The sequence below is a fragment of the Arthrobacter sp. GMC3 genome, assembly GCF_002929305.1.
Classification (GTDB): Bacteria; Actinomycetota; Actinomycetes; order Actinomycetales; family Micrococcaceae; genus Specibacter.
In genome coordinates, this window is sequence record NZ_PJIO01000013.1 from 1 (window position 1) to 57,671 (window position 57,671).

Genomic DNA, 57,671 nt, shown 5'->3' on the forward strand with positions numbered 1-57,671 from the left:
CTTCACCCCCAGCTACACCATCGACCCCACCCAACGCGAACGCCGCAACACCTACCACCACGGCCTCCCCCAAACCTGACCACCGCCACCGCCACCGGTGAACCCACCAAAACCGGCACCCAGAGAAGAGTTCGCCGAAACCACACGAGCACAGGGTCCCTGCGATGGAGCCGGTACATCCCTAGACGACAGCAAGAAAACCCACGCCCACCCGCGGCCAACAACCGTAGAAGCCGCCAAGAGGACACCAGTCACCAGCACCCTCGAGGGACCCAGCGGAGAGGACACCGGTCCGTCTCCAAAGGCACTGGCAGCTACATAGGCGCAGACGAAGCAGGCCCACGTCGAGACCCAACCATTGCTGCTGGGTGTCTCAACGCGGGCCTATTACCTCGACGAAAATATGATTTTAGTTTGCAGCCGATGGTGAGCTGACCTCCCGGGTCTCGCGCTCGACCATCGGCCGCAGGTACTACTTAGACTGGCTCAGTGCCCCTGCGACCAGGAACGCCATTTCCAGTGACTGCTTGTGGTTCAGGCGGGGATCACAAACGGACTCGTAACCGGTCAGGAACGCTTCCTGATCGATCGGGTCCGCGCCGCCAAGACACTCGGCAACGTCGTCGCCGGTCATCTCCACGTGCAGGCCGCCGGGGAAGGTGCCCAGCGACTGGTGAACCTCGAAGAAACCGCGGACCTCGTCGATGACATCGTCAAAGTTACGGGTCTTGTAGCCGTTGGGTGAGGTGACGGTGTTCCCGTGCATGGGATCTGTCACCCACAGCACCTGGGCACCGGAAGCGGTGACCTTTTCAACCAGGTTCGGCAGTTTCTCACGGATGTTCGTGGCGCCCATGCGGGTGATGAACGTCAAGCGGCCGGGTTCACGGTTCGGGTCCAGCTTCTCAATCAGGCGCAGCGCGTCGTCCGGGGACGTAGTGGGGCCAAGCTTGACACCAATGGGGTTGCGGACCCGGGAGAGGAATTCGACGTGTGCCTGGTCCAAGTCACGGGTGCGCTCACCGATCCAGAGGAAGTGTGCGGAGGTGTCGTACGGCAGGCCGGTGCGCGAGTCGATGCGGGTGAGCGCACGCTCGTAGTCCAACAGCAACGCCTCGTGGCTGGCGAAGAACTCAACGGTCTTCAGCGCCTCAAAGTCGGCACCACAGGAGGCCATGAACTTGATGGCGTTATCAATGTCCTTGGCCAACTTCTCGTAGCGGCTATGGGCGGGGTTGGCCGTGAAGCCCTTGTTCCACTCGTGCACCGAACGCAGGTCAGCAAAGCCGCCCTGGGTGAAGGCACGGATCAAATTCAAGGTGGAGGCTGAGGTGTGGTATGCCTTGAGCATCCGGGCGGGGTCGTGTTGACGAGACTCCGGTGTGAAGTCGTAGCCGTTGACGATGTCGCCACGGTAGGCCGGCAGGGTGACGCCGTCGCGCGTTTCATCATTGGATGAACGCGGCTTGGCGAACTGGCCAGCCATGCGTCCCATCTTGATCACGGGAAGCTGTGCGCCGTAAGTGAGCACCACTGCCATCTGCAAAATAGTCTTAACACGGGCGCTGATCTTATCTGCCGTGGCTGCTTCAAAGGTCTCGGCGCAGTCGCCACCTTGCAGCAAGAAGGCCTTACCCTGGGCCGCCTGGGATAGGCGGGAACGCAAAACGTCCACTTCGCCGGCAAAGACGAGCGGTGGAAGCGAAGAAAGCTCCTTCACCGTTGGCGCGAAAGCCGGCGATTCAGCCCAGGTGGGCTGCTGGGCAATAGTCAGATTGCGCCAATCGTCAAGGCCTGGATAGACGGCAGCACCGGGGACGGAGATTCCGGCTGCGGGTGTTTGCGTTGAGGTTGCAGTTAGATCAGTCACCCTTAAAGACTATCCTTATCCGCGCACCCCTACTAACGCGTCCAAGTCATGAGATGGCGCAAGACTGCGCAGCAGCCCTTCAGCCGTTCGACGCCGGAGCCGGACCTGCTTGCGTTTCTGGGCAACTGCCAGGTTTGCGTCAGGGATTCCAGGTCCCTACGGGGTTGTTCCAGTGCTGTCAGTTTCGTCGGAAATGCCGGATGTGCCGGTCCTCGGCGCAGACTCTGCAGGCTCATCCTCCACCTTGACCTCCGGGGTGCGGGGTTCCGCCTTGGAACCGATCACTGTGACAGTGCCGGGGGCCACCGTATCCTTCGGGTCAACACGCACTGCATCGCGGGCCTTGCCGGAAGATTCGCTGGACTTGGCCGGGTCAAGCTTTCCGGCTTTCTCCGCTGCCAATTTGTCCTTGACCGTACTGGCATAGGAGTCAACGTACTCCTGGCCCGAGAGGCGCATCAGCTCATACATGATCTCGTCGGTGACTGAGCGCTGCACGAATCGATCGTCTTGGAGGCCTTGGTATCGACTAAAGTCCATTGGCTCGCCAAAGATGATCCCCAGGCGGCGGATGTTCGGGATGCGCCTACCGATGGGCTGTACCTTGTCGGTGCCTATCATCGCCACGGGGATAACGGGTACATTGGCGGTCAAAACCAGCTTGGCCACACCCACTTTGCCGCGGTAGAGCCTGCCGTCGGGACTGCGAGTACCCTCCGGGTAGATGCCGAGCAGGCCGCCGTTCTTGAGTACTTCGACTCCGGTGTCCAGTGAATTCGCCGACGCAGCACCCCCTGAGCGGTCCATGGGCAATTGGTTGGTCAGCCTAAAGAATGCAGCGGTCAGCCTGCCTTTGATGCCGCGGCCAGTGAAGTAGTCGCTTTTGGCCAGGAACACCACCGGGCGCGGAACCATCAACGGCATGAAGATGGAATCGGAGAAGGAGAGATGGTTGCTCGCCAGCACGGCCGGGCCGTCTGTGGGCACGTTATCCAGGCCCTTGGTCCAAGGCCGGAAGATGACTTTTAGTACCGGTCCCAGAAAGATCTTCTTTAGCACCCAATAAATCACTGTCGAGTTCCTCTCCGGCGCCACCAATTGTAGCCATGCGTGTCCATCGCGTTACCCCGCAATCAACGTATCAACAGTAGTCTAGTGAGGTAGGGAGCCGAGAGCGTCCAAGACATTCGCTTTGGTCTTGGTACTGAGTCATTGGCACCTATCAACTTTTCTCGCACTTTGGAGGGCTCATGACGACGGCGCAATCTTTCCGCTCAAGCGGTCACGGCAGTTTATCCCGGGTAGGCGTGGCCGTTTGCCATGGCTTCACGGGCTCCCCCGTGAGCATGCGCGGCTGGAGCGAGTACCTGGCCGAGCAGGGTTTCGCCGTGAATATGCCATTGCTGGCCGGTCATGGCACCACATGGCAGGACCTCTCCCGCACACCGTGGGAACACTGGTACAGGGACTTTGAAGCGGCTTACCTGGAACTTGCGGCTCGCTGCGACACCGTTTTTGTCGCTGGCATGTCGATGGGCGGCGCACTGTCACTGCGAGTAGCAGCCCATCACCCGGTGGCGGGGGTCGCCGTCGTCAATCCGGGCCTGACCTTCGACGACAACCGGGCAAAGTACTCCGGTTTCCTCAAGCACATCATCAAAAGCGTGCCAGCCATTGGTGACGACATCAAACGCCCCGGGGTAAGTGAGGGCGCCTATACCCGCACCCCGGTGGCCGCCGTACACGAGTTGTCCCAGCTTTTCTCCGACACTATTTCCCTGCTACCGAAAGTCACCGCCCCTACCCTGGTCTTCCGTTCAACGGTTGACCACGTGGTGCCGGATTCCAGCGTTGAGGTCATCAAGGCGAACATCGGTACGGCCGATCTGGAGGTGGTGCCGCTGACCAACAGCTACCATGTGGCCACCATGGACCATGACGCGGAGCAGATCTTTGCGCAGTCAAGCGAGTTCTTTCGGAGGCACGCCCATGCCGTCTAATCAAGGCCACGAAAACACCGGCTCAGCCGGGAACGACGGCGACGAGGCCGCTTGGCTGGACCTGGTGGCACGCCTGGAGGCACCTGAGTTCATGGACGAACTTCTGGACTCCTCGCCCGAGGAGCCGAAAACCCGGAGCGCTGAGCCCAGCAACCCGAAGCCTGCCCCCGACCACAAGGGCGTAGTTGACTTCGATCCGTTGGGCGTGTGGGAGGACCAGAGCGAGCCGGCGCCAAGAGAAGCCGAGCTCCATCAGGTCTCGGGCGAGAACAGCACTGAAATCCCGTCCGGGCCCCGTGATTATGACGCCGAGGACCCCGACGAGTCATTCGTACCGGAGGACTTGCCCAGCCTGGCCGGGACGGCACCGGCGGTAGTACTGTCCTGGATCGGCGCCGTGGGTGGACCACTGTTTTTGGTCATCGCCGCCATCTTTTGGCGCAGCATCCCCTTACCGGCGGTCCTTGGAGTCATCGCGGCATTTTTGGCTGGGACCGGGTACCTACTATTCCGCCTACCCAACAACCGCGACCACGACAGTGGTGACGGAGCCGTGGTCTAATAGCTCGGGCGCCCGGCGCTGGTTTCCCGGCCCGGCGCGGGCCTCAGCCAGGTCCGCGGCTTGGTACCGCGCTGGCCTCTGGGCCGACGCACCCGGGATAAGTCCGCGGCCCCGATTAATCCCGCCGAGGGACCCAGCTCGGCGGCCAGAATCTTCGCTTCGGGGCGGAACCCCCTGCCCGTGAGGTTCTTGGCGTAAGCCCGCCGCGTCGGGGCCAGTAACAAGTCGCCGGCGGCACAAAGCCCCCCACCAATGACGAACAGCTCCGGATCTAGGGCGGCGGCAAGATTGGCAATGCCCAAGCCCAGCCAGTCACCCACCTCTTCCACGAGTTCGCACGACGTCGCCTCGCCGGCCAAGGCTAGCCCGGTCACCACGGCCCCAGTGATGTCTTTGACCTTGCCGTCGACGGCCACCAGCAGTTCGGTGGCCATAGGCGATTTTGCCCGGGCCAGCTCACGAGCTTCCCTACCCAAGGCATTACCTGAGGCGTATTGTTCCCAGCAGCCGCGGTTGCCGCACTCGCAACGGTGCCCGCCGGGCATGATGATTTGATGCCCGAACTCACCGGCCATCCCGTAGCTGCCGCGTTCAACGCGGCCATCCATGACGATGGCCCCGCCGATCCCGGTACCCAGCGTCAGTGTCACCATTCGGGAATGTCCACGGCCCGCACCAAAGCGCCATTCCGCCCAGCCGGCGGCGTCGGCGTCGTTGGTCAACGTCACCGGCCGCTTCAAGAGGGTTTCCAAATTCCTGCGCAGCGGTTCGTTACGCCAGGCCAGGTGCGGGCTAAACATGACCGTTCCGCCGTCGAGATCCATCCAGCCCGCTGCTCCGATGCCCACACTTCGCACATCATGGCGGGAGCCCAACTCATGGACCAGCTCGGCGATGACCTCTTCAACGGCGCGCGCGTCCCGGCCCGGCGTCTGACGGCGCAGTTCCTCCCGGATGACACCGGATCCGTCCACCACCCCCGCAGCCACCTTGGTGCCGCCAATGTCGATGCCAAGAGCCAACTTCCCGCTGCCGACGGAGCGGTGCGAAAATCTGGGCATGGGGGTCAGTGAGGGACGGAATTGCTGCATCACCAAATCCTATCGAGCCAGCCCCATGCAATGGGCACGGACCCTAGTCATCAAATTGTATGTGTGACTCAACTAACATAAAGTTACTTGTGAGTAACATACCGCTCGCCGGCCTTGTTGACGGCGCCGGATAGAGTAATGCAAAGCCCTAGTGGCCTCACACTTAGAAGGAGCCAGCGTGCGCGAGATATCCATCCCAGCCCAAGTTGTTAGCCCCCGAACCATGAACACCACCGAATTTGTGCTTCGTCAGGCAAGATTGGCCAGTAATCCGGCCCTCTTCGCACGCCGCAACGCCGACAGTGTGTGGGTTGACATCTCCGCCAAGGAATTCCATGCAGATGTTTGCGCCTTGGCCAAGGGCCTGATCGCCTCGGGGATTAAGATCGGCGACCGTGTGGGCATCATGGCCCGGACACGGTACGAATGGACGCTAGTCGATTTCGCCATCTGGTTTGCCGGGGCCGTATCCGTGCCGATTTATGAGACCTCCTCTCCGTCCCAGGTTGCCTGGAATCTGGGAGATTCCCAGGCCGTGGCGGTCATTGCCGAGACCGCCAACCATGAGAACATCATCCGCCAGGCAGCACATGCGGAGGACCTGACGGCACTGGCGAACGTGTGGCAGATGGACGGCGACGGGCTTGATGCACTCCGGGTTGCGGGCAAGGACGTCAGCGATGAGGTCTTGGAGACGGCTCGATCGGCGGCAGGCCTGGATGACGTAGCCACCATTATTTACACCTCTGGCACTACAGGACGCCCCAAGGGTTGCATGCTGATGCACCACAACTTTGTGGAGCTGAGCGATAACGCCCTAGCCGTCTTGGCCAAGGACGTGGTTCCACCGGGCGCCCAGACCATCATGTTCCTGCCCTTGGCACACGTCTTTGCCCGCTACATTTCGGTATTGTCTATTGCCGCAGGTGCAAAGGTGGGCCATACCCCCGACATCAAGAACCTTTTGGCGGATCTGCAAAGTTTCCAGCCGACCTTTATTCTGGCCGTGCCGCGAGTCTTTGAAAAGGTCTACAACTCGGCCTTGTTGAAGGCCGAGGGGGATGGCAAGGGCAAGATTTTTGCCGCCGCCACCAAGGTTGCCATCGACTATTCTCGCGCCCATCAAGAAGGCAAGATCCCGTTGGTACTGACGGCCAAGCACTTTGTTTTCGACAAGCTGGTCTACGGCAAGTTGCGTGCTGCCATGGGCGGAAACGTCCGGCACGCGGTTTCAGGCGGCGGCCCGTTGGGGGAACGCCTGGGCCACTTCTTCCAGGGCATCGGCCTGCAAATCCTTGAAGGCTACGGCCTGACCGAAACCACGGCGCCCATCACCGTTAACCGGCCTGCACGTATCAAGATCGGCACAGTGGGCACACCCCTGCCAGGAAATGCCGTGAAAATTGCCGACGACGGCGAGATCCTGGTCAAGGGCGTCTGCGTCATGAAGGGCTACTTTGGTCGGGACGATCTCACCGAGGAAGCCTTTGTCGATGGTTGGTTCCGTACCGGGGACATTGGCGAACTCGATGACCAGGGCTTCCTGAAAATCACCGGCCGGAAGAAGGAAATCATTGTCACGGCCAGCGGCAAGAATGTGGCTCCCGCTATGCTCGAGGACCAGATCCGTGCCGACGCCGTCGTCTCTCAGTGCCTGGTGATTGGTGACAACCGCCCCTTCATCGCAGCCCTTGTCACACTTGATGAGGAGGCACTTCCGATGTGGGGCAAGCAGCACCACCTGCCGGAGGGAATTTCACTCGCCCAGGCTGCCGTCAACCCGGTTGTTATTGCCGCCGTGCAGAAAGCAGTCGACCGGGCCAACTCGACAGTTTCCCATGCGGAAGCCATCAAGTCCTTCCGGATCGTTGACAGCGACTTCACCGAGACCTCGGGCCACCTGACCCCGTCACTGAAGGTCAAGCGGGCCCAGGTCCTGAAGGACTTTGACGCCGTCGTGGAAGAAATCTACCTCGCCAAGAAGCCGAGCTAGCTCTTCAACAACTCCGCCACCACGAGGGCAGCCAGTTCCTTCACGGCTGACCTCGTGGCTGGGCGTAGCTTGGCTAGCTCCACCCGCGAGCCTTCAGCAAGATGCTTGTCATAGGGAATCCGCAACACATTGCGAACACGGGACTTGAAGTGGTTCTCAATCTGGTTGATGTCCACCTGCGTTTCGCCACCTGACATATTGATGACCACGGTGGCATTGGCGACCAGGTCGTGACGGCCGTGCGCCTCCAGCCAAGAAAGCGTTTCCGAGGCGAGCCGCGCCTCGTCGACGCTGCCGCCGGAAACCAGCACCACGGCGTCGGCCTTCTCCAAGGTTCCCTTCATCACCGAGTGCACCATGCCGGTGCCGGAATCAGTGAGCACGATCGAATAGAACTTGCTCAAAATATCTGTCACGGCCCGGTAGTCCGAATCGTCAAAGGCCTGTGCCACTGTGGGATCGGTATCCGAGGCAAGGACGTCCAGACGGGATCCATCACGGGCCACATAGTCCGACAGCTGGGAAAAGGTGCTTACACCGAATCGGTCCCGGACAAGGTTGCGTGCCGTAAAGTCGGCGCTCCCGGGGGACCTGTCGGACAGCGTGCCCCGGTCGGGGTTGGCGTCCATGGCGATAACCCGGTCTTCGCGGGTATCAGCCAGAACCATACCCAGCAAGGTGGTTACAGTGGTTTTCCCCACCCCGCCCTTGCGCGAAAGAACCGGGACGAACCGGGTGTGATCACCCAGTCGCGAGGCAATCAGACTGTCCTGCGACCGCTCTAGCCGAACCTTGTCAGAGTCACCGACATTGACCAAACCAAAGGTGACCTGAAACAGCCAACGGCGCCAGCCACCCACTGGCGGGGCGGCGACCTTCGTTAGCAGTCGATCGCTGGTCAACGCGGCTGCCGGTTCCGGACCGTCCTCACGCTTGCGGCGAGGACTTGTGCCGTGGGCGCCCGGATGCTCAGCCGGCTCCCACGGGACCGAATCCGCCAGGGTCGCTCCGGCTGAGGCCGCAGGAGGTGCACTGGGGGCAGTCACAGGAAGTGCAGGTGCCACGGGGGCGACGGGTGCCACCGCTGCCGCGGTGACGGGTGTTGTCTTTACTGGCGCCGGAGTGACAGGCGCAGCCACCACGGGGGCCGGACTGCTGGAAACGGCGGCGCTGGGGGCAGTCAGAGGAAAGGCGGGGGCATCCACCGGCGCTTCGGGCGTGGCATCGGCGACGCCGGGTGGCGGGCCTGCCGTGTGGGTTGGCATTTCAACCTGGGCAACAGCTTCAAAGACGCCGGTGAAGGCCGGGTCAGTTGCGGCATCGGCTACGGGCAGGACCAGCTCGTCGGCTGCAGGCAGCGGCCCGGCATCAACCACGTGCACCTCTGCAGTCGGCACGGCGTCAGTCCCGTGCTCGTCGGCAGCCGGCGCGGCGGTGGCCGAAGTGTCAGCACCGACCTTGCTTCCCGAGGTTTCCTCGGCGGTCGTTTCGTCCAGCACGGTTGTTTTGCCCACGGTTTTAGCCATTGTCTTCTTCTCCCCCACCGGCTTGCCGGTTGCTGCCTTGTCCACTGTTGTTTTGTCCGCTCCCGCGGACCCACCGTTCTTGCCAACTGGGTTGGCGGAGCTCGTTGCCTTGCTGCTCTTTTGGGCCATTTTTCCACTGCCTCGGTTGCGCCGCCAAATGCCACCGCGGCCGGAAAAGTAAATTTCCGGCCGCGGTGGCTTCTCATTAATTTTAGTTTAGCGCAGACATGTGCTATCAGCACCCCGATTAGTGGGGTGATCTAGGCCTCCACAACCACCAGCAAGTCGCCGCCCTGGACCTGGGCCACCCCGCCGACGGCGAGCCGGGCCACGGTGCCGCCCACCGGCGTCGTAATGGAGGCCTCCATCTTCATGGCCTCGATTGTTGCCACCGTTGCGCCCGCAGCAACCACGTCGCCGACGGCAACCTTGACGCTCACGGCTCCAGCGAACGGTGCAGCAACATGGCCGGGCACCGATTCGTCGGCCCGTTCGGCAGCCTTCACGGTGCTTTCGATGCTGCGATCCCGCACCACAACGGGCCGGCTCTGGCCGTTGAGCGTGCACATGACTGTGCGCATGCCCTTCTCATCGGCCTCGGAGACGGCCTCAAGGGATGCGATCAGGCGCACGCCCGGGCCCAACGGCATCACATGTTCGGTGCCGCGCTGAAGACCGTACAGGTAATCGCGGGTGTCCAACACGGAGACGTCACCGAAGGTGTCCCGCACCTTGGCAAAGTCGCGTGTTGGGCCGGCAAACAGCAGCCTGTTCAGGGCGGCGCGCCGTGTGGCACTGTCCCCGGCAAGCTCGGCGCTGTCCTCATCAGTGAGTTCACCAACAGAGCGCAGCACGCTGCGGCCCTGCAGCGCCTTGGTGCGGAACGGCTCCGGCCAGCCGCCGGGCGGGGTGCCCAGCTCGCCACCAAGGAAGCCAACCACGGAATCCGGGATGTCATAGTTTTGCGGGTTGGCCTCAAAGTCGGCCGGGTCAGCCTTGATCCCCACCAGGTGCAGGGCCAAATCTCCCACCACCTTCGACGACGGTGTGACCTTCACCAGGTGGCCCAGGATCCTGTCCGCGGCCGTGTACATGTCCTCAATTTCCTCGAACCTCTCCCCCAGGCCTAGGGCGATGGCCTGCTGGCGGAGGTTGGAGAGCTGACCGCCCGGGATCTCGTGCTGGTAGACGCGACCGGTGGGGCCAGCCAGGCCCGACTCAAACGGTGCGTAGACGCGGCGGACCGCTTCCCAGTACGGTTCCAGTGAGCTAATGGCGGCCAGGTCGATCCCGGTGTCACGGTCCGTGTGCGCCAATGCGGCGACCAGCGCGGAGGCCGAGGGCTGGCTGGTGGTACCGGCCAAAGAGGCGGAGGCGACGTCAACGGCGTCGACCCCTGCATTGATGGCCGCCATAAGGGTGGCAAGCTGTCCGCCCGCGGTGTCATGCGTGTGCAGGTGCACGGGTAGCTCGAAGCGTTCACGCAAAGCCGTGACCAGTTTGGCGGCGGCGGCGGGGCGCAACACCCCTGCCATGTCCTTGATGGCCAGAATGTGCGCGCCGGCGTCAACGATGCGCTGGGCCAACTCCAGGTAGTAGTCCAGGGTGTAGATGGTCTCGGCTGGGTCCAGCAGATCGCCCGTGTAGCACAGGGCTACCTCGGCCACGGCGGTGCCGGTGGCGCGGACGGCCCTGATGGCCGGTTCCATCTGATCCACGTCGTTGAGCGCATCAAAGATGCGGAAGATATCAATGCCGCTGGTGGCGGCCTCCTGAACAAAGGCCTCCGTAACGGCTTCCGGGTACGGGGTGTAGCCCACGGTGTTTCGCCCACGCAGCAGCATCTGCAAGCAAACATTGGGCAGCGCCACACGGAGCTTGGCCAGGCGTTCCCACGGGTCTTCGCCGAGGAATCGCAGGGCTACATCGTAGGTGGCACCTCCCCAGGCCTCCACGGAAAGCAGCTGCGGGGTCAGCACCGAGACCGCCGGGCCGGCCGCGACCAGGTCCTTGGTGCGCACGCGGGTGGCCAGTAGTGACTGGTGGGCGTCGCGGAAGGTGGTGTCGGTGACAGCCACCGCGGTTTGGGCTCGCAGGGCCGCGGCAAAACCAACCGGTCCCAGCTCGGCAAGTTTCTGGCGGGAGCCGGCCGGCGCGTCCGCCAGCTCGACGGCGGGCAGCTTGCGGGCCGGATTCTCGTGCACCTTGAGCTCACCGTTGGGCTTGTTGACGGTGACATCGGCCAGCCAGGTGAGCAGTTTGGTGCCGCGGTCGGCGGAGACACGGGCCTTGAGTAGTTCGGGGCGTTCGTCGATGAACGAGGTGGCAATGTCCCCGGCGATGAAGGCCGGGTCTTCCATGACGGCCTGCAGGAACGGAATGTTCGTGGAGACACCGCGGATGCGGAACTCGGCTAGGGCACGACGGGTGCGGGAGACGGCGGTGGCGTAGTTGCGTCCGCGGCAGGTGAGCTTGACCAGCATGGAGTCAAAGTGCGGGCTGACCTCGGCGCCGGCGTAGATGGTGCCGCCGTCGAGCCGGATGCCGGCGCCACCGGCTGAACGGTAGGTGGTGATTTTGCCGACGTCGGGGCGGAAGCCGTTGGCGGGGTCTTCGGTGGTGATGCGACATTGCATGGCCGCACCCTTGACGAAGACGGTGTCCTGGCTCAGGCCAAGGTCTGCCAGGGTTTCGCCGGCGGCAATGCGCAGCTGGGCCTGGACCAGGTCGACGTCGGTGATCTCCTCGGTGACGGTGTGTTCCACCTGGATACGGGGGTTCATTTCAATAAAGACGTGCTGGCCGGCCCGCTCCCCCACAGTGTCGACCAGGAATTCGACGGTTCCGGCGTTGACGTAACCCATGGCCTTGGCGAACTTCACTGCGTCGGCGTGCAGGGCCTTGCGGATGTTTTCATCCAGGTTGGGCGCCGGGGCAATCTCCACCACTTTTTGGTGGCGGCGCTGAAGCGAACAGTCACGCTCGAAGAGGTGGATGACATTACCTTCGCCATCGGCCAGGATTTGGACCTCAATGTGGCGGGGGCGCAGTACTGCCTGCTCAAGAAACATGGTGGGGTCACCGAAGGCGGCGTCTGCCTCGCGCATGGCGGCGTTGAGTGCCTCGGGCAGTTCCTCCCGGGTGTCCACGCGGCGCAGCCCGCGACCGCCACCGCCGGCGACTGCCTTGGCGAAGATCGGGAACCCGATCTCATCGGCTGCGGCTATCAGGGTTTCGAGATCGGAGCTTGGTTCGCTGGACTTCAGGACCGGGATGCCGGCCTTGCGAGCCGCGTTCAGGGCGTGGAACTTATTGCCCGTCAGTTCCAGCACCTCGGCCGGCGGGCCCACAAAGGTGATTCCGGCGTCGCGGGCGGCAGCGGCCAAGCCCGCGTTCTCCGAAAGGAAGCCGTATCCCGGGTAGATCGCGTCGGCGCCGGATTCCTTGGCTACGCGAATGATTTCCGCAACGTCCAGGTAGGCGCGGACGGGGTGGCCCTCTTCGCCGATCAGGTAGGCCTCGTCAGCCTTCTGGCGGTGGAAGGAGTTGCGGTCCTCGTGGGGGAACACAGCAACAGTCTTGGCGCCGAGCTCGTAGCTGGCGCGGAAGGCACGGATGGCAATTTCGCCGCGGTTGGCAACCAGAATCTTTGAAAACATCTCACTCCTATGTGAACGCTGGCTTGGCCGTCCCATTACTGAGGTAACAGTAGATGGATCGGTAAGAATGTTGCTATCAGGCGGCAAGGAACGCGCCCTATTGAGGCACATTTTCACAGCACCGGGTTCGACTGTCGAAAACAATAAAGTGGTGCCAGTCTCGCTGAACCACACCGATGACGCCAAATGCCGTGGCGCAGATCACTGTCAGACACGTAATACAAGCACCCCAAAGGATCCCAAATCGCTGGGCCCACGGCCCCGAGGGGCCCCAACCGGGCTCGCCGACGTTCCCAACTTATCCAAATCGTTGGGCCCACGCGCCCGAGGGACCTTGGGAGGGCGTGGGGACTAAAACACTTCGGCTAGTTCCTCGATGGACGGGCAGGAGCAGACCAGGTGGCGGTCGCCGTAGGCCTGGTCGATGCGTCGCACGATCGGCCAGTACTTGGCGCGTGGGTCCACGCCGGCCGGGAAGACGGCGTCCTCACGGCTGTACGGGTGGTCCCAGTCCTGCGTCAGGCACTGAGCCGTGTGCGGGGCGTTGACAAGGGGGTTGTCTGCGGCGGGCCACAGGCCGTCCTGAACGGCGGCTATTTCCTTGCGGATTGAGATCATGGCATTGATGAAACGGTCGATCTCCCCGAGGTCCTCGGATTCGGTGGGCTCCACCATCAGGGTGCCTGCAACCGGGAAGGACATGGTTGGTGCGTGGAAACCGTAGTCGATCAGGCGTTTGGCTACATCGTCCACGGTGACGCCCGAGTCGGCGGTGATGCCGCGCAGGTCCAGGATGCACTCGTGCGCCACAAGATCGTGGGCACCCGTGTACAGCACCGGGTAGTGCTCGCTGAGGCGGCGGGCAATGTAGTTGGCGGACAGGATTGCCGTCTGGGTGGCCAGGCGCAGGCCGTCCGGGCCCATCATGCGGATGTACGCCCAGGAGATCGGCAGGATCGACGCCGAGCCGTATGGCGCGCTGGACACCAGGCCCACGGAGGAGTCCAGCCCAAGTTCGCGGGCTGGCAGGTGCTTGGCCAGGTGGGCACCCACGGCAACGGGACCCACGCCGGGGCCGCCACCGCCGTGCGGAATGCAGAAGGTCTTGTGCAGGTTCAGGTGGGAAACGTCCGCGCCAAACTTGCCCGGCTGGGCCAAGCCCACCAGTGCGTTGAGGTTTGCTCCGTCCACGTAGACCTGGCCGCCGGCGTCGTGGATCATGGCGCAGATGGTGCTGATGGAGGTCTCAAACACGCCGTGTGTGGACGGGTAGGTGACCATGATGGCCGCCAGCGCGTGCTCGTGAATGGAGATCTGCCGCTTGAGGTCGTCGATGTCGATGTTGCCGAAACCATCTGTCGCGACGGCGACCACTTTGAGTCCGGCCATGACTGCGGAGGCGGCGTTGGTGCCGTGCGCAGAGGTGGGGATCAGGACGATGTCCCGGTCGGCGTTGCCGTTTTCCACGTGGTACGCGCGGATGGCCATGAGGCCTGCAAATTCGCCCTGTGAGCCGGCGTTGGGTTGTACCGAAACGGCGTCGTAGCCGGTGATTTCGGCTAGCCAGGATTCCAGCTGCGTTGCCATTTCCACGATGCCCACAGTGTCTGAGGCTGGCGCGAACGGGTGGAGGTTGGAGAATTCGGGCCAGGTCACGGCGGCCATTTCGGCGGTGGCGTTCAGCTTCATAGTGCACGAGCCCAGCGGGATCATGCCGCGGTCCAGTGCGTAGTCGGCGTCGGAGAGCTTGCGCAGGTAGCGCAGCATCTGCGTTTCGGAGTTGTGTGCATGGAACACGGCGTTGCTCATGTACTCCGTGGCCCGGACTGGTGCGGGAAGCACCAAGGCGGCCAAATCCTCGGCAACAGCTGGCGCCGGGGCACCGAGCAGGCCAGCTAAAGCAGCGACGTCGGCCTCGGTGGTCGTTTCGTCTACGGCAATTTGCAGGTGGTCGTGGCCCACCTGGCGCAGCAAGTATCCGGCGCGGTGGGCCGCTGCCACCAGTTCGGCGGCGGAGTGTCCGCTGCCGGGCGCCACGGCAATCTTGACGGTGTCAAAGAAGTTCGCGTGAACCACGGTGTGGCCCGACGCGGTTGCGGCATCGGCAACGGCCTGGGCCATGGCGTGCACCCGGGTTGCGATCTTCCGCAGGCCTTCGGGGCCGTGGTAGACGGCGTACATGCCGGCCATGACAGCCAGCAGCACCTGGGCGGTGCAGATGTTGGAGGTGGCCTTCTCGCGGCGGATGTGCTGCTCGCGAGTCTGAAGGGCAAGGCGGTAGGCCTGGTTTCCGGCAGCATCCTTTGACACGCCCACCAGGCGGCCCGGGAGTGCGCGTTCAAGACCCTGGCGTACCGACATGTATCCGGCATGCGGGCCGCCAAAGCCCATGGGGACGCCGAAGCGCTGGGAGGAACCCACGGCAAGGTCGGCGCCGAGCGCGCCGGGAGATTCCAGCAGTGTCAGGGCCAGCAGGTCGGCGGCGACGCCCACCACGGCCTTGCGTGCGTGCGCGGCCGCAATGATCGGGGCAATCTCACGCACAAGTCCGGAGTCGCCCGGGTACTGCAGCAGCACTCCGAAGAACTCAGTCGCGGGCAGCTCGGCGTCAAAGTCGTGCACAAGTACGGGGATGCCCATAGCCTTGGCCCGGGTGTTGATGACGGCCAGTGTCTGCGGGAAGACGTCGGCGTCAACCAGGAATACGGCGTCGGCCGGTGCTGTGCGGTTGGTGCGTCGCATCAGGGCCATGGCCTCGGCGGCGGCGGTTCCTTCATCCAACATGGAAGCATTGGCGGTGACCATGCCGGCCAAGTCGGAGACTACTGTCTGGAAGTTCAGCAAAGCTTCCAGGCGGCCCTGGGAAATTTCCGGCTGGTACGGGGTGTAAGCCGTGTACCAGGCGGGACTTTCCAAAACGTTGCGCTGAATCACACCGGGGGTGTGCGTACCGTAGTAGCCCTGTCCGATGAAGGACTTGTTTACGGTATTTTTCGCCGCCAGAGCCTTCAATTCAACCAGCATCGCCTCTTCGGAGACGGCAGCCTGGAGGCTCATGGGCTCGGTGGTGTAGATCGATTCCGGCAGCGCGGCCACCGAAAGCTCCTCCAAAGAGCCGAATCCAAGGGTGCTCAACATATGATGAATGTGGGGCTGTGTACTAACCCCTATGTGTCGGTCACTAAATGCGGCCGAAACTAAGCTGTTTGAGTGCTGACTGCCGGTCAATTTGTCTGGGGTGTTTGTCAATGGGTTCTCCAAGTCGCGAACGTTCCACAGCTATTGTAGAGCTCGGCGGCAGCACTGACAGAATACGCAGATGGCCCAAGATTTCAGTACGCAACGCAAAGGTTATGGTTCTTCCGTGCAAGTAGTCAGCATCAGCAGCCTCAAAGGCGGCGTCGGCAAGACGTCGGTCACCCTTGGCCTGGCCTCAGCAGCACTGGCAGCCGGTATCCCCACGCTGGTGATCGACCTCGATCCGCATGCCGACGCCACCACGGGGCTCGGCGTCAGCGCCAACGGCCAGCTGGATATTGGCCAGTTGATCAAGGGCGCCCGCAAGGCCAATCTTGGCGCGAACGTGGTGCCAAGTGGCTGGTTGTCTGCCCACACCAACGACGCCGGTCGCCCCCCTGTCCTGGACGTCGCCATGGGCTCTGCCTTCAGTGGCATCTATGACCGCCCCGACCTGGGCAAGCGTGACCTGCGCCGCCTGTCCACCGTCCTGGCCAATGCCGACCGCGACGGAACGGCCCCGTACCAGCTGGTCCTTATTGACTGCCCGCCGTCCCTGAACGGGCTCACGCGTATGGCGTGGACGGCCAGCAGCCGTGTGTTGCTTGTGGCCGAGCCTGGTTTGTTCTCCGTGGCGGGAACCCAACGCACCATGCGCGCCATCGAATTGTTCCGCAGCGAGTTTGCGCCGTCGCTGGTGCCTGCCGGGATCGTGGCGAACAGGGTTCGCAGTGGCTCGAACGAGCACACGTACCGTTTGGCGGAGATGAAGACAATGTTTGGTGAGCTGCTACTCTCCCCCACCATCCCCGAGCAGGCCAATTGGCAACAGATTCAGGGAGCCGCCCACCCCATCCACCAGTGGCCCGGCGAATCGGCAAAGAACGCCTCAACCTTGTTCGATAAGTTGCTCGACTCAGTGCTCAACCAGGGCGCCACCCGCAGCCGCCTCTACCGCGGCTGAAACCTTTGATGTGCCGCGGTGAGTGTGCAGCAAATGCGATCCGCGTAGCAGTTAGCTCGCGTTAGCTGCACACTGACGGAGTTGGACAGCCTGGACTTGGCTGCTAGGAAATCTTTCGCTCGGCGCGGCGCTTGCTCAGCTCGTCATCCGGGTAGGTCTGAATGGGAGCATGTTCGCTGGGAAGTGCCGCAAGGCTGCCTTCCACCTCGCGCCAGACTCGGCCAACGGCAATACCAAAGACGCCTTGCCCGCCCTGAACCAGGTCAATGACCTCATCGGCGGAGGTGCACTCGTAGACGGAGGCGCCGTCACTCATCAAGGTAATCTGGGCAAGGTCTTCCACACCGCGTTCACGCAGGTGTTCCACGGCGGTGCGGATCTGTTGAAGTGACACACCCGTGTCTAGCAGCCGCTTGACAACTTTGAGCACCAGGATGTCGCGGAAGCCGTAGAGGCGTTGCGAGCCGGACCCGGCGGCGCCGCGTACGGCGGGCTCGACCAGTCCCGTGCGGGCCCAATAGTCCAGTTGGCGGTAAGTGATGCCAGCGGCCTTGCAAGCCGTAGGGCCGCGGTAGCCGGCGTCTTCGTCAAGAACCGGCAAATCCTCGGTGAACAACAACCCCTGCGCACCAGCCGACAAGGCTGCGCTAGGGACTACGGCGGCATTGAGCTCGCCGGCGTCATTCTTCGGACTCACGTGGATCCTCCTGTTCAAGGTTCCCTTATCGGAAAAGTTGCTCCGCAGACACTTCAGGGCTACACCGGGGGTCGAGGCATTGCTGTCTCACCTCCAGTGTGGCCGCAGCGGTCACGGCTGGCAATGGGGAACTGATTACTTCGACGTTAGAACGGTGTCGCACCAAGGTCAAAGACGTTTGCACAACAATTTTGCCGTGTCGAAAGTTTCAGGCTCAGGTTTAACCTTAGGCAAAGCAGAAATAAGGCGGTCAGGTGGCCGCTATTTCTCAAAGTCCTCGGGTTCGACGTCGTTGAGGAACTCCCTGAATTGGCGCACCTCGCGCTCCTTCGCCTCGTCGTCGCGGCTATCCCCGGCGGAGTCTTCGTCATGGTCGGCGATGATGACGCCGGCTTCCTCGACGAGGCTCTCGGAGGCCCAAATACTGCAGTCCGCCCGCTGCGCCACCGCGATCGCGTCTGAGGCACGCGAGCCGACAATGGTGCCGTCGTCGAAGACCAACTCAGCAAAAAACACGCCATCCTCGACCCGTGTCAGATTCACCCGCACTACACGGTGGCCCAGGGCTATCACCACGGCACACAAGAGGTCGTGGGTGAGCGGGCGCGGGGAAACCACGCCTTGTTCGGCCAGGGCGATGGCCGTGGCCTCGGAGGCCCCGATCCAGATGGGGATGTGGCGATCCCCCAGCCGCTCCTTGAGCAAAACCAGTGGCTGATTGGAGGGCATCTCAATGCGAACCCCCACAATCTGGACCTGAATCATTGGGCTTCCATTTCGGCAATCCTGGTGTAAACCAAGGCACTGTGCAGGCTCAAACACAGCTCGGCAATTTCGCGTGCGGCCTCCGCCGCCCTGGCGGCCGCGGTGCCGTCCTTGCGCGAGGACAAGGGCGAAACAGCGCTTTCGATCAGGCTAAATTCGCGATCAGCCGCCGCATGGAAGGGGCGCAGGTGCCGCGGTTCCAAGCCGTGCGCGGCGAGGTCGGTGCAGGCCTTGGCTACGCGGAGTGCGTGGTCGTCAAAATATCCGTTCCGCATTTCTACCAGCCCATAGCTGAGTAGGGACTCAAGCATCTGCGCACTGGCTCCACATTCGGCTCGGAGCTGGTCGGGCGTCAGTGCCCGGCTCCGTCCCTTGTGGACCAGGGCCAGCTCATCGGAGACCATGCGGGGGGCGATGGAAACGCCGGGCGGCAGATTTTGGGGTGTTTGTCCCTGGTCAATCGCATCAAGATACTCACGAATAACCTTCAGGGGAAGGTAGTGGTCGCGCTGCAGGGCCAACACAAACCGCAAACGCTCGACGTCGGCGTCACGGAACTGCCGGTATCCGGCGGCCGTGCGCTGGGGGGCGATTAACCCCTTCTCTTCATAAAACCTGATCTTGGAGGCCGTCACGGAGGGAAAGTCCTGCGTCAATTGTGAGAGGACTTCGCCGATATTGAAGATGACAGCCACGCCGTGTCGCCGATTGCTGGATTGCACATCCACCAACCGGTGACCGGCGCTTTGGTTCATGCTCGCCACGTGTGCCCTTAGGATTTCGTGGCGTCTGCGGTACTGAAGTAGTACGTGAGGCGGAACTTTCCGATCTGCACCTCGGCACCGGTTTGCAAGCGGACAGAGTCCACCCGGTCGCCATTGACGTACGTGCCATTCAAGCTTCCGGAGTCGGTGAGTTCGAAGCCACCCTGAACCTTGTTGAACTGCACGTGCCGGCGCGAGACGGTCACATCGTCAAGGAAGATGTCAGCATCCGGGTGACGTCCCACCGTTGTCACGCTGCTATCCAGCAAGAACCTGGCGCCTGCATTGGGGCCCGCATGGGCAACAAGCAGGGCCGAGCCTGCGGGAAGCGAATTGACAGCGTTTTGCTCGTCGGCGGCAAGAGCCGGCGTCAAGGGCTGACCGGAGCCCTCCGGGGAGAGCTGAATTGAGGTCGTGTCAGAGACGCCAGGCTGATTTTGGGAGTCCGCCTGATCATTAACCCCGGCGTTGTTACCCATGTCAACCATTGGTGTTCCTCCTGAACATCGTCACTGGAAATTGCGCCATCAAAAAGCCTAGTCTTCGCAGCTTAAAAGGTGCTGGGACTTAGCTGTTGTTACTAGTAACCTAGCTTACCTTTTCCTGGTACTGTGCCGCACTCAGCAAGGTGCCGTAGCTGGCAGCATCGCTCAAAGTGATCTCAACGAGCCAGCCGGCACCGTAAGGGTCTGAGTTGATCAGGGCCGGGTCGGTATCCAAGGCCTCGTTACGGGCGCTGACAGTGCCCGTCAGGGGCGCATAGATGTCGCTGACGCTCTTGGTGGACTCCACCTCACCCACCACGGTGTCGGCGGCAACTTCGGTGCCGGTCTCGGGCATCTGCGCGTACACCACGTCGCCGAGGGCGTCCTGAGCAAAATCGGTGATGCCAACCCGAACCACACCATCGGCGTTAGGGGCGGAAACCCACTCGTGCTCGGCGGTGTAGGACAGTTCTGCAGGAATATTGCTCATGGGGGGCGCCTTTCAATCGTTCCTCGCCACCGGCGGGAATTTGAAGTTTCAAAGTACAACAGAAAACACGGCCATTGGGTGCTGTTCCCGCCGACCAACTCCAGTCTTTAGGGTGAAATCGTTATTGACAAGTCGAATGGGCCTTCGAAGCCGATTCCGCACAAATTGGCGTTTGTACTAACGCACCCTCGCTCCGTGGTGACATGATTCCAGTATGAGCAATTCCCCAGCACTGAATCCGGAAGAAACCCCAACGCCGGACATCACCATGGCATCAAAGGGCCGGGCGAAAATGCTAGTATGGCTGACCCGGACCATCATCGGCGCCGCCATTGCCGTGGTTCTTGTGGTGGTATTTCTCATCGCTTCCGTCACCGTCCCCCTCACATGGGCCAACGCCATCAAAAGCCAAGTCGGCCCGCAGCTGGGCAACAGTATCCCGCTGGGGATGTTTTATGGCTTCACGTTCTCGTTTGTTCCCGTCCTGCTCGCCTGGCAGGCACATCACAAGAATCTCCACAAGTGGTTGCGCATCACCATCGTTGTTGTGGCAGCGCTTCTGACCCTTCCCAACCTACTGACGTTAAGTGTGCTGTACGGAACGTCCACTTCGTCCAGGAATGCACTGTCCATCTGGAATACCGGGGGCGCCAACTGGTTTGGCGCCTGGAGTCAAGCGTTCATGGTGGTCGGCATCGTCACCGCCATTGCCGTGATTATTCTTTCCCGAATCTGGCTCCGCCGGGGCAAAAAGATTCGCCAGATCAAGGCCGCCGAAAACCTGGTCCGTGAGAACGAGGCAGCTACGGCCCGAGTCGCCCAGGAAGCGGCCCGGACGGCCGAGAAACAATCAAGGGAGGCCGCCCGGTTGGCCGAGAAGTCTGCCAAGGCAACCGCGCGTGCCACCAGACGCCACAACGGCCCACAGAACCCACCCACGGAAGACACCGCTTCGAGCGCCCGGCAGGACCCGGAACTCTAGCCGTCCAGTTCCGCACCTGCATGAGGATCACCCACCAAACAGCCGGCCTTACAGCTTCACATGAAGTCAAATTTGCCCTGAGGCAACTTCATCAAGTAGGGGAAAGGTCGCTGGATTCGCTCGCCGCTGCGGGCACTCCGCGCTAACGCTACGGCCTGCGTTTGGAGCCCGGCCAACTTGGCGCTGATCGTGTCAACGCACTGGCCAGATCCGTCCTTTTCGTCACACCCAACCTCTCAAAAAGGTGCCCAACGTGGGTGTCCACCGTGCGAACGGAAATAGTCAGCTTTTCCGCGATCGAACGGTTGGACATCCCTGCCACGATCAATGACCCAATCTCGCGCTGCCTTGCTGTCAGCGCGATCGGGGCAGGTACCGAAGGGACCCATACGCCCATCGTGTTCAGTTCTGCCACGGCGGAGGCGATCACGCCGGCATCCCCCTCCACCAAGGCGCGGGCGTGGGCCACCATGGCTGAGGGAACCTTGCCTTCGACACGGCCCGCAGCCGCTTCCAACGCCTCCGTGAGTGCGGCACGGTCAATTTGTTCGGCGTGAACCACTCGCAGGTGCAGTCCCCACATGACCCCCAAGGCGCTGCCCGCCTCCGTGCACCACAGCACGAATTCATCAATTTGCCTTGCCAGATCGGCGTCGGCAAGAGCAGATCCCACCAAAAGCACCCGGTATCGGCTTTCAGTTTCGATGCTGCGATTCATGGTGGATTCCCGATCACGGTACTCCTCCCGCGCAGAGCGGGCCCTCTCCAAATCGCCGCGATGAACGTAGGCAAAGGCAAGCCCGGCCCAGGCCAACGGTTCCAGTCCAGTCGCGGGACCTGCAGCAAATCGTGACAAGGCGCCGCGGAACTCGCCCGTCGCCTGCTCCCATTGACCAAAGGACAAACAGGCATAGCCGGTTCCGGTCTGGTAGATCCCGGAATCGTGACGTTGACCAATATCTTCGACGACGTCGGGAAAGAATGCCGCAAGTACGGGGTCACCCATCCACTGTGCGGCCCAAAATCTAGCCGAAAGAATAGCCGTGCGTAGCGCAGGGAACGACGCATGCTCCGGGCCAATCCCACCCAATTGCCGCACAGCCAGCTCCATGGCAGTAGTCGGCTTTCCCGCCTGACCCAAGGCAAAAACGTGCGATGGCACTAAAGTCATGTTGGCCGGATGGTCTGAGGCCGCCAGCGCAGCGTCGATTCCTGCCAAAAACTCCTCGTACCTGCCCCCATATCCGAGCCGTGACAGCTGGTCGATGGCTAGCGCGCTGGCGTGCTCCCCCATGGGGTCAACGGCCTTTTCGGCCTCAGCCAGTTGCAGCAGCGCCGTTTCCATGTCGCCGCGGTGAAACTGCCACAGATCAGCCATGACGCTGGCACACTGCGCTAAAATTCCATCCGGAACCAGGCCACCAGAGCTGGCGTGTTCCCGCACGGACATGATGTCCGATTCGGACTTCAGCGTCTCGCCCAAGTCCCTAAACGCCCTGGCACGCAGCAGGAGCGCCTGGACCCGTTCAGCGTCGTTCATGTCCGCATGCCCCAGGGCCAATGTTGCCAGCCGTACAGCTCCCCGCGGCTGAGTCATTGATTCGGCAGTCTCCCCCGCAAGCACAAGGGTCCCCACATCCGGCATGACCTGGCACTCCAACGCCCAATCCACCCAACGGGAAATCCCTGCGGGTCCCTGGGCGTGCAACTCGTGCTGGGGTAGATACTCAAAGAGATCCCGTTTGCGCTGCGGATAGAGCAAAGAACGCAAGGTTTCCGCATAGAGCGGGTGCCCGATTCTCACATTGGCCTGCCCACTTTCCGGCGTGTCAATGACGATGAGCAGCCTGTCCACCAGTTCCCGCAGGACGCTATCGGAGGCCATGGCGGAGATGGTTGCCAGGGGCACGGTTTCAGCCAATGCCACCAAATCGGCAATGGTGCGTTGTTCCGGTGAGAGTGTGGTGATGTCGCGGGCCAGCAGGTCGGTCAGCCGACGGTCAGCTCGCAGGGGTGCCGTCCAGGTCAAGGCGATCCCGCCATACTTGACATCTCCCGCCGCCACGATTGAGTAGAGCAATTCACGGACGTGCAGGGGATTTCCGGCCGTGGTGAGCCAGAGCCGGTAGGCCATGTCGTTGGAGGCAGGCTCCTCCAACGCACAGCGCAGAATCAGTCGCACCGACTCGTAGCTCAGGGGTGCCAGTTCGATCCGCTCCACCCGGCCACTGCGCCACAGAGCGTCAATGGCCGTGGGCATGCCGGGGTTCTCCCGCACCGAGGCAAACAGCCTGGCCTGCCCGTTCATCAGAACCATCCGCAACACCTTGGCACTGTCGTCGTCGAACAAGTGAAGGTCTTCGGCGTAGATCACCGGAGGCAGCCCGCCCGGCGCGGTGATGAGGTTTTCCAGGACAAGTGCCGCCAGGGCCTCAAGGGTGGCCGGGACGTGACCTGCATTGCCCGTCAGGGGGCCAAAAGTGGTCAGGGGGGTGGAGTTCTCATGAGGCAGTGGCAGGCGGACGACGGCGGATGGGGCATCGGCCGCCTGACTGGCCTCCCCGGCACCGTCCTGATAGGCGGCCAGCGCCGCGGAAACAACTGTCGACTTGCCCATTCCAGGGGGGCCTACCACCACCACCCCGTCCTTGCCGGACCTGAGCTTGTCAAGCAGGTTGTCGATCTCCTGTTCGCGACCCACGATGGGCCAGCGAACACGAGGCGGCAATGATTGCGAAAACGGACAGTGTGAGACCACGTCGTTCTTCCCCCTACGTCACAAAACATTGAAGCGATAAATACATTGTTTCTAGATGATTTATATACTAACCTTTTGGATGATGCTATAGAAATTTTCGACATTTATCGAACGTCACGTAGGATAATGGACATAATTGGGCTAGGTCACCACAAATGTCACGCGGGGCCACTTTCTGAGCAGGGCGAAATCATGCAGGCGCGGCAGTATTGAATTTGACCGGTGTGCCGAAAGACGGGGCCAGACTGCAGAGGGGTGCGCAGAGGCGCCAAACAAGTTAGAGCACAGTGACGAATCTGGTGATGGCATCGCGCAAGATTCCCGCTAGTCCGCGCTCAGAGCTCATCCCGGAACGAGCGTTCAGTGCCATGTCCGGCCTGTCGGTGATCAAGGCGTCCACGTCATCGCGCAGCTTCTGGCGCAGGCCGGACTCGCTGTTGACCGTCCAGACGTAGATCTCCTTGCCATGCCTCCAAGCATCGTCTCGCAGGCTGGTGGAGTAGGACCACTCCTCCACGACCACAAAATCCGCAGTGGTTTCCGGGACTGCCACGCCGGCAAAAGCCATGGTGTAGCCAGTGTAGGCGGATGGGCGCAGTTGCTTGAGTTCCTCAATACTGGGCTTGTCTAGGGAATGGAAAATATTGTTGGTGAAGGCGTCCATGGACTCCATCTCGGCCACTAGGCGCGGGACCAGGTTGGGACCTTCGCCACCGTGCAGCTTGATCTCCACCAGCAGCGGCATTCGGAGTTCCTTGGCCCGCCCCAGGTAGTCGCGGAAGGACGGCACGGCCGCAGTGTGGCCCTGTCCGTCGCTGACTTCAAGGGCAGTAATTTCCGCCAGTGTCAGCTGGCCAACCGTGACGTTCCTGCCAGCCAATCGCTGTAAGTTGGCGTCATGCATGGCCACGAATTCGCCGTCACTGGTTTCCATGACGTCCATTTCGACCATATCTGCACCAGCTTCAGCGGCCGCTTCAAGTCCGGGGATCGTGTTTTCCACTCCCCCTGCGGAGAATCCGCGGTGCGCAAGTACAAGCGTGCCGGGCGTTTGCTGCAGGGATTCCATGGCCGGGATATTGACGGCAGCCAGCCCCGCTACCGCGCACACCATAGCGGTAGCAACCACCAAGGGGCCGCGCCACCCGCCGCCCATTCTCGGCGCACCCACGGCTGCCACGCCGTCACCCGACGCCAGTGGGATCGGTGTTGCCACCACCATCGTCGGCGCCAGGACTTGTCCGCGCCGGAACAGTTCAAGGAGCATCGCACACAGCACCGCCACGGTAATGCCCACCACCAGCAGGCCCACCACCTCGGAAATGCCGAGTCCCACGGCAGCGGCCACGGGGGAAAGATCCGGTGCTACGGCGTCGGTGAGAACCGTGGGCAGTGTTGCCACTGCGATCAACGCGAACCCCACAATATTGGCCGCAACAAACACGATCACAATGGCCGCGATGAGGGTGAAGAATGCCTGCCTCGTTAGTCGCCAGCTCAACCGGTAGGCGGCGAAGCCGGATGCGTCCGTCAGGGCAAAGACGGGCAGGACCAGGCACAGGCGCACATTGAGAACAAACAAGGCCAGCAGGAAGATGACATAGGCCGTCGTCCCCGAGGCCGATTTCAGCAACTCTCCGGTAATGAAATCCGGAATAGCCATGGTGCGGGTCAACGCTGAGAGGAACCCGAACTGCGAGAGAGGCAGAATCACGAACAAGTACAGCAACAGCGCCAGTGAACCCGGACCGGAGAGTTTGCGCAACAGGCGCCTGGCATCACCCACTAGCTCAGCGAGAGTGAACGTCCCGTACGTCCTCATCCTGGCGCATGCCAGCAGCAGCACGGTCAGCTGAAGCGAGACCACCATCAGCGCCAAGACGATCAACGCAAGCAGAAGTGCAAGCGAAAGCGGGACGGTGAAAATGGTTCCCAGCGTGTTCATGTCCACCCCGTGCAGCCCGGCTGCTGAGAGCACCTCGCGGAACAACCAGCGGATTACCGGCAGGGCGATCAACGCCGTTAGTCCCTGAAATCCCAGATACAACAAGATCATGCGCCAGCCGCTGTGCCGCACCGCCCACACAGCATTGCCCATCAGGGCGGGGAACAGATTCTTGGGGGAAAGTTCAGAAATCCGCTCCGGGCGAGCTTTGGCGCTCACGCGGTGGCTGCCTTGGCCCTGACCTTGCGGTAAGGGTGGGTGTCGACCTTGGTGGTGAGCTCGCTAATGACCGTATCGTACGAGGCATTCTTACGTGCGGCCGCCATCAGGGCCTTGGTGGTCTTGGACGCGGCACCCAGGTTCATGGGCCGGCCCGCAATGCCATACAGCAATTGTGCCCATTCCGGCAGCAAGGCGATGATGCCGTCTTGGATGATGACACCTGTCCACACTTTGACCGGGTTCCCCCAGAGCGTGGGACGACGCAGGCCACGAGAAATCTCTGCTGCGGGAAGCGTCAGCGCCATCCAGTCTTGCCGGGTGTGGATGTACACATCCAGTTCCGCCCGGGTTGCTGGAATCTTGGCTGGATCCACACCGGCCAGCTCCGCAGCCTTGTGCTGCTCTTTGACTAGCTGGTCCTGTTCGGCCGCGCTCAGGGCAGGGCCGTAGAGCTCGGCGCCGCGCAAAACCCCCCACACGATGGTGTTGTGGGTCCATTGAAGCCATGCGTCTGTGTCGGCGCGCAGGATCTCGCCGGTGACCGGATCGGTCCAGGTACTGGCCGCGTGCATGCGCCGCACCGAGGCACCTGCCGCGTCGGCGTGGGCCTTGTCGCCAAAGATTGTGGTGTCGATGTAGCGCCCGGTGCGTTCGGCCCGCCCTGGGCCATCGCCGGCGAAATCGCTGACCTTGTCGAAGAGCCGCATCATGTCTGAGTTCAGTGCTTGCAGCAAGATGGCCGCGACGCCGCCCAGTTTCGAGGACGGATCGGAGAACAGCCTCCAACTGATGCTGTCCGGGCCAAAGTACCCATCGTCTTGGCGTGCGGGGCTTGCTTGGGGCGCAGATGTGGCAGGCATGGGTCTCTTCGTCTCGACGGGATCGGGTCTGGTGTCTGCAACCCGTCACGGAAAATAAGGCCCTGGTGAGGTGAGGCAGACGTTGCGAATACCAACTACGCATTCGCGCAGGGCCACACGCATGGCAATGCTGACCCCAAAATGATCATACCGATTGTTCCCACACGGTGGGCGAGGCGTTCGTAAACTCCCATATTTCGCGTCGTACCCCAACTTTTAGCAGTGTGGGGGCGGTATGTGCGTTAAATAGATCGACCCGCATAGCATCGGCGAGATACTATACGGGCCTAGCCGCCGCTAACCTTGAGAAAGGCGCCTTGGCTAAGAAGAACATTACCTGCCGCTGGCGGGTTCAGAAGCATCGATAGCGGTATTGAGCGCAAGCTCACATGAAAGCCAGGGTTGCGCAGGTCAAAGCTCGGAGTCCAGCCGAACGGCCAAAACGTTGCCGGTAGCCGGCCCAGATGGATCGGCGGGCCAGTCGGAGCAGGCCACAAACAAGGTGTTGGATTTCTCCCCGCCCACTGCACAAGAGAAACAACCTTGGTCCAGTTGCACCGTTCGCAAAACTTCCCCGCCCTCGGCAACCAAAACACAGTTCTTGTTCGGCACATCCGCGAACCAAATCCCGCCATCGCCTAGACATATTCCGTCGGGGGCGCTGCCGGGCACCACCGCCCATGGGCGCCGATTCCCCAAGGATCCATCGGAAGCAATGTCGAAGGCCGTCAGGCACCCGGCGTGAGATTCGGCCACCACCAAAGTGGCGCCGTCGCCGGTAACCACCATGCCGTTGGGGAAGGCCAGCTCGCGAGCCACTAGGCGAGTGCCGCCGTCGGGCGTTAACAAGGCGATTACCCCGGCCACCTCCGACGGGCCCGGGTAGGTGAATCCGATGCAATTGATATACGCATTGGGCCCGTGGGTGATGACCTCATTCCAGGGTGCCGTGGACCAACTGCTCAAATCGGCCGCCGGTTCCAAGGTGCCGGCAGGCGTGAAGCTCAGCAGCTTGCACTCGGATCCGGAAACTATGAGTAGATGGCCGTCGGGAAGCCAATCAAAGGTGATGGGAAACGTGGGCACGCTGATGGTTTGATGATTGGTCCCGTCCGGATCGATAGCGTGAATGTGTCCCTTGAGCCAATCGGCGAACCAGAACCGGCCGCCATGCCAACGCGCCGATTCCCCCATGCCAATACCGCTTGCGATGACCTTCGATTCCATGCCGCCTCCTGAGCAGTCCATCTGTTCTGCAGTCTAGTTCCGCGGCCGCGGGGTGGGAATGACTTCAGACGCTCGGGCTTGCGCCCCGAAATTGACGACGCCGATCAGGTGATCCACGCAACATTACTGGTAAGTAACAAAATTCCCCCACAAACGGCCCGGGCCGGGGTACGCTGGCCAGCATGAGCGAATACCAGCCCCCCATTGCCGATTTTGCCTTCGCCCTCGAGCACGTTGTGGGATACCCAGACCTGGCCAAGTTGCCTGGCTTTGAACACGCCGACCTCGACACCGTCGTTGAACTCCTGGAGGAATGCGGCGACTTCATGGCCAAGGTCGTGGCACCGACAAACCGCATCGGCGATACCCAAGGCTCACGCCTGCTCCCGGACGGAACAGTGGAGACTCCCGCGGGATTCAAGGATGCCTACCGGCAATATGTGGATGCCGGCTGGGGCTCGGTGCCACTGCCGGAAGAATTTGGCGGCGGCGGATTCCCCCGCACCGTGGGCCTGGTCATCCAGGAGCTCATGACCAGCGCCAACATGGCGTTCTCACTGTGCCCCTTGCTGACCCAGGGCGCCATTGAGGCCCTCCTGCACTACGGCGACGACGACCTTAAAGCCCGCTACCTGCCCAAGATGGTCAGCGGCGAGTGGACGGGCACCATGAACCTCACCGAGCCACAGGCGGGGTCCGACGTCGGGGCCCTGACCACACGCGCGGTACCAAACGGTGATGGCACCTTTGCCATCACGGGACAAAAGATCTTCATCACCTATGGCGACCATGACATGGCCGACCAGCTGGTGCACTTGGTACTGGCACGCACCCCGGGCGCCCCCGAGGGAACCCGCGGCATCTCCTGTTTCATAGTTCCCAAGTTCCTTGTCAACGACGACGGTTCCCTGGGTGAGCGCAATGGTGTTGAGACGGTTTCCCTCGAGCACAAGATGGGAATCCATGCCTCACCCACCTGCGTGCTCTCCTACGAAAACGCCACCGGCTACCTGATCGGCGAAGAAAACAAGGGCATGCGCATCATGTTCGTCATGATGAACAGCGCCCGGCTTGGAGTGGGCGTGCAGGGCCTGGCTGTGGCCGAACGGGCCTACCAGCAGTCACTTGCCTACGCGCAGCAACGGCGGCAGGGGCGTGCCATTGGCGCCACCGGCCAGGACTCCGCCATCATCGAGTTCCCCGATGTACGCCGGATGTTGATGACGCAAAAAGCATACATTTCGGCCCTGCGGTACCTGATGTTGCTTGACGCCAGCTACGTGGACCGCAGCACCAACGACCCGGACCCGGCAGTACGCGCCCGGGCGGAGGAGATCGTGGGGATCCTGACCCCCATCTGCAAGTCCTTCGGCACCGACCTTGGCAATGAGCTCACCTCACTGGCCCTGCAAATCCATGGCGGCATGGGTTTCATCGAGGAGACTGGCGCCGCCCAGCATGTCCGCGACGTCCGGATCGCCGCCATCTACGAGGGCACCAACGGCATCCAGGCCGCGGACCTGGTAGGACGCAAGCTCGGTGTACGCAGCGGAGCCTCCATTCTGGAGTTCCTTGCCTCAATGCGCGAGGTTGAAGCCGACCTGGCAGGTGCAGGCGAGCAGTTTGAGGTCATCGCTGCCGAACTGGGCCGGGCGTTTGACGTTCTGACCGAAGCCACAGAATGGATGCTTCGGACCGGGACCACAGACCCAAATTCGGTACTCGCTGGCTCCACACCGTTCCTGCGGATGTGGGGGCTGTGCACGGGTGGTTGGATGCTGGCGCGTGCCGCAGTAGCCGCCCAGGCAACGGGCGACGCCGAACTGGCTGCGACCCAGCTGGTGCTGGCCAAGTTCTATGTCCAGCAATTGCTACCGCAGTCCGCCAGCCTGGTAGGTGCTGCCACCGCCGGGGCACAGGACCTGTTCGCACTGGATGCGGATCAGCTGGCCGGTGTGCTGGGGAAAGTCAACAGCTAGCCGGGCACATCGCGGTTGCCACAAGCTTGGACAGGGTGGGCGCCTCATCGTCGAAAGTTCCGTGGTGGAGGATCTTACGACGCAGGCGCCCTCCTGAAGTCTCTGGCAGTCTCTGGAAACGAACCCGGGACAAAACCGGCAGGTTCTTCGTTACGGCGAGCCTCTTGACCGTCTCCACAATCATTTCCGTGCCAGCCGTTCGGGCTGGGCAATGATCATCCCCGAAGGAGTGCGGTGTCCGCCGTTTTGAAAACACCACCGATCACTGACCGCCCGCTGTGGTGGGGTTTCGTCCCTTACATTCTGGTCTCGGCCGTCCATGTGACGGCCCGCTTCATGAACAATGACGGCATCAGCGAACCGAGCAAACTTCTGCTGATGCCCGCCTTGCTGCTGGCGCTTCTGTGGATCGGTCGCCGGCTTCTGCCACGGGCCACCCTTGGCTTGTTGGTGACGGCCCTACTGTTCTCTTGGCTGGGCGACGGCGCTGGCACGTTCTTCCCGTTCGCCCCGACCCTGCCACTGATGTTGCTCTGCTTCGGAGTGGCCCACCTTTGCTACATGCGGGCTTTTTGGCGCCATCTGGCCGTACGCGCACTGCCCTGGTGGTCCTTGGTCATCGCGTTGTGGTGGGTACTCCTTCTAATCCTCCTGTGGCACAGGGCCGGCGGACTGGCAATGGCTGTGGCAGCCTATGGGATCGTGCTAGGTGGTACGGCGGCCCTGGCAACCCGGTGCCATCCGGTTATCATGTGGGGCGGTCTATTCTTCCTGACCTCCGACACCATCCTGGCCTTCCGCATTTTCGCCGCGGATCTCATGCCGCCGTGGACCAGCGGGGCGGTAATGCTCACGTATGTGGTGGGGCAGGGCTTGATAGTGGCAGGAGCCCTGATCTATCGCAGACGCCTCATGCTAGGAAATCCTCAACAACTAGGCCAGGGCGAAGTAGCTACTGGCCAGTAGACCGAGCGTTGAACAGTATTGACATTGCTTCGACGAACCGCAAAGCTGTGCAGAAAGCCCCCGCCCCGCCATGCCCTGTCACGATGGAGTGCCATGATTTCAGCTCGACGCCCGCTCGTAGCGATATGCGGCACAATCATCCTTGTCCTGATCCAGGCCGTAGTCGACCCTACAGGGCTGCTGGCACTGGTTGGCTTTTCAGGCGCCCAACCTCAGTTCGATCGCGGCATATGGCCACTGGCACCTTATGTTGTGTTTGTCCCCGTGCTGCTGGTTGGTACTTGGTGGGTGGCCGTGCGTGCCGGTGAGCGCTTTTGGACCCTTGCCGCCGGCATCACCTTGACCGTCATGTTGGCGCAGGCGGCCACGTGCCTTTTTATGACCTGGGATCCTGCGGTGGCCGCCTGGTCGGCCGGATTCGTTACAGGAAAGGCCCTGCCGGCGGCTCTGATCGTGGCCGGCCTTACCCGTTGGTTGGGTGGCTCGAGAACCCGTACGGTTCACTCACACGGTTCCCTCTGGCCAATCGCGCTTCTTTTTGCCGCCCTTGCGCCGTTGCTGGCCGGGCTGTGGTGGACCGGGGCCGTCTATGCTCCGGGGGTTCCGGCCGCCCGCCCCGACCGTGGGGCACTGTCCATGTTTGTGGCCATTCTCCTGATTGCAGCCGCAACTTTTATGTTCCTCCGATTGATTCGCCCCAGGGTTCCGGGCGTGTTGGGCGGGTGGCTCGCCGCCCTGCTTGCGGGCGGGGCAGTGGGTCTCGTGCAGGCGGTCATCGCATTTCTTCTCGATGGCGGCTTGCACGGCGACCTGTGGCCGTTGATGGCCGCGTACGTCGCCGTCGCCGACGGGCTCTCCTTCGGAGCATGTCTTGGCTGGGTAGTTGGCATCGGTGCTGTTCTCTCGGATCGGGTTCTTGCCGGACAGGCCGGAAGGAAAGTCCAAGTCGCCGTCGGAGCGGCAGTTGCGGTGGCCATGGGCTTCGCGGGCATCCTGCCAGCCCCAGAGCCGGCAACAGCGGTGGCCAGGACGACGTCGAATGCGCCGGCTGGTTTCCTGCGCACCGACGGGGCCAACATCTCCGACGGAAAAGGAAACCAGGTGCTGCTGCGCGGGGTCAACGTCAACCAGTTGGTCGACTTCTATCAGCCCCGCCCCGAGGTCCCTGCAACGCGGCCACTTTCCGAGGACGACTACGCCGGCATGGCGGAGCAGGGCTTCGACGTGGTGCGGCTGAACATTTCCTGGTCGGCCCTGGAGCCAACCCGAGGATCCCTTGACCCGGGCTACCTGGCCAAAATTACCCAGGCTGTCGCTTGGGGGAAGCAGCACGGCATTTACACCGTGTTGGACATGCACCAAGACGGCTGGTGGAACGGGCCCGCACCCGCAGGTACCGTCTGCAGGCCGGGCACGGACCCCATGTGGGGCTACGATGGCGCCCCCGAGTGGGCGACCATCACCGATGGGGCACCGCGCTGCGAGTTCACAGGCCGGGACATTTCCCCCGCTGGAAACCGCGCGTTTCAAAACTTTTACTTCAACACCGACGGCATCCGGGTAGCTCTCGCCGAAACTTGGGGCAAGCTCGCAGCAACCTTCCGCGACGAACCCATGGTGGCCGGTTTCGATCTCCTCAACGAACCGGGGTTTGGCGAATCAGCGCCCGTGACCACCGCCCATCTGTTGGGAACCTTCTACGACGAGGCCATCCAGGCCATCCGCGCGGCGGGGGCACAGCAGATCGTGTTCGTTGAACCGAGCATCTTCTGGTCTGGTCTGGGTTTCGACACCGGTCCAACACCGGGATTCACCAACGACCGAAACATCGTGTTCTCACCCCACCTCTATGCGGAATCAATCACCATGGATCGTGACCTGGGGATCCCGCCCATCGTGCGAATAGAACGGCAATTCACGCTCGCCCAACGCGTCGCCAACGAATACGGCGCACCGTTGTGGTCCGGCGAGTACGGCTACTGGGGTGAGGACTCCGACGTCCTGCAGCGGCTGACCCGCTATGCGGCCACCGAAGACCAGCAGATGCTCGGTAGCGCGTATTGGGTTTGGAAACAGGCCTGCGGGGATCCTCAGAATGGCATTGGCCCGGTGGGCAATGCGCTCATGATGCAGGATTGCGCAACCGGGGGTGACGCCGCCCCCAAGACAGAGGTTCTGAGGATTCTCAGCCGGGCCTACCCCCAATCCGCACCAGGTACGCTCACGTCTCTACAGGCCGACGGCGCCAAATTCCAGCTCGCCGGAACCACCGCATCCCGAGGCTGCGGACTCACCCTTTGGGTCCCCGGGTCCGCTAAACCTGTCTTGTCCACGGTGGGTGTGACGGAGCTGGACTCGGTGGCAGTTCCGGGTGGTTGGCGCGTGAGTGGTTGTGCGGAGGGAAATTACACGGTTTCGGCGGGCTAGGAACTGCTCTGGACCCTTTCCCCTTCAATCCACACGGCCCTAATGTCGCGCGTCCTGGAGATGTCCTCAAGGGGGTTGCTGCCCAACAAGACCAGATCGGCACGCAGGCCAGGCACAATGGTGCCGCGATCTTGAAGGCGGAAGAGCTCGGCGGCACTTGCTGTTGCACTGACAAGCGCCTGCGCTGGTGTTAGACCTGCTCCCACGAGCAGTTGCAGTTCGCCGTGCAAGGACTCCCCGTGTTTCGGGCTGAAAGGCACGAACGGGGTGTTGTTTGCATCCGTGCCTGCCACGATCCGCACCCCGGCGGCGAGAATGTCCGTCACGGATTGTTGGACCTGGTGGATGCCGGGGCCGGGGCCTTGCGTGGGCATTGCGAACTTTGCGCCGATCCCCTCCATCATCGACAGCGTTGGCACGATTGCGATGCCCTTAGATTTCATCGCTGCGACCTGCCCCGGCGTGAGAGGGCTTCGCAGCGGGACGTGGGTGAGGATGTCGACCCCCGCGTTGATTCCCAATTGCACGGCCGCATCCGAGGACGCGTGCGCAATGGTCAAGAATCCCTGTGCGTGGGCGGCCACAACGAGTGCGGCCAGCGTTTCCCCGTTTAGCGCCGCGGTCCCCTTTTCTGCCGGGTCCTCGATGATGATCTTAACGTAGTCGCATCCTTCCCCGGCACGGTCGGCAACGAAGCGTTCCGCGTCATCCGGGCCCGTGACAACCGCCGACAACGCGAACGTATTTGCTGTCAACTCCCTGCCGCTAGGGCCGAAGGCTGGACTGAGTGCGCTGCGAATGTCCGTGAGTCCGGGAACTTTTCTCATGCTGTCAATCAAAGTTGGAGAGTTGGTCCCCATGTCCAAGGCAGTGGTCACCCCGAAGCGGGCAAACTCCCGCAGGTTCTCAGGTGAATCAAAATGCACGTGCGCGTCAATAAGTCCGGGAATAAGGACACCGCCCCCACCCTCGACAACCTCACCGTCTCCACCGGCTGTGGCGATCAACCCGCCCTCTACGAAGACCGTTCGCAGGGAGGAAAGCCCGTGTCCATCGAAGACGCGGACATTGTTGATGGCAAAGGAATTCCCTGATGCGGATGTAGACACGTTTTCACTTCTCTTTCATAGTCGGCGCGGATGACAAACCCAGCACATGCATGATTTTGTGGCGTTAGGCGTGAAAGCGCTGGACGATGGCGCCGATCCCCTCGATTTCGGTCCGCAGCGTTTCACCGTCCTGGAGGAAACGTTGGGGATCCATGCCCATCCCCACGCCCGGAGGCGTGCCGGTGAAGATGAGATCGCCCGGCAACAGCTCGATCGTGCGGGAAAGTCGGCTAATGAGATCGGCTACCGGAAAAACCAGCTGCGTGGTGGAGCTGTCCTGCACACGAGTCTCGGTGCCGTCCGGGCCGATAATCAGCGTCTGGATGGCGAGGTTGTTGTGATCTGCAAACTCGTCGAGGGTGGCAAGCACCGGGCCCGTCGGAGCGAAGTTTTCAAATGACTTGCCCATACTGAACTGGGCGGGAGTTCCCTGCCACTGCACGGTGCGTTCGGAGAGGTCCTGGCCAACCGTATATCCGGCGATGTGGGAAAGCGCGTCCGCTTCGGCAATGTTCCTGCCACCGCGGCCCACCACGACTACGAGCTCCGCCTCCCAGTCGACTGTGTCACCGGGGAGCTGCACGTCAACGTCCGGGCCGGCAACCGAGGAGGCGAACTTCGTGAACACCACTGGCTGCTCCGGTAGCGGAAGACCCGACTCGGCGGCGTGGTCGGCATAATTGAGCCCCACGCCGATCACCTGCCGGGGACGCGGCGATGGTGCGGCTAATGCCGAAGCCTGAAGTGGCGTGGACAAAGGATGTGCTGCGACGTCAATTTCGGTCCCCCACGCCGCAAAGGATTCCCAGTCCGCAAATACAGCGGCAGGGTCCGAATGAAATCGTCCTTCGCTCGCGGTCTCCACGTCCAGGGCGCGGTCTTCGGCCACGAGGGCCAGGCGACCAGTGATGTTGGCGATGCGCATGTTTTTCCTTTTCTAGGGTCAAGCAGGAGTGGTGAATCCGCGAAGGGCAAGCTCGAAGATCGGTTCGGGGTGGGCCGTGGGTGCTCCCACCCACGCGATGTGCTGATCAGGCCGTACAAGCACCACTTGATCAGCTGCTACGGGCGGGAAACCGTGAGCAGTTGGGTCAATGAGCGTCAAAGGAATGCCGAGGCGGGTTGCGGCCCTCCCCCAGGACTGCACGTTTTTACCCAGCACCGTGAATTCCGGGCCCAGCAGGTCAAAAAGCGATTCTCCGCTTTGGTTCCGGCTGTGCGGCAGTCGATTCCCTGGCCCAAGTTGGGGAACATAAACATCCGTCGTGGCTGCCTGGGCCGCCGAGTTGGGCCCGTAACCGTACCCGAGAACCAGTCCCAGACTGTGGAACTCGGCACGTTTGAGCGCAGGAATCGCCTGGGCTGCAGCGGCGCGCGCGGAATCGCCCTCGGGGCCCCGCAGCATCAGTTCCGGGGAGCTCAAATCGAGCGACAGCGAGCGCATGTTGGACGCCGCCAGTGCGATTGTTTGTTCGGCTATCGGTCGACGCTCCGCCTCGTAACTTTTAAGGAGCACCGGTGGCGCCCAGCCGCCGATGACGGCTCCGAGCTTCCATGCGAGGTTGACGGCGTCGCCCAGGCCGGTGTTGAATCCGTGCCCACCCCAAGGGGGATTCTGGTGCGCGGCGTCGCCGATGAGGAACATGCGAGCGTTCCCGTAGGAGTTGCTGAGCAGCATCCTTGCCTGCCATGGATCTGTCGCGAGTATTTCGACGTCGACGTCGACGCCCACCAGGGAGCGAACCACCGACGCAGCCTCGGCGTCGTCGGCGATCGATTCGACGCCTGTCGCAATCGCCCACCAGGTCCCGTTGAGATCCAGCGGTCCGACGACGCCGGGCGCCTGTGGGTTCAAGACCCAGTGGTGCAGCGCCCGCGGCACCAGTTCGGCGAGTTCGCGAGAGCGAAAGGTGATGTTGACGTTCGGTCGCCCACCGGGTGCCCCGACATACTGCGCGCCCATCGCCGATCGCACAACACTGCGTGAGCCGTCTGCGCCCACCACGTAGTCGGCCGCGATAAGCTGCTCCGTCCCGTCGGACTGTTGGACACTCACGCGTGCGCGTTCCTGACCAAGCTCGACGGCGACAGCATGTGCACCGAACACTGTGGTGACAAGCGGTTCACGCTCGATCAGTGCACGCAGCGCTTCCTCGACGACGGGCTGCGAGACCTGCTGCGCAGCTTCCGAGGTGAGCTCGGAGTTCACGAGGTCGAGCCCGAGCACGTTGCCCATGCGTGCGATTTCCGTACCTGCCGCCGTCGTGCAGAAGCGGACATCTTGCGACCACTCCACAGGGAGTGCGGCGCGCCGACGGATCTCCTGTGCTGCGCCGAGCCTGCGCAACAGTTCCATGGATCGGGCGGAGGTGGTCTTGGCGCGCGGGCGCGAATGCTCCACCACGGTGCGCGGCTCGATCACCGTGGAGGCAACGCCGTGATAGGCCAGTTCAAGCGCGAAGGTGAGCCCGACGGGCCCACCACCGACGATGACCACCCGAGCGGTGGCCGGGACTGGCTGGCTCACCAGACCTCGGGCAAGAAGATGTCCTCCGGTATCACTGCCGGGCGGTACTCCCCCGCGCGGGCCCGGTCGTGGATCTCCTTGAAGGAGAGCCCCTCCTCGCGAGCCTGTAGAAGCTTCTCCGGGTCGAAGTATTCGCCGATCGGATTCTGCGCGAAGTCGAGTGAGTTGGCTATCCATTCGCTGGAGTCGGCCCAGTCGCCGAAGCCGTCGACCTGAATCTCGACACCGTTGCCGTCCGGGTCCTGGTAGTAGACCGACATGGTAATCCCGTGGTCGAGCGTGAGGAAAGGCAAGATGCCCTGGTCGCGCAACCGAGAGTAATTGTTCAGCCACATATCGAACGTCGAGAATTCGAACGCGGTGTGGTGGATGCCCGTCTCATGACCCTTGTCCGTGGGGTGCTTGAGGCCGGGGGGAGAAAGCAGCGCAATCCGGTGGTTTGCGTCGTCGTTGGTGAGCCATGATGCCTCGTCACTTTGGAACACCGGGCGCAGCCCACACACCAGTCCGTACCACTTGACCATTTCATCCATCCGCAGGGTGGTGAAGGTCGTGTGGTGCAGCTTGGGCGGGTTGGCCGGCCAATTCGTTGCTTGGTTCTGCGGCATGGTCTCTCCTTTGAGAAAAGTGGATGGCTTGACACTGAACTCCATTCAACGTGCCCCAACCACAGTTCGGCTAGTGCTGCGCGCACGAATCACATCCTCCAATGTGGCTTTGAGCCCAATTGGGAACTCATTTTGCGCTCTCGGCCCAGGTTGAGCTGCAGTCTCAGGCTTTGGCCGGTGGTTCCCTGAGGCATTCTTCAAGGATGACAAGGGCCGCCTGCAGATGCTGGCGCCGGACCCCGAGCCCGCGCCCGAGTATTTCCTCGGCCCGGCGTACCCGATAGCTGACCGTGTTGCGTGAGATCTTCAACCGTTGGGCGGCGCCCTGCGGGCTGCCACCCTCCTCGAGGTACACCGCAAGTGTCCGGCGCAGCTCCACAACGTTGGGTTCGTAGGCGGAAAGCTCACCGAGCTCGCGCCGGGCGAAGCGCAGGGCCCTGTCGGGGTCGGCAAGCAACAGTGAGAGCAGGTCCAGATCCCCATAGGGTGTCACCGCTTGATCGCCCGGTTTCTGCGAGCGCAAGGTAAATGCTGCCTGCGCATCCTCATGGGATGTGCGAAAGCCGCCCACTCCTCGACCGGGGACACCAAAAACTGCGTGTACGTCGGCGGGGAGGGATGCTGCGGCGAGCCGTTTCCCCAGCTCTTTACCATCGGCCTTCGGCGTTGCCCAGGCCCACACCACGCCCAGGCTCACCGACAACACAAGCTTCTGTTGGCACCCGGCCTGCCGCAGCAGCTCACAGGCGGCCTCATGCAGCGCATCCTGGTCGGCGTCGAGGGTGCGTGCCGAGCTCCAAACAACCAGGGCCAGGTGTGTGCGGGTGAGGTCGTAACGCAGGTGCCGTGAGGTGACCTCAAGCGGCTGATCGTGCCCCCGGACAATTTCCTGGACGATTGTCAGCCGTGACGCGGCCTCGCTCTGCGTCCAGCGAATCTGTTCCTCGCGATATGAGGTGGCCATCTGGGTTGAGAAGGCGTCGAAGAACGCGAATGTTTGCTGGGAGAGCGTTCGCATCTGCTCGTGCCGGTGCCCGGCGTCGCCCAGCCTGGCACACTCCGCCAGGAAAGCCGCCGCGATCACAGAATGGCCTAGCTGGATGCCTCGCAGCAACTCATCCAGGCTCACACCGCGCCTGACGAAGTCGGGGATGCCTCCCAATGAGTCGGAGGTGACCGGAGCGTCAAGCTCGTCGCCGGCGAGCGTCATCAGCAGCTGCATGGTGGTGGACTCGGTACCCATTCGCAGTACGTCGAACCCGCCGTCGGAAACGTGCCCGGGGATCTGCGCGGTGACCCGTTCGGCAGCCTGTTGGCCAATCTCGACAGCCCAATGGGCGGCGTCAACACCAACTGCGCGAACCACACGCGAAAACTGCGCCCCATTGCTGGCCGACTGAAGGTGCCCTCCGGCCATGCTCGGCTGCAATAGTGAAAGCCATGGCACGGCCGGCTCCGTCACTAGCTGTACCGAGCCGATCGCTGGACTGGCGGTTGCGGTCATGCCTAATCACGGCTCCCTTGGCTGGATATAAGCTATATTTTAGCTGCGGGATTCTCCGTAGGTAAAGGGCGAGCGCGTGTAGTGCCCAAACCCGCACCACGAAGGAGTCGGCCATGACGGCAGAAGGCCAGCAATTGCGCTCGGTGGTGTCACAGAACAGTTCGGCTGTCGATCTGGTCACGGCCGAGATCCGCCGGGCCGTTCTCACAGGAGCCCTGGCACCCGGGCAGCAATTCTCTATCCGAGATTTAGCCAGCCAACTCGGGGTCAGCCACATACCGATCCGTGAAGCCCTGCGCCGCCTCGAGGCACAGGGCTTGATCGTCCTGCGCCAAGCGCGCAGCGCGACGGTCGCGACGCTCACAGCCACCGACATGGAGGCCATTTACCGGCTCCGCTACGTCCTGGAACCGTCGCTCGCTGCGGCCTCTGTTGGTTGCCACACCCCGGAGCATGTCCAGGAGCTCGAACGGCTCCTGGAAAGGTCCCGTGACCATGACCCCGAGGTGGCCTGGCAGGCGCACTATGATTTTCACGCGGCCCTCGTGCATCCGGCCGCCACCGAGTGGGACGATCGGATTCTTCAGACGCTGTGGATTGCGGCCGAACGCTATACCTACCTCGTGTTTGATCCGGCACTTATCAATCAAGGCGAGCGTCAGCGCCGCTATGACACCCACCGGCTGCTGCTCGACGTCGCGCTTGGCAGCGACGCCGAGGCCATGGCGGCAGCCCTGACCGAGCACTTACACGCCAACGAGGTGCGCATCCGGGACTACATCCAGCGCGTGGAAGCGAACGACGCCCCGGCCTGACCGACGTCGTCCACCATTGCACATGCGTGGAGAATTACGCGGCTTGGCCGCTCCCTTACTGGTTTGCGACGAGCAAGCACACTGGTTACTTTGACGTTCCCCAACCCCTCCTAGTTCCGGAGCTGAGGGTTAAGAAAACTCTGGCGGTCAAAGAATATATCCGCTATCGTCGCACATATCGTTTCCAACCAAGGAGGACATTGGTGTCTGCTCTTGTACTAGGCGCGACGGGCAATATCGGCCCGCACGTTGTCCATGAACTCATCGCCCTGGGCCAGACGCCGCGCGTTGTAGTGCGTGACGCCGATAAGGCCCACACACTTTTCGGCGACGCCGTTGAGGTCATCGCGGGCGACATGTCAGACCCTGCCGTATTGGATACTGCCACCGACGGCGTTGACTCGGTTTTCCTGCTCTCTCCGCACAGCTTTGGCATGGCCAATGTTCAGCTCGGTGTCATCCGAGAATTGCGCCGCAGCGGGATACGGATCGTCAAATTGTCCGGCACGAGCAGCGCCATTACCCCCGATGGTCCGCACGTATGCCGCCAGCATTGGGAGATCGAGCGTGTCTTGCAGGAAAGCGGCCAGCCGTTTGTGATTCTGCGGCCAAACTCGTTCATGCAAGTGCTCGTGGGGCAGCTCATGCTGGGCCAGCTACGCGCCACGGGATCAATCATCAACGCGATCGGCCAGGCCGGCATCAGCCTCATTGACGCCCGCGACGTCGGCGCCGTTGCCGCGCAGGTACTCACCCGCCACGATTGGGATGGCCAAACGCTCGAACTCACGGGCCCACGCGCCGTGACGTACCCTCAGCTTTCCAAGCTTGTGGGCGTCTACGAGCCCGCACCCGTGGTCGATGCAGCACCCGCACAGGTCCGTGCCTCGTTGCTTCAACGCGGAGTGCCCGGTTGGGAGGCCGAACACTTCCTAGAGATGTACGAGCTTTTTGCGGCGGGCGAATCCGCATTCGTAACAGACACTCTCGAGCAGGTCACCGGCCGTCCACCCCGTACCATCGAGGCGTTCCTGGCGGAAACGCTGGAGCAGGCGGGGGTAGCCTCGTGAGCGAGTGCCTGCCCTGCGACCTGGAGAGCGCCGATGACGCGGCCGTCGTCTACCGCGATGAGACGTGGTCGTGCGACGTTGCCGAGGGATACGACGTCCCTGGCTGGTTCATCTTGCGGCTGCGCCGACATGCCGAGGGATGGGACGGACTAACCGCGCAGGAGGCTGCGGGGTTCGGCGTCGTGTCCAAGCGGATTGCCGCTGCGATTCAGGCCGCGACAGGCGCACCCACGGTCTACTTCATGAGCTTTGGTGAGAACTACCCGCACTTTCACTTCCTGGTGATCACCCGCCCCGAAGACCTCGCACCGGAATTCAAGGGCGCCGGCATCTTGGCCCTCCGGGCCACCAATAGGGACCTTGCCGGTTCGCTTGAAACTGCGTCCACGGTTCGCCAAGCACTCCCCGCCACCTGAGGCGAAACCACCACAACCAGAAAGGACAACGATGTCCACCCCGTTTACCCACACTGCAGGCGACCGTAGTTACAGCGGACGCACGAACATCGGCACCGTTGAGACAGCCGATGGTGCACCCCTCGTCGTCGCCCTCCACGGTGGCACGTACACCTCGGAGTACTTCGACATTCCCGGCCATTCACTGATCGAGAACGCAACAGCGCAAGGTGTCCCCCTCATTGCCCTGGACCGGCCGAACTACGTCGACTCCAGCCCCCTTGAGAGCGAAGATTCGATCATCCTCGACAACGCCGAGGTGCTAAGTGCTGCGATTGGCTCGATTTGGGAGAAATATGGCGAAGGTGCCTCCGGGGTTGTGTTGCTCGGGCACTCCATTGGCAGCGCTGTTGCGACGGCTGTCGCGGCGTTACAGCCCCCATGGCCGCTCCTGGGGCTCGCCATCTCCGGCTGCCTCAACAATGTTCCCCAAGAGTCACGTGCCGCATGGGAGGCGTTGCCGCCCATCCCGATGATCGATCTTCCCGTCCCCATGAAGGACCAGGTCATGTTCGGTCCCGCGGGCTCCTACGCCAGCGACATGCCCGCCGCGAGCTACCCGTCGAATACGCTGGTGCCCAAGGCCGAGCTCTTGGACATTACCGGCGGCTGGATCGAGCGCCAGGCCGAGATCTGCGGGCGCGTAAGTGTCCCTGTGCATCACCGCCAGGGCGAGTTTGACGCACTGTGGATCACCAACCAGGCCGAGATCGAGAAGTTCGGGGCAGGTTTCACCTCGGCTGCGTCGGTCGACACGGCACTGGCACTCGGATCCGGTCACTGCATCGACTTCCACCTCGCCGGCCAGGAGCTTCAACGCTCACAGCTGGTGTTCGCGAAAGAATGTGCAAAAACAGCTGCGGGCTGATTCTCGCGCCCGCTCCCCGTTCTCGCTACGGTTCTACCGGTAGCGAGAACGGGGACCGGGCGCGGCAGGGGCAATCACGAGCGCTTCTTGCCCCCGACGCCGGGCACGGAAGCGACCTGTTTCATCCACTCCGCAATCTGAGGTTCCCCTAGCTCTTCCACGGATATGAGCTCCACACCCCGCGTTGACTTGCCCATCCCCACCGGCGTCACAGGCGGCACGGGCTCGAGTGCGGCGCCATTGATAAACATGAGCTTGACGTGGCCGGCGAAGCCCCCGCAGCTGAAGCACCAGCCGTCGCCGACGCCGTAGTAGGCCATGCCCCATTTCACCGAGCGTTGCAGCCCGGGCAGCGTCTTGGTTGCCAGCGCATCCACCGCCTCTACGATGCCGCGCTGCGGCTGCGGCAGGCTGGCGATATAGGCAAAGACCGGTTTGTCTCCGACCGCCGCCTTCGCGGGACTTGCTCTGCCCGTCATGGCTTCCGGCAGCGTCCACGCAGCGTCGCCGTGTGCCGCAATCCCGGTGTCCGGTTCTTGCTGCTCCCGCTTGCCGATCTCCCTGCTGTCCATGGCAGAATTTTACTCCCGGCCCCCAATGGGATTTTTTGGGCAACAAAAAACCGCTCAAACCCTGGCTACTTCCCAGTGTTTGAGCGGTTTTTGTTCGGTCGGGCTGACAGGATTTGAACCTGCGACCCCTTGACCCCCAGTCAAGTGCGCTACCAAGCTGCGCTACAGCCCGAAAGTTCAACATCCGGAAGAGATCTCCCGTGGCTGAACCACCGGAAAAAGTTTACCCCATATTTTCGGCCAGTCTGACCAATTCCGGTGTGATGGCCATCTCAGGGTCCGTCCAAGGTGAAGGATGGACCCTGAGAGGCCAGAAACTCTCTACTTCTTGCGGCTGCGCTTTTCGCGCACACGCATGCTGACCTCGATGGGGGTGCCTTCGAAGCCGAACGTTTCACGCAGACGGCGGGTGATGAAGCGGCGGTAGCCGGCATCCAGGAAGCCGCTGGTGAACAGCACGAACTTCGGCGGGCGGCTGGAGGCCTGGGTGCCGAAGAGGATACGGGGCTGCTTACCGCCACGCACCGGGTGGGGGTGCTCGGAGACGAGCTCTCCCAGGAACGCGTTCAGGCGGCCTGTGGGGATGCGGCGGTCCCAGTTTTCCAGGGCCAGGTCCAGGGCAGGAACCAGCTTGTCCTTGTGCCAGCCGGTCTTGGCTGAAATGTTGACCCGAGGTGCCCACTCAACGTGGGCCAGGTCCTGCTCGATTTCACGTTCCAGGTACTTGCGGCGTTCGTCGTCCAGCAGGTCCCACTTGTTGAACGCCAGCACCAATGCACGGCCGGATTCGATAGCCAGCTGAAGGATGCGCACATCCTGCTCGCTCATGACCTCGTCCACGGCCAGCAGCACCAAGGCCACTTCGGCCTTTTCCAGGGCACCCTGGGTGCGCAGGGAGGCGTAGAAGTCGGCACCCTGTGCCATGTGCTGACGACGACGGATACCTGCGGTGTCCACGAAACGCCAGGTGCGGTCGCCAAGCTCAATGAGCTCATCAACCGGGTCACGGGTGGTGCCGGCAACGTTGTCAACTACGACGCGCTCGGTGCCGGCCAGCTTGTTCAGCAGGGAGGACTTGCCCACGTTCGGGCGGCCGATCAGGGCCACGCGGCGCGGCCCGCCGGTGCGCTCTACGCCGGCGACGGCGGAGAACTCGGGCAGAACTTCCATGACACGGTCAAGCATGTCGGCAACACCACGGCCGTGGACGGCGGAAACCGGGTGCGGCTCCCCCAGGCCAAGACCCCACAGGGTGGCGGCATCGGCTTCCTGGACCAGGTCATCGACCTTGTTGCCGACCAGGATGACCGGCTTCTTGGACTTGCGCAGCATCCGCACAATTGCCTCATCGGAGGCGGTGATGCCCACAACAGCGTCAACAACCAGCAGAACGGCGTCGGCCATTTCCACGGCAATTTCGGCCTGCTCGGCCACGCGCAGGTGGATGCCCTTGGCGTCGCGCTCCCAGCCACCGGTGTCCACCAGGGTGAAGTTGCGTCCGTTCCAGTCGGCCGAGTACTGCACACGGTCACGGGTAACTCCGGGGGTATCCTCCACCACGGCTTCGCGGCGGCCCAGGATGCGGTTGACCAGCGTGGACTTGCCGACGTTGGGCCGTCCCACGATCGCCAGGACGGGGTCCTGGCGCAGGGCGTCTTCGCTGGTGCCGTCGTCGAATTCGCCAGCGAGCAGCGCGGCATCTTCTTCGTCGAGCTCGTAGCTGGCCAGGCCCGCTAGCAGGCCGGCGGCGCGGGTGTCGGCGTCCTCGTCGGAGATTTCCGCCAACCTCTCGGCAATATGGTCAGTACCCGTGGGTACGTAGTCCTGGTGACTGAACTCACCCTCATCGGGGCGCGTGGCAGACTTGGAGTCGCTCATGGTTACTGTCCTTTATGCTTTGAAAGTAGGTCGTCATCCGCAGGTAAATCCCGGCCCGTAGCGGCCGTAGCGGCCTCAATATGGCCAGCTAGGCGCAGGCGGATTTTTTCGGTTGCCCTGTCCATTGAAACACGGCCGGAAACTCCAGGCTCACGCGCAATTTTCAGGGGCTCCCCAAACACCACGTGCAGATGCCGGCGTGGGCGGGGAATTGTGTCACGATGTTCGTTGCCAACCCGGGTTCCCAGGATGGCAACGGGAACGACGGCGGCACCTGAGTTCAGTGCCAACCAGGCCACCCCGCCGTTCATGGTGGCGGCGTCTCCGGTCCCCCGGGTACCTTCGGGAAGAATGCCCACGCAGTCTCCTCGATCCAGCACAGCCTTGGCGTGTTGCAAGGCGGCGCGATCCCCTGCCCGGTTCACGGGGATCTGTCCGGATGATGCAAGAACCCAGCCCAGAAACCCCTTGAACATGTCGTGGCGCACCATGACATGCATGTAGCGGCTGGAGGCACCGACCATCACCGGGCCGTCAAGGTAGCTCAGGTGGTTGGCGGCGAACACGACCGGGCCGTGCGTGGGGATGTTTTCGCGGCCATGAACGCTGGTGCGGTAGACCACATGATCCAGCACGCGTCCCAGCGGACGGCTCCAGCGCGTTTTCCAGCGCGGCGGCGCTCCAGCGATGGTGCGCAGCGCCGGAGTAACCGTTGACTCCAACTTGCTCATGCCGTCGGGGCCTCGTTCACTGCCTTGCGCACCACGTTGATGACGGCGTCCACGGTTTGGGCAAAGTCCAAGTCCGATGAATCCACTGTGTAGACACCGTCGGCGGCGCGTTGGAAATCCACCACGGTTGAATCCTTGGCGTCGCGGGCCAGAACCTGCTCGGCCAACTGGGCGGCGCTCTGAGTACCACCCAGCTGGAGTCCCCGGCGTCGCATACGGGCTTCCTCGCTGGCAGTCAGGATCAGCCGGGCCTCCGCCTGAGGTGCCACCACCGTGGTGATGTCGCGCCCCTCCACAACAATGCGGTGGTTGCAGTCCGCAATGATGGCCTGCTGGCGGCGCACCAGTTCCTTGCGGGCGCCAAGGTTGGTGGCCACGGCGCTGACGTTTTTGGAGATTTCCGGGTCGCGAATGGGACCGGTGACGTTGATGCCGTTGACCTTGACGAATTCGTCGTCGGGGGTCAGGCTCTGCTCAAATCGCATGGTGCGGGCGGCGGCTTCGACGGCGGCGGAGTTCGTCAAACCGATCCTGGCGTTGAGGCAATGCCACGTGAGCGCCCGGTACATGGCTCCGGTGTCAAGGAACGCCAGGCCAAGCCTGCGCGCCACTTCCTTGCTGACACTGGATTTGCCGGAGCCGGACGGGCCGTCAATGGCGATCACCAAAGGCTTGCCCAGGCGGATATGTTCGGTTGCCCGGACTGGCACTGGCTGGAGCACCGGCTCGGGGAACGAGACAAACATGTCAGTCACTTCGCTGCCACTCACAAAATTACCTTCCAACCACGATCAGTGAGGTCCTCCACCAAGCTCACACGCTTGGACGGGAGTACCGAAAGTTCCACCATGCCCACTTGCAAGCCTGCCGAGTGGTCAAGTCTGAGATCCTCAACGTTGACGCCGATCGCACCGATCTCCGTCAACAACTTCGCAATCTGCCCGGGCTTGTCATCGACCAACACTGTCAGCCAGGTGTATTGCTGGGCCGGGCCGCCGTGCTTTCCGGGGATCCGGCTCTGCCCGGCGTTGCCCTCGGCCATCAGCTGCGCCAGGTCAAGCCGTGCGCCGGGTGCTGTGGGCGCGCTGAGCGTGTTGATCAGCCGGTCCAAGTCCGTGCGAACTCCCTTGACGATTTCCAGTAGCCTTGGCGCATTGGCACCCAGGATTTGCACCCAGAGGGCGGGATCGCTGGCGGCAATGCGCGTGACATCCCGCAGGCCGTTGCCAGCCAGCGAGAGTGCATGTGCGGGTGTCTCCGCCAGCCTGCTGGCCACCAGTGAGGACATCACCTGGGGCAGGTGGCTGACAAGGGCCACAGCCGAGTCGTGTTCCTCAGGGCTGAATCTAAACACCACCGCGTTCAGGTCGATGGCCAGGGAGTGGGCCACCTTCACGGCATGCTTGGAACTAACCTCCGAGGCACACAGCACCCACGGCATCGAGTTGAACAGTTCCCCGCGAGCAGCAACGGGGCCAGATCGTTCGCGCCCGGCCATGGGGTGTGTGCCCACATAGCGTTGAAGAAGTTCGCTGTCCGGGCCAAGAAGTGCCGCAAGTTCGGTGGCAATGGCCACCTTCACGCTGGCAATATCAACCACGACGGCGCCGGGGTACGTTGTGAGGGCCGCTGCCACTACCGTTGCACTGACGTCCGGCGGCGCGGCGACCACCACAAGCTCGGGGGCCAGGTTCTCGGACACGTCAAAGGCCCGACCGGCGCCAATATCAACGGCGACGGCCTGCGCCGACGGGGACGGATCGGAAACGATCACGTCGATGCCGTGTGCCCGCAGGCCCAGACCAATGCTGGCGCCCAGCAGCCCGCTGCCGAGCACCAGCACCGGTCCGAGCAGATGCGAAGGGTTCATTCGCTGCCTACATTCCCACTTCTGCCATGAGGTGGCCTACTTCGTGGCGACCCAGGATACGGACACTGCCCTGGCGCTGGTCGCCCAGGGCGATGGGGCCGAACTTGACGCGGACAAGGCGCTCTACCGGGTAACCGACAGCGTCGAACATGCGGCGCACAATGCGGTTCTTGCCGGAGTGCAGAACAACCTCGGCCAGGACGTGGCCCGGGGTGGAGTCAACCAGACGGAAGGAGTCAACCTTCTGCCAGCCGTCTTCGAGCTCCACGCCGTCCTTGAGCTGGGCACCAATGCCCTGTGCCATCGGCCCGCGGACCTGCACCAGGTACGTCTTGGGAACACCATACTTGGGGTGGCTCAGACGGTTGGCAAGCTCGCCGTCGTTGGTCAACAGCAGCAAGCCTTCGGTATTCGTGTCCAGACGGCCCACGTGGAAGAGGCGCTCACGAGCCTGGCGCTTCTTCAAGAAGTCGGCGATGCACGGGCGACCCTCGGGGTCTTCCATGGTGGAGACAACGCCCTTGGGCTTGTTGAAGACCATGTAGACCATTGATTCGTTGGTCTGGATGGTCATGCCGTCCACGGCGATGTCCACGGTTTCCGGGTCCACGCGCAAACCGAGCTGGGAGACGGTGACGCCGTCAACCTGAACGCGGCCCTCAAGGATCATGTCCTCGCACAGGCGGCGGGACGCCACACCTGCCATGGCCATGACCTTCTGCAGGCGCACACCCTCGGCATTGTGAATGTCAACGTCGTCGGTGGTGGTTTCCGGGCGACGGTTCTGCTCGGTGGGACGGTTCTTGACCGGGCCCATGTTGCGCCCGTACTGCTCGTTCTTGTACGGCTTGGCACCGCGCTGTGAAGGCCGCTGAGCGCCCGTTCCGGCGCGGGCAGCTGCCCGGGCGCCGAAGGAGCTGGCACCCGTGCGGGGGCCGCCGAACTTGCTGCCCGACTTGGGTGCTCCGGTACCGCCGGTGCGAGGGGCACCGGAACCCGGGGCGCGCTGGACGCGCGGTGCTTCTGTCCTGTCAAAGCCACCGGAGCGCGGAGCGCTCTCGAAGCCACCGGAGCGCGGGGCGCCTGAGCGGGGTGCGCCGCCGGTGCGCGGGGCACCCGAGCGGGGAGCACCACCGGAGCGGGGGGCGCCGGAGCCGCCCTTGTATCCGCCCGATTTGGGGGCGCCGGAGCGCGGGTTGCCGCCTCGCGGCTGGTTCTGCCCGGAAGAGCTCCCGGAACGGGGCGACGGTGTCATTGGTTTGTCCTTAATGCTAAATGTTGTGGTGCTAAAAGTGTGGGTATTTCAGGTCATTCAGGGGTGTTGCGGGGGGTGAAATTGCGCGTGGCTACTGGAGCGCATTCTCGATTTCATGGAGGTTTTCCAGGCCAGGCAAGTGCTGTGCAATCTGCGGCAACTCATCCACGCTCCCAATCCCCAACCGTTCCAGAAAGTACGCTGTGGTGCGGTACAAAAATGCCCCTGACACCGGGTCGGTGCCCACTTCCTCAATCAAGCCGCGCTGCGCCAACGTCCTCACCACCGAGTCCACGTTTACGCCACGAATGGCGGAAACCCGGGCCCGCGAAACAGGTTGGCGGTAAGCAATTACCGCCAAAGTCTCCAAGGCCGCCTGCGTGAGCCGGGCCGTCTGGCCGTCCACAACAAACTGTGACACGATATCGGCGTAGGCGGGGCGCGAATAAACACGCCAACCTCCGGCAAGTTGCCGAAGTTCAAAACCGCGCACCGGTATGGCGTCACCTTCCCTAGTATAGCCGTCGTACTCCCTGGCCAGTTCGTGCAATTGGTCACGTATGGTGGCCGCGGGCAGTCCCACCACCGCAGCCAGCTGCTCCTCGGTGACCGGCTCATCGATCACCATGAGCACCGCTTCCAGTGCCGCCCGGACTCCGGCGGCCTCTTCCAACAGCCCTGCCGGAATACCCTGGCCACAGGGAGCGTCTGCCCCTGTGGGCTGTTCAGGCTCGTATTCGGCACTCATGGGCTTACCTCCGCTACGTACAGGTTCTGGTCGATTGATTCGTGCTCATCGTCGAAATCGCTGTCGGTGAGCAGGTTTTCGCGGACCCCTGCACTCCAGCGCACAAGCAGCTGACCCAGGGGTTGGCTCTGTTCGAAGGAGATGACTGCGTCACGGAACAATTCCAAGAGGGCAAGGAACCTGGCAATGACCACCATATTGTCCCGCGCGTCAGCGGTGAGCGCTTGAAAGGGGAACTGCTGGCCCACCCAGCCGCTGGCCCCGGGCTCCCCCACACCGGGCATTCCGGCTGTCAGCATTGCTGTCAGTATGGCCGCCTGTTCGCGGACGCTGACTGCTGGCGCGTGCAAATGCGCCAGCCCAACCTCAGTGGCGGGGCCTTGCTTCGCTTCCATGGCTTTGCCGGCCAGTTCGGCGAATTGTTCCGGTGTGTGGCGCCAAACCAGCTCAGGCAACAGGGCGGCAAATTGCTGCTCCAGTCCCACCAGCCGGGGGAAGCGCTTGGCTTCGCGTTCCAGCTCGGTACCCATCAGGGACGCCACTTCCTTGAACGCCTTATACTGCAAAAGCCGTGCGAACAAGAGGTCCCGGGCCTCTAGGAGCGCCAAGTCGTCGTCGTTCTCCACTTCCCCAGCAGGGAGCAGGCGGGCGGCCTTCAGATCCAGAAGGGTCGCAGCCAGGACCAGGAATTCGCTGGCCTCATCCAGTGCCCATTCTTCGCCTAGCTCCTGCAAGGCTTTGAGGTAGCTGATGAACTCGTCGGTGACGGTGGCGATGGCAACGTCCGTGATGTCCATTTCGTGCTTGGAGATCAGGCCCAGGAGCAGGTCAAAGGGGCCGGTGAAGTTCTCCAGCCGGACTTCAAAGCGCCGAGGGGCAGCAACTGCGTGCTCCGGCTCGGTAGGCACCGCGATCCCCGCGGCGTGTTCGTGGGTATCGAGTTTAGGGTGCGCCGCCACGGGCGATCAGTTCCTTGGCGAGGCGCCGGTAAGCGTCGGCACCTTGATGGTTTGCGGCATAGGTGGTGATTGGCTCGGCGGCCACGGAGGCGTCGGCGAACTTAATGGTGCGCTTGATGACCGTCTCAAAAACTTTGTCGCCAAAGGCCTCCACCAGGCGGGCCAGCACTTCCCGGGCATGTAGGGTGCGGGCGTCGTACATGGTGGCCAGGACGCCGTCCACCTGCAGGCCGGGATTGAGCCGGTCCTGAACCTTGTCGATGGTTTCCACCAGCAGTGCCACGGCACGCAGGGCAAAGAACTCGCAGATCAGCGGGATGATGACGCCATGGGCGGCTGTCAGCGCATTGACCGTCAGCAGTCCCAGGGACGGCTGGCAGTCGATGAGGACCACGTCGTAGTTGTCCTCCACCTTGCGCAGCGCGCTAGCCAGGACCTGCTCGCGGGCCACCTCGTTGACGAGCTGAACCTCCGCTGCGGAGAGGTCGATGTTGGCCGGCAGAATGTCAATGTTCTCGATCTCTGTGTGCAAGATCGCGTCGCGGATATCCACCTTGCGGTCCATCAACACGTTGTAGACGGTCAGATCCAGCTCGTGCGGGTTGGTGCCCAGGCCTGCTGAAAGCGCGCCCTGCGGGTCAAAGTCAACCAGCAGAACCTTGCGCCCGGCCTCGGCCAGCGCGGCACCTAAGTTGATGGTCGACGTCGTTTTTCCTACGCCACCTTTTTGGTTGACCATGGCAATAATGCGCGCGGGTCCGTGCGAGGTGAGGACGGGAGGCTCGGGAAATTCGGTCAGGGGCCGCCCGGTGGGTCCCAAAATATCCTCATCGCCGCCTGCGAGAGTTATTGAACCCTGCTCGTTGCTCACCTGTCAGTCCACACTTTCGCCGCTTGCTTGATTCACCGCTACCACGTACTACGTTACCGGGTGCCGGGGTCACATTTTGGCCATTTACGCCGGATTCGTTTTGAGCCTTGACCTTCAAGTGGAGGCTGAACGTTCTACCGGCGCGCATATAATTCGAAGCGATGAGCAAAACGACGAATCCCCCGGTCAACACTCCCGCACGCCGCAAGGATGTGGTCCGCGCAGAGAAATTACAGGCGGGCTACGGCACCACGGCCGTCTGTGGGGTGGTCAGCTTCAGCCTGCACGCCGGCCAGGCACTCGCCCTGGTGGGACCCAACGGCGCCGGCAAGTCAACGGTGGTTAAAACCGTTGTGGGGCAGCTGGAAGCCGTCTCCGGAACTACCTTGATCAATGGCAGCAAGGTAGATGACAGGACGCTTGATTTCCGTCGCGAAGTGGCTGTGGTCTTCGACGACGACGCCTTTTTCCCGGCTCTCACTGTCGAAGAGCATCTGGCGATCGTCTCCGCCGGACACGGAGTGGACGACGTCGAAGATGTGATCGCCGCCGAGCTGGAGTTTTTTGGACTCTCCACCTTGGCCAAATCGCGGCCGTACAACCTTTCCTCCGGACAACGGCGACGGATGCTGCTGGCATCGGCCTTCGTCCGTCCCCGCTCCTTGCTGGTCTTGGATGAGCCCGAACAGCGCCTGGACACCGCCATGAGGCACCGCCTGGCTACGCGTCTGCGGGCCGAGGTGGACGCCGGCCTGGCCCTGCTGGTTGTCACCCATGATCCCGATTTCCTGTCGACCGTGGCCACCAAGGCGCTCTTCATTGCCGACACCATCCACACCATGACCCCGGCCCAGGCGGCCGTGGCAATTGCCTCCGAGAACCCCCACGCGGACTGAAGCTAAAAAATGACACAGCAAACCAGCGAACGCTTTACCGCCAAGGAAATCCGCCAATACACCTTCAAGGTGGGGCTCAGCCGCACCGAGGGCGGCATCATGGAGCTCATCTCCGAGGCGTACACCTTTGTCCTGGGCGGGCTGACCCTGCTCACCATGGCGGGGGCCGTGATTGTGGGGCTCCGCAACAGCCTGGGGGTTGGTGCGGAATCGGCACTGTCGGCGTCCATCGTGTCACCCGGATTTCATTCGGTGACCCTGCTGCAGGCAAGCGCCACGGTGCTGTTGACGCTGGCGGCGGCACTTCTCGCCGTCGAAATGAGCGTTGGCCCCATCACCATGACCATCCCGCAAACGGCATGGTGGCTGGGTCTTCCCGTCCGGCGTCGGGGTTTCATCCAACCGGGATTCCTGAAATCGCTGATCTGGCCGGCTGCGGCAGCCGTTGCACTGGTGCTGCCCATGTCGCTGGGCATGTCGTCCTCACCAACCCCTGCCCGCCTTGGCCTTGCGGTGCTGTGCGGGATCGGTCTGGCCTGGCTGCTCTACGGCGTTGCCGCCTGGTGCCAGATCACCGATTCGGGCAAATGGCTGAAGAACCTGGTGGGCGCGGTGACCCTCGTAGCGCCGCTGACGCTGGTTGCCACCGCACTGTACAACAACGCTGCCGGAGCGGGTGCCATCACCGGCGCCCAAACCGCATGGCTGGAGTACCTGCCCACCAGCTGGCCGCTGTTGGTGGCTGACGGCGCCCTTTGGCCGTTGATCTTGCTGCCCCTTTCGGTGGTACTGCTGGTCCTTGTGTACCTGAACCTTGAGCGGATCACGACGGCGAAGCTGAAGGCGAGTGCCGCGGCCGGCGCCTATGTGGCTGGTTCACTCATGTCCATGGATGCCTCGGAGCTGTCTCGTTCGCTCAGTGGCGGGCCGTCGGTGAGCCGCTCCAAAGTCCGCCTGAAGCTAATCTTCAAGGGCGGCACCGTCTTTTCCCGCAGCGTCAAGACACTCATCAGCACCCACCTGACCATGGCGTTGCGCTCCCCCGTCGCCTTGCTACGGGTGCTGGTGCTGGCCGCCATTCCGGCCTCATTGGCCGCTGTGGAGTTTCTCGGCAACGCCATCTTAATCGCCGTAGTGCTGTTCTTGTGCGCCCACTTTGCGGCCACCACGCTGGGCGCTACGGCCCGGTTTGCCGCGGGCAATCCCGCCGTGGACATGCTCATGCCGCTCCCCGCCAAGGTTGTCCGACGCGTCCACTATGTGTTGCCTGCCGTCGGCATGACCCTGTGGGCACTCGTCTGCTTCGGCCTGCTCCTAGCCTTGGGCGTAGGCTCACCGGAGCTGCTGTTGCTGGCAGTGCTGGCCGGGCCGGGGCTGGGCGCGGCCACTTTACGGGCGTCCTTCCGTCCGGCACCCGATTGGAACATGCCAGCCGTTGCTTCGCCCACGGGCCCCATCCCCACCGGCGCCATCCGATCCTTCTTGTCGGGTCCCGACCTGACACTCATTGTGTTGTTGCCGGTGCTGATCTGCCTCATCTCAGGCGGCGTTCCCCTGGTCGCTTTCCCCGCCCAGCTGACACTCACTTGGCTGGCGTTCCTCTGGGGAACCCACGTTCGCAAGCCCAAGTCCGCCAAATCCGGGGGGCTTTTCGGCATGCCGCCGGTGGCGACGCCGCCAGCCAAGTAGCGCCCACGCCGGAGGCGGCAGGCTTCACAAAGCGCCTCAAAACCTAACGATAAGGCTATTTACATAAATAGTCTTGACCAGGTGTGGGCTGCGCCATATGCTCTTTCCATGGCACCAACAGAACCGTCCCTTGCAGGCACAGTGGAAGCCGCGGCTTCCACTGGCCCCAGGGAACCCCAGAAGACACCCACCGCCCCAGTTGCTCGAAAAAGTGCCGCCTCCAGTGGCCGCAAGCTTTCCACCAAGGCAATGGTCACCATCAACGTGGCCTCAGTCATCGCAGGCATCGCAGCTTGGGCCCTCGTTTCCGGCCTTGGCCTTGTTGGCTTGCCCGGCCCCGGCGAAGTTGCCCTCCGAGCCGGCGAACTCTTCGCCGACGGCACCTTGGCCGAGGATACCGGCGCGTCCCTGACCAGAGTCCTCAGCGGCTTTGTCATAGGCAGCGCCCTGGCCATTCCGGTCGGTTTCCTCATGGGTTGGTACTCCATTGGCCGTGCCATCTTGGAGCCTTACGTCCAGTTCTTCCGCACGGTCCCCCCGCTGGCCTTGCTCCCCCTAGTTATGGTGACCATGGGTATCGGGGAAGCACCCAAGATCTTCGTGATCTTCTTGGCCGCGTTCCTCTCCTGCGTCATCTCCACCTACCAGGGCGTGGTGAGCGTGGACAAGACCCTGATCAATGCCGCGCGAGTCCTGGGAGCCAACAGCTTCGTCATCTTCGCCCGCGTGGTTGTCCCGGCATCCTCACCCTTCATCCTGGTCGGCATGCGGATCGGCCTCGGCGCCGGTTGGGCCACCGTGGTGGCCGCCGAACTCCTTGCGGCCCCCAACGGCTTGGGAATGCGCATGCAGCAGGCACAGCAGTTCTACGACATGCCCACCATCTTCGTCAACGTGATCGCCATCGGAATTTTGGGCTTGATCATGGACCGCCTACTGCTCATGGTCGAGGCTCGCCTGACCCGCTGGCAAGAACGCCGCTAAGGACTTCCAATGACTACCACAACGCAAAATGCCATGATCCGCTTCGAGAACCTCCGCAAGGAGTTCACCCTGACCGGCACCACGTTTACCGCGCTCGACGGCGTCAACCTTGACATTGCCGACGGCGAGTTCGTGACCGTGGTGGGCCCGTCCGGTTGCGGCAAATCCACCATGCTCAACGCGGCGGCGGGCCTGCTGGAACCGACCAGCGGGCAGGTATTGGTTGATGACCGCCCGGTGAACGGCCCCAGCCCGCGCACCGGTGTCATCTTCCAGCAGTACGCCCTCTTCCCCTGGCTCACCGTCCGCAAGAACGTGGAATTCGGCTTGGAACTAAAGAAGGTACCGGCCAAGGAACGCCGGGCAATTGTTGACCACTACCTGGAATTGGTGGGCCTGACCCGCTTTGCCGATGCTCTGCCCAAGGAGCTTTCCGGCGGCATGAAGCAGCGCTGCGCCATTGCCCGCGCTTACGCTGTCAACCCGGAAATCCTGCTCATGGACGAACCCTTCGGTGCCCTCGATGCCCTGACCCGAGTCCACATGCAAGAACAGCTTTTGGAGACCTGGACCAAGGAAAGACGCACCGTCATGTTTGTCACCCACGACGTGGACGAGTCGGTCTTCCTGGCCTCACGGGTGATCGTGATGGCGGCCCGCCCGGGTCGCATCCACAAGGAAATCACGATCGATCTGCCCTATCCCCGCACCGAGTCCATGCGCCTCTCCGATGAGTTCGCCAAGCTCCGAGCCCAGGTCTGGGAAGCCGTGTACCACCAGCCCGACGCCAAGGGCGCCGACGAATAATCTCCAAGCCAACCACCCTTCAAATCCTTCCCTGCTCCCCCGCGTCGGGGCGCAGCCATGCATAAATCAGGAGAAACAATGTCCGCAACGATCACCCGCCGCAATGTCCTTCAGCTCTCCGTGGGAGCCGCCGCCGTCTCGCTGCTTGCCGCCTGCGGGGTCAAGAACGACGTCGGCGCCGCACCCGAATCCAAGGCTCCCGTTGAGATCAAGGTTGGCTACATTGCCGACTACAACGGCGCCGGCCTTATGGCCGTGGCAGACCAGGAAGGCTACTGGGCCAAGGCGGGCTTGACGCCGAAATACCTGCCGTTCACCAACGGCCCACTGGCCATCCAGGCTCTGGGCACCGACAACATTGACGTTGCCTACATCGGTTCCGGCGCCTTGTGGCTGCCAGCGTCGGGCAAGGCCGAGATTTGGGCCGTCAACTCGGTCTCCAACGCCGACCGCATCATTGCAGCCCCCGGCACCAAGAAGCTCGCGGACCTCAAGGGAAAGAAGATCGGCGTACCCGTCGGCACCTCAGGCGACCAGTTGTTCACGTTGGCACTGGAAAAGGAAGGCCTGACCCGCAAGGACTTCGAGGTCACGGCCATGGAGCCGCCGGCGATCGTCGCTGCCTTTGCTTCGGGCCAGATTGATGGTGCCGCGCTCTGGTACCCACTGATCGACAGCGCCAAGAAGGGCAAGCCGGACTTGGTGGAGCTGTTCAGTAACGAAGACTTCATTGACAAGCTCACGTTCCCCTCCACATTTGTTGCAGGCCCGGGGCGTGCCGCTAAGGACAAGGAACTGGCCACCGCCTTTATCTCGGTCATCAAGAGCGCCAACGACTACCGCCACGAAAACCAGGACAGCACCGCCGCGGCAACCGCAAAGTTCCTCAAGCTCAAGGAAGAGGACATGAAGTCGCAGGCAAGCGTGGCCAAGCTGTTCACCTCCAAGGAACTTGAGGACCTCTCCGCCAAGGGCACCGTCTACACCTGGCTAAATGCCCTCCAGGAACAGTTCAAGGAAGCGGACAAGATCAAGGAAGTTGTGGACCCCAAGACGTTCTACAACTCCGAGCTGTTTGTCAGCGCACCGAAGGCAAAGTAGGCAATGACGACACCCTCTCAAGCACAGGCCCCTGCAGGTGCAAAGCGCCAAAACATGCTGTTCATCATGACCGATCAGCAACGCATTGACACCCTGGGCTGCTACGGCAACACCTCACAGCACACCCCCAATCTTGACCGGCTGGCCGCGCGCGGCACCACCTTTGACCGGGCCTACACGCCCACAGCCATTTGCACGCCCGCACGGGCCAGCCTGCTCACCGGCCTGCAGCCGTTTGAGCATGGGCTGCTGGCCAATTACGAGTGGAATTCAGGGCACCGGGAGGAACTCCCCGACGGCCTGCCCACCTTTTCCGGCGCCCTCATCGAACAGGGGTACCGGCTGGGACATGTGGGCAAGTGGCATGTGGGCAAGGACCGCGGCCCCGAACACTACGGCTTTGAAGGTGTCCACCTGCCCGGCGCCCTGAATGTCTTTGACGACCCCGGCTACGAGGGCTGGCTGGCGGCCAACGATTTCCCGGACTTCCGCATCTCCAGCCCCGTGTACACCACGCGGGCAGACGGCAGCCAGGGGCATCTGATCGCCGGGGTCACCGACCAGCCCACGGAAGCCACCTTTGAGGCCTTCCTTGCGGACCAAACCATCGCCAAACTGCGCGAGTTTGCCGCAGGGGCGTTGGAGGATGACGGCACGCCATTCTTCCTCTCCTGCCACATCTTCGGCCCGCACCTGCCGTACCTGATCCCCCAAAAGTGGTACGACATGGTGGACCCGGCCACGGTTGAGCTCCCCGGCTCCTTTGCGGAGACGTTCAATGGCAAGCCGATGATCCAGCAGGCCTACGCCGAGTACTGGTCCACTGACTGCTTCACAGTGGATGAGTGGAAGAAGCTCACGGCCGTCTACTGGGGCTATGTGTCC

General features: G+C 62.6%; 47 protein-coding genes and 1 tRNA gene (1 of these 48 running past the window's edge). 18 read left to right on the forward strand and 30 right to left on the reverse strand.

Annotated elements, in window-relative coordinates; translation table 11 throughout:
• Positions 1-472 precede the first annotated feature (472 nt).
• Positions 473-1,870: a class II 3-deoxy-7-phosphoheptulonate synthase gene (locus CXQ94_RS17350; RefSeq protein WP_104091847.1), complete on the reverse strand. Its 1,398-nt coding sequence runs from the start codon at positions 1,868-1,870 to the stop codon at positions 473-475.
• Positions 1,871-2,026: 156 nt separating this feature from the next.
• Positions 2,027-2,941 (reverse strand): 1-acyl-sn-glycerol-3-phosphate acyltransferase, encoded by a 915-nt coding sequence (locus tag CXQ94_RS17355; protein WP_104091848.1) that lies wholly within the window; start codon positions 2,939-2,941, stop codon positions 2,027-2,029.
• 179 nt (positions 2,942-3,120) lie between these two features.
• Between CXQ94_RS17355 and CXQ94_RS17360 the strand changes: the two genes are divergently transcribed.
• Together CXQ94_RS17360 and CXQ94_RS17365 are read left to right on the forward strand one after the other, a co-directional pair.
• Positions 3,121-3,870, forward strand: a complete 750-nt coding sequence (locus CXQ94_RS17360) for a carboxylesterase (protein WP_104091849.1) — start codon at positions 3,121-3,123, stop codon at positions 3,868-3,870.
• The gene (locus CXQ94_RS17365; protein ID WP_104091850.1) at positions 3,860-4,432 is read left to right on the forward strand and encodes a hypothetical protein; all 573 of its coding nucleotides are present in this window, start codon (positions 3,860-3,862) and stop codon (positions 4,430-4,432) included. The genes CXQ94_RS17360 and CXQ94_RS17365 overlap by 11 nt, the downstream gene beginning before the upstream one ends.
• Here CXQ94_RS17365 and CXQ94_RS17370 read toward each other — a convergent pair.
• A complete protein-coding gene (locus CXQ94_RS17370; protein WP_258067186.1) occupies positions 4,429-5,493 on the reverse strand; it encodes an ROK family glucokinase in 1,065 nt (354 codons plus the stop codon). The two genes, CXQ94_RS17365 and CXQ94_RS17370, sit on opposite strands and share 4 nt — an antisense overlap.
• Before the next feature lie 208 nt (positions 5,494-5,701).
• On the opposite strand from CXQ94_RS17370, the gene CXQ94_RS17375 reads away from it, so the two are divergent.
• Positions 5,702-7,516 (forward strand): long-chain fatty acid--CoA ligase, encoded by a 1,815-nt coding sequence (locus tag CXQ94_RS17375; RefSeq protein ID WP_104091852.1) that lies wholly within the window; start codon positions 5,702-5,704, stop codon positions 7,514-7,516.
• On the opposite strand, the gene CXQ94_RS17380 is transcribed toward CXQ94_RS17375, so the two are convergent.
• The 3 genes from CXQ94_RS17380 to gcvP all read right to left on the reverse strand — a co-directional run bounded on the left by CXQ94_RS17380 (position 7,513) and on the right by gcvP (position 15,872).
• Positions 7,513-9,171, reverse strand: coding sequence for a MinD/ParA family protein (locus CXQ94_RS17380; protein ID WP_258067171.1), 1,659 nt, complete (start codon positions 9,169-9,171; stop codon positions 7,513-7,515). The genes CXQ94_RS17375 and CXQ94_RS17380 overlap by 4 nt on opposite strands.
• A gap of 131 nt (positions 9,172-9,302) precedes the next feature.
• A complete protein-coding gene (locus tag CXQ94_RS17385) occupies positions 9,303-12,701 on the reverse strand; it encodes a pyruvate carboxylase (RefSeq protein WP_104091853.1) in 3,399 nt (1,132 codons plus the stop codon).
• Positions 12,702-13,052: 351 nt separating this feature from the next.
• Positions 13,053-15,872, reverse strand: coding sequence for an aminomethyl-transferring glycine dehydrogenase (gcvP, locus tag CXQ94_RS17390; RefSeq protein ID WP_258067188.1), 2,820 nt, complete (start codon positions 15,870-15,872; stop codon positions 13,053-13,055).
• A 193-nt stretch (positions 15,873-16,065) separates the two neighbouring features.
• Here gcvP and CXQ94_RS17395 point away from each other — a divergent pair, with 193 nt between their 5' ends.
• Entirely contained in the window at positions 16,066-16,902 is an 837-nt protein-coding gene (locus tag CXQ94_RS17395; RefSeq protein WP_104091939.1) for a ParA family protein, read from the forward strand.
• A gap of 103 nt (positions 16,903-17,005) precedes the next feature.
• On the opposite strand, the gene CXQ94_RS17400 is transcribed toward CXQ94_RS17395, so the two are convergent.
• From CXQ94_RS17400 to gcvH, 5 genes are all read right to left on the reverse strand, one after another.
• A complete protein-coding gene (locus CXQ94_RS17400) occupies positions 17,006-17,599 on the reverse strand; it encodes a MerR family transcriptional regulator (protein ID WP_104091854.1) in 594 nt (197 codons plus the stop codon).
• Between the two features lie 261 nt (positions 17,600-17,860).
• Complete coding sequence (locus tag CXQ94_RS17405) at positions 17,861-18,364, reverse strand: bifunctional nuclease family protein (protein ID WP_104091855.1); 504 nt, start codon at positions 18,362-18,364, stop codon at positions 17,861-17,863.
• Positions 18,361-19,119, reverse strand: coding sequence for a MerR family transcriptional regulator (locus tag CXQ94_RS17410; protein ID WP_104091856.1), 759 nt, complete (start codon positions 19,117-19,119; stop codon positions 18,361-18,363). Before CXQ94_RS17410 ends, CXQ94_RS17405 begins: the two co-directional genes overlap by 4 nt.
• Before the next feature lie 17 nt (positions 19,120-19,136).
• Positions 19,137-19,607 (reverse strand): FHA domain-containing protein, encoded by a 471-nt coding sequence (locus tag CXQ94_RS17415; RefSeq protein WP_104091940.1) that lies wholly within the window; start codon positions 19,605-19,607, stop codon positions 19,137-19,139.
• A 109-nt stretch (positions 19,608-19,716) separates the two neighbouring features.
• Positions 19,717-20,103, reverse strand: a complete 387-nt coding sequence (gene gcvH, locus CXQ94_RS17420; RefSeq protein ID WP_104091857.1) for a glycine cleavage system protein GcvH — start codon at positions 20,101-20,103, stop codon at positions 19,717-19,719.
• Between the two features lie 214 nt (positions 20,104-20,317).
• Here gcvH and CXQ94_RS17425 point away from each other — a divergent pair, with 214 nt between their 5' ends.
• The gene (locus CXQ94_RS17425) at positions 20,318-21,085 is read left to right on the forward strand and encodes a hypothetical protein (protein WP_104091858.1); all 768 of its coding nucleotides are present in this window, start codon (positions 20,318-20,320) and stop codon (positions 21,083-21,085) included.
• Between the two features lie 148 nt (positions 21,086-21,233).
• Here CXQ94_RS17425 and CXQ94_RS17430 read toward each other — a convergent pair whose 3' ends face one another.
• From CXQ94_RS17430 to CXQ94_RS17445, 4 genes are all read right to left on the reverse strand, one after another.
• Positions 21,234-23,786: a LuxR family transcriptional regulator gene (locus CXQ94_RS17430; RefSeq protein WP_181034281.1), complete on the reverse strand. Its 2,553-nt coding sequence runs from the start codon at positions 23,784-23,786 to the stop codon at positions 21,234-21,236.
• 334 nt (positions 23,787-24,120) lie between these two features.
• The gene (locus CXQ94_RS17435) at positions 24,121-26,007 is read right to left on the reverse strand and encodes a glycerophosphoryl diester phosphodiesterase membrane domain-containing protein (protein ID WP_104091860.1); all 1,887 of its coding nucleotides are present in this window, start codon (positions 26,005-26,007) and stop codon (positions 24,121-24,123) included.
• Positions 26,004-26,870: an oxygenase MpaB family protein gene (locus CXQ94_RS17440; protein ID WP_104091861.1), complete on the reverse strand. Its 867-nt coding sequence runs from the start codon at positions 26,868-26,870 to the stop codon at positions 26,004-26,006. Before CXQ94_RS17440 ends, CXQ94_RS17435 begins: the two co-directional genes overlap by 4 nt.
• Before the next feature lie 411 nt (positions 26,871-27,281).
• Positions 27,282-28,097, reverse strand: a complete 816-nt coding sequence (locus CXQ94_RS17445) for an SMP-30/gluconolactonase/LRE family protein (protein ID WP_104091862.1) — start codon at positions 28,095-28,097, stop codon at positions 27,282-27,284.
• Between the two features lie 182 nt (positions 28,098-28,279).
• Here CXQ94_RS17445 and CXQ94_RS17450 point away from each other — a divergent pair, with 182 nt between their 5' ends.
• From CXQ94_RS17450 to CXQ94_RS17460, 3 genes are all read left to right on the forward strand, one after another.
• Positions 28,280-30,076 (forward strand): acyl-CoA dehydrogenase, encoded by a 1,797-nt coding sequence (locus tag CXQ94_RS17450; RefSeq protein ID WP_104091863.1) that lies wholly within the window; start codon positions 28,280-28,282, stop codon positions 30,074-30,076.
• A gap of 234 nt (positions 30,077-30,310) precedes the next feature.
• Complete coding sequence (locus CXQ94_RS17455; protein WP_258067172.1) at positions 30,311-31,042, forward strand: lysoplasmalogenase; 732 nt, start codon at positions 30,311-30,313, stop codon at positions 31,040-31,042.
• Positions 31,043-31,135: 93 nt separating this feature from the next.
• Positions 31,136-33,469 carry a glycoside hydrolase family 5 protein gene (locus tag CXQ94_RS17460; protein ID WP_104091864.1) on the forward strand — a complete coding sequence of 778 codons (2,334 nt, stop codon included), beginning with the start codon at positions 31,136-31,138 and terminating at the stop codon, positions 33,467-33,469.
• Here CXQ94_RS17460 and CXQ94_RS17465 read toward each other — a convergent pair.
• The 5 genes from CXQ94_RS17465 to CXQ94_RS17485 all read right to left on the reverse strand — a co-directional run bounded on the left by CXQ94_RS17465 (position 33,466) and on the right by CXQ94_RS17485 (position 39,217).
• Complete coding sequence (locus tag CXQ94_RS17465) at positions 33,466-34,578, reverse strand: amidohydrolase family protein (RefSeq protein ID WP_104091865.1); 1,113 nt, start codon at positions 34,576-34,578, stop codon at positions 33,466-33,468. The two genes, CXQ94_RS17460 and CXQ94_RS17465, sit on opposite strands and share 4 nt — an antisense overlap.
• Before the next feature lie 64 nt (positions 34,579-34,642).
• Positions 34,643-35,503 carry a fumarylacetoacetate hydrolase family protein gene (locus CXQ94_RS17470; protein WP_104091866.1) on the reverse strand — a complete coding sequence of 287 codons (861 nt, stop codon included), beginning with the start codon at positions 35,501-35,503 and terminating at the stop codon, positions 34,643-34,645.
• 18 nt (positions 35,504-35,521) lie between these two features.
• On the reverse strand, positions 35,522-37,105 hold the full coding sequence (locus tag CXQ94_RS17475) for an FAD-dependent monooxygenase (RefSeq protein WP_219817084.1): 1,584 nt from the start codon (positions 37,103-37,105) through the stop codon (positions 35,522-35,524).
• Positions 37,102-37,713, reverse strand: a complete 612-nt coding sequence (locus CXQ94_RS17480) for a VOC family protein (RefSeq protein WP_104091867.1) — start codon at positions 37,711-37,713, stop codon at positions 37,102-37,104. Before CXQ94_RS17480 ends, CXQ94_RS17475 begins: the two co-directional genes overlap by 4 nt.
• Before the next feature lie 163 nt (positions 37,714-37,876).
• Positions 37,877-39,217 (reverse strand): CdaR family transcriptional regulator, encoded by a 1,341-nt coding sequence (locus tag CXQ94_RS17485; RefSeq protein WP_104091868.1) that lies wholly within the window; start codon positions 39,215-39,217, stop codon positions 37,877-37,879.
• A gap of 113 nt (positions 39,218-39,330) precedes the next feature.
• On the opposite strand from CXQ94_RS17485, the gene CXQ94_RS17490 reads away from it, so the two are divergent.
• From CXQ94_RS17490 to CXQ94_RS17505, 4 genes are all read left to right on the forward strand, one after another.
• Positions 39,331-40,032 carry a GntR family transcriptional regulator gene (locus CXQ94_RS17490; protein ID WP_104091869.1) on the forward strand — a complete coding sequence of 234 codons (702 nt, stop codon included), beginning with the start codon at positions 39,331-39,333 and terminating at the stop codon, positions 40,030-40,032.
• A gap of 203 nt (positions 40,033-40,235) precedes the next feature.
• Positions 40,236-41,102: an NmrA family NAD(P)-binding protein gene (locus CXQ94_RS17495; protein WP_181034282.1), complete on the forward strand. Its 867-nt coding sequence runs from the start codon at positions 40,236-40,238 to the stop codon at positions 41,100-41,102.
• Positions 41,099-41,518, forward strand: coding sequence for a hypothetical protein (locus CXQ94_RS17500; protein ID WP_104091871.1), 420 nt, complete (start codon positions 41,099-41,101; stop codon positions 41,516-41,518). Before CXQ94_RS17495 ends, CXQ94_RS17500 begins: the two co-directional genes overlap by 4 nt.
• Before the next feature lie 31 nt (positions 41,519-41,549).
• Complete coding sequence (locus CXQ94_RS17505) at positions 41,550-42,425, forward strand: alpha/beta hydrolase (protein ID WP_104091872.1); 876 nt, start codon at positions 41,550-41,552, stop codon at positions 42,423-42,425.
• A 74-nt stretch (positions 42,426-42,499) separates the two neighbouring features.
• Here CXQ94_RS17505 and CXQ94_RS17510 read toward each other — a convergent pair whose 3' ends face one another.
• From CXQ94_RS17510 to CXQ94_RS17555, 10 genes are all read right to left on the reverse strand, one after another.
• Complete coding sequence (locus CXQ94_RS17510; RefSeq protein ID WP_258067176.1) at positions 42,500-42,997, reverse strand: DUF1801 domain-containing protein; 498 nt, start codon at positions 42,995-42,997, stop codon at positions 42,500-42,502.
• A 98-nt stretch (positions 42,998-43,095) separates the two neighbouring features.
• Positions 43,096-43,169 (reverse strand) — tRNA-Pro (locus tag CXQ94_RS17515).
• Between the two features lie 149 nt (positions 43,170-43,318).
• Positions 43,319-44,875 (reverse strand): ribosome biogenesis GTPase Der, encoded by a 1,557-nt coding sequence (gene der, locus CXQ94_RS17520; protein WP_104091873.1) that lies wholly within the window; start codon positions 44,873-44,875, stop codon positions 43,319-43,321.
• Positions 44,876-44,877: 2 nt separating this feature from the next.
• A complete protein-coding gene (locus tag CXQ94_RS17525; protein WP_258067190.1) occupies positions 44,878-45,519 on the reverse strand; it encodes a 1-acyl-sn-glycerol-3-phosphate acyltransferase in 642 nt (213 codons plus the stop codon).
• An 83-nt stretch (positions 45,520-45,602) separates the two neighbouring features.
• Positions 45,603-46,352, reverse strand: coding sequence for a (d)CMP kinase (gene cmk / locus CXQ94_RS17530; RefSeq protein WP_104091944.1), 750 nt, complete (start codon positions 46,350-46,352; stop codon positions 45,603-45,605).
• 20 nt (positions 46,353-46,372) lie between these two features.
• Complete coding sequence (locus CXQ94_RS17535; protein WP_104091875.1) at positions 46,373-47,476, reverse strand: prephenate dehydrogenase; 1,104 nt, start codon at positions 47,474-47,476, stop codon at positions 46,373-46,375.
• Positions 47,477-47,483: 7 nt separating this feature from the next.
• Positions 47,484-48,731, reverse strand: coding sequence for a pseudouridine synthase (locus CXQ94_RS17540; RefSeq protein ID WP_104091876.1), 1,248 nt, complete (start codon positions 48,729-48,731; stop codon positions 47,484-47,486).
• Positions 48,732-48,822: 91 nt separating this feature from the next.
• On the reverse strand, positions 48,823-49,479 hold the full coding sequence (gene scpB / locus CXQ94_RS17545; RefSeq protein ID WP_104091877.1) for an SMC-Scp complex subunit ScpB: 657 nt from the start codon (positions 49,477-49,479) through the stop codon (positions 48,823-48,825).
• Positions 49,476-50,387 (reverse strand): ScpA family protein, encoded by a 912-nt coding sequence (locus CXQ94_RS17550; protein ID WP_258067192.1) that lies wholly within the window; start codon positions 50,385-50,387, stop codon positions 49,476-49,478. Before CXQ94_RS17550 ends, scpB begins: the two co-directional genes overlap by 4 nt.
• A gap of 34 nt (positions 50,388-50,421) precedes the next feature.
• Positions 50,422-51,309: a ParA family protein gene (locus tag CXQ94_RS17555; protein WP_104091878.1), complete on the reverse strand. Its 888-nt coding sequence runs from the start codon at positions 51,307-51,309 to the stop codon at positions 50,422-50,424.
• A 161-nt stretch (positions 51,310-51,470) separates the two neighbouring features.
• On the opposite strand from CXQ94_RS17555, the gene CXQ94_RS17560 reads away from it, so the two are divergent.
• From CXQ94_RS17560 to CXQ94_RS17585, 6 genes are all read left to right on the forward strand, one after another.
• The gene (locus CXQ94_RS17560; protein WP_104091879.1) at positions 51,471-52,205 is read left to right on the forward strand and encodes an ABC transporter ATP-binding protein; all 735 of its coding nucleotides are present in this window, start codon (positions 51,471-51,473) and stop codon (positions 52,203-52,205) included.
• A 9-nt stretch (positions 52,206-52,214) separates the two neighbouring features.
• Positions 52,215-53,894, forward strand: coding sequence for a DUF6297 family protein (locus CXQ94_RS17565; protein ID WP_104091880.1), 1,680 nt, complete (start codon positions 52,215-52,217; stop codon positions 53,892-53,894).
• Positions 53,895-54,002: 108 nt separating this feature from the next.
• A complete protein-coding gene (locus tag CXQ94_RS17570; protein WP_258067177.1) occupies positions 54,003-54,878 on the forward strand; it encodes an ABC transporter permease in 876 nt (291 codons plus the stop codon).
• A gap of 9 nt (positions 54,879-54,887) precedes the next feature.
• Positions 54,888-55,685: an ABC transporter ATP-binding protein gene (locus tag CXQ94_RS17575; protein ID WP_104091881.1), complete on the forward strand. Its 798-nt coding sequence runs from the start codon at positions 54,888-54,890 to the stop codon at positions 55,683-55,685.
• Between the two features lie 78 nt (positions 55,686-55,763).
• Positions 55,764-56,786 (forward strand): aliphatic sulfonate ABC transporter substrate-binding protein, encoded by a 1,023-nt coding sequence (locus tag CXQ94_RS17580; RefSeq protein ID WP_104091882.1) that lies wholly within the window; start codon positions 55,764-55,766, stop codon positions 56,784-56,786.
• A gap of 3 nt (positions 56,787-56,789) precedes the next feature.
• Positions 56,790-57,671: the 5' portion of a sulfatase-like hydrolase/transferase gene (locus CXQ94_RS17585; RefSeq protein WP_104091883.1), read on the forward strand. Its footprint extends 660 nt past the window's final position; the window shows 882 of its 1,542 coding nt (coding positions 1-882); it begins with the start codon at positions 56,790-56,792; its stop codon lies beyond the right edge, outside the window.

What these genes read in the sequence shown, in the direction of transcription:
- CXQ94_RS17360 (WP_104091849.1), top strand. Translation starts at nt 3,121, where the DNA reads ATGACGACGGCGCAATCTTTCCGCTCAAGCGGTCACGGCAGTTTATCC.
- CXQ94_RS17365 (WP_104091850.1), top strand. Translation starts at nt 3,860, where the DNA reads ATGCCGTCTAATCAAGGCCACGAAAACACCGGCTCAGCCGGGAACGAC.
- CXQ94_RS17370 (WP_258067186.1), bottom strand. Translation starts at nt 5,493, where the DNA reads ATGCCCAGATTTTCGCACCGCTCCGTCGGCAGCGGGAAGTTGGCTCTT.
- CXQ94_RS17380 (WP_258067171.1), bottom strand. Translation starts at nt 9,171, where the DNA reads ATGGCCCAAAAGAGCAGCAAGGCAACGAGCTCCGCCAACCCAGTTGGC.
- CXQ94_RS17385 (WP_104091853.1), bottom strand. Translation starts at nt 12,701, where the DNA reads ATGTTTTCAAAGATTCTGGTTGCCAACCGCGGCGAAATTGCCATCCGT.
- CXQ94_RS17405 (WP_104091855.1), bottom strand. Translation starts at nt 18,364, where the DNA reads ATGATTCAGGTCCAGATTGTGGGGGTTCGCATTGAGATGCCCTCCAAT.
- CXQ94_RS17410 (WP_104091856.1), bottom strand. Translation starts at nt 19,119, where the DNA reads ATGAACCAAAGCGCCGGTCACCGGTTGGTGGATGTGCAATCCAGCAAT.
- CXQ94_RS17415 (WP_104091940.1), bottom strand. Translation starts at nt 19,607, where the DNA reads ATGGGTAACAACGCCGGGGTTAATGATCAGGCGGACTCCCAAAATCAG.
- gcvH (WP_104091857.1), bottom strand. Translation starts at nt 20,103, where the DNA reads ATGAGCAATATTCCTGCAGAACTGTCCTACACCGCCGAGCACGAGTGG.
- CXQ94_RS17425 (WP_104091858.1), top strand. Translation starts at nt 20,318, where the DNA reads ATGAGCAATTCCCCAGCACTGAATCCGGAAGAAACCCCAACGCCGGAC.
- CXQ94_RS17440 (WP_104091861.1), bottom strand. Translation starts at nt 26,870, where the DNA reads ATGCCTGCCACATCTGCGCCCCAAGCAAGCCCCGCACGCCAAGACGAT.
- CXQ94_RS17445 (WP_104091862.1), bottom strand. Translation starts at nt 28,097, where the DNA reads ATGGAATCGAAGGTCATCGCAAGCGGTATTGGCATGGGGGAATCGGCG.
- CXQ94_RS17450 (WP_104091863.1), top strand. Translation starts at nt 28,280, where the DNA reads ATGAGCGAATACCAGCCCCCCATTGCCGATTTTGCCTTCGCCCTCGAG.
- CXQ94_RS17460 (WP_104091864.1), top strand. Translation starts at nt 31,136, where the DNA reads ATGATTTCAGCTCGACGCCCGCTCGTAGCGATATGCGGCACAATCATC.
- CXQ94_RS17470 (WP_104091866.1), bottom strand. Translation starts at nt 35,503, where the DNA reads ATGCGCATCGCCAACATCACTGGTCGCCTGGCCCTCGTGGCCGAAGAC.
- CXQ94_RS17480 (WP_104091867.1), bottom strand. Translation starts at nt 37,713, where the DNA reads ATGCCGCAGAACCAAGCAACGAATTGGCCGGCCAACCCGCCCAAGCTG.
- CXQ94_RS17485 (WP_104091868.1), bottom strand. Translation starts at nt 39,217, where the DNA reads ATGACCGCAACCGCCAGTCCAGCGATCGGCTCGGTACAGCTAGTGACG.
- CXQ94_RS17490 (WP_104091869.1), top strand. Translation starts at nt 39,331, where the DNA reads ATGACGGCAGAAGGCCAGCAATTGCGCTCGGTGGTGTCACAGAACAGT.
- CXQ94_RS17505 (WP_104091872.1), top strand. Translation starts at nt 41,550, where the DNA reads ATGTCCACCCCGTTTACCCACACTGCAGGCGACCGTAGTTACAGCGGA.
- CXQ94_RS17510 (WP_258067176.1), bottom strand. Translation starts at nt 42,997, where the DNA reads ATGGACAGCAGGGAGATCGGCAAGCGGGAGCAGCAAGAACCGGACACC.
- der (WP_104091873.1), bottom strand. Translation starts at nt 44,875, where the DNA reads ATGAGCGACTCCAAGTCTGCCACGCGCCCCGATGAGGGTGAGTTCAGT.
- cmk (WP_104091944.1), bottom strand. Translation starts at nt 46,352, where the DNA reads ATGTTTGTCTCGTTCCCCGAGCCGGTGCTCCAGCCAGTGCCAGTCCGG.
- CXQ94_RS17535 (WP_104091875.1), bottom strand. Translation starts at nt 47,476, where the DNA reads ATGAACCCTTCGCATCTGCTCGGACCGGTGCTGGTGCTCGGCAGCGGG.
- CXQ94_RS17540 (WP_104091876.1), bottom strand. Translation starts at nt 48,731, where the DNA reads ATGACACCGTCGCCCCGTTCCGGGAGCTCTTCCGGGCAGAACCAGCCG.
- scpB (WP_104091877.1), bottom strand. Translation starts at nt 49,479, where the DNA reads ATGAGTGCCGAATACGAGCCTGAACAGCCCACAGGGGCAGACGCTCCC.
- CXQ94_RS17560 (WP_104091879.1), top strand. Translation starts at nt 51,471, where the DNA reads ATGAGCAAAACGACGAATCCCCCGGTCAACACTCCCGCACGCCGCAAG.
- CXQ94_RS17565 (WP_104091880.1), top strand. Translation starts at nt 52,215, where the DNA reads ATGACACAGCAAACCAGCGAACGCTTTACCGCCAAGGAAATCCGCCAA.
- CXQ94_RS17570 (WP_258067177.1), top strand. Translation starts at nt 54,003, where the DNA reads ATGGCACCAACAGAACCGTCCCTTGCAGGCACAGTGGAAGCCGCGGCT.
- CXQ94_RS17575 (WP_104091881.1), top strand. Translation starts at nt 54,888, where the DNA reads ATGACTACCACAACGCAAAATGCCATGATCCGCTTCGAGAACCTCCGC.
- CXQ94_RS17580 (WP_104091882.1), top strand. Translation starts at nt 55,764, where the DNA reads ATGTCCGCAACGATCACCCGCCGCAATGTCCTTCAGCTCTCCGTGGGA.